This window comes from Xenorhabdus sp. KK7.4, from assembly GCF_963876465.1.
Lineage (GTDB): Bacteria > Pseudomonadota > Gammaproteobacteria > Enterobacterales > Enterobacteriaceae > Xenorhabdus > Xenorhabdus stockiae.
This window is the reverse complement of record NZ_CAWNQF010000078.1, coordinates 85837-143507: the sequence shown is the minus strand read 5'-3', so window position 1 is coordinate 143507 and position 57671 is coordinate 85837. Positions and strand designations below refer to the sequence as shown.

The 57671-nt window shown below is 42.3% G+C and carries 46 protein-coding genes and 3 pseudogenes (1 of these 49 running past the window's edge); 18 read left to right on the top strand and 31 right to left on the bottom strand.

Annotated elements, in window-relative coordinates; genetic code table 11:
• The 3 genes and pseudogenes from AACS90_RS13425 to AACS90_RS13415 all read left to right on the top strand — a co-directional run.
• Positions 1–1169, top strand: partial view of a non-ribosomal peptide synthetase gene (locus tag AACS90_RS13425; RefSeq protein ID WP_099120569.1) — the final stretch only. It extends 13711 nt beyond the left edge of the window; only the last 1169 of its 14880 coding nucleotides appear in the window; its start codon lies off the left edge, out of view; its stop codon occupies positions 1167–1169.
• Between the two features lie 17 nt (positions 1170–1186).
• Positions 1187–2785 (top strand): pyridoxal-dependent aspartate 1-decarboxylase PanP, encoded by a 1599-nt coding sequence (gene panP, locus AACS90_RS13420; protein ID WP_099120568.1) that lies wholly within the window; start codon positions 1187–1189, stop codon positions 2783–2785.
• Positions 2786–2919: 134 nt separating this feature from the next.
• Positions 2920–3171, top strand: a pseudogene (locus tag AACS90_RS13415) (ISNCY family transposase); the annotation flags it as partial.
• A gap of 233 nt (positions 3172–3404) precedes the next feature.
• On the opposite strand, the gene AACS90_RS13410 reads toward AACS90_RS13415, so the two are convergent.
• The 19 genes from AACS90_RS13410 to AACS90_RS13320 form a co-directional block, all read right to left on the bottom strand.
• On the bottom strand, positions 3405–4349 hold the full coding sequence (locus AACS90_RS13410; RefSeq protein ID WP_099120566.1) for a hypothetical protein: 945 nt from the start codon (positions 4347–4349) through the stop codon (positions 3405–3407).
• Between the two features lie 224 nt (positions 4350–4573).
• The gene (locus AACS90_RS13405; protein WP_099120565.1) at positions 4574–4864 is read right to left on the bottom strand and encodes a helix-turn-helix domain-containing protein; all 291 of its coding nucleotides are present in this window, start codon (positions 4862–4864) and stop codon (positions 4574–4576) included.
• A gap of 378 nt (positions 4865–5242) precedes the next feature.
• Positions 5243–6148 (bottom strand): DUF4255 domain-containing protein, encoded by a 906-nt coding sequence (locus tag AACS90_RS13400; RefSeq protein WP_099120564.1) that lies wholly within the window; start codon positions 6146–6148, stop codon positions 5243–5245.
• 77 nt (positions 6149–6225) lie between these two features.
• Complete coding sequence (locus AACS90_RS13395) at positions 6226–8319, bottom strand: ATP-binding protein (protein ID WP_099120563.1); 2094 nt, start codon at positions 8317–8319, stop codon at positions 6226–6228.
• 35 nt (positions 8320–8354) lie between these two features.
• Positions 8355–10790 carry a contractile injection system tape measure protein gene (locus AACS90_RS13390; protein WP_153043638.1) on the bottom strand — a complete coding sequence of 812 codons (2436 nt, stop codon included), beginning with the start codon at positions 10788–10790 and terminating at the stop codon, positions 8355–8357.
• 70 nt (positions 10791–10860) lie between these two features.
• Positions 10861–12129, bottom strand: a complete 1269-nt coding sequence (locus tag AACS90_RS13385; RefSeq protein WP_099120561.1) for a tail fiber protein — start codon at positions 12127–12129, stop codon at positions 10861–10863.
• A gap of 50 nt (positions 12130–12179) precedes the next feature.
• On the bottom strand, positions 12180–15071 hold the full coding sequence (locus tag AACS90_RS13380) for a hypothetical protein (protein ID WP_099120560.1): 2892 nt from the start codon (positions 15069–15071) through the stop codon (positions 12180–12182).
• 16 nt (positions 15072–15087) lie between these two features.
• Positions 15088–17268, bottom strand: coding sequence for a hypothetical protein (locus tag AACS90_RS13375; RefSeq protein WP_099120559.1), 2181 nt, complete (start codon positions 17266–17268; stop codon positions 15088–15090).
• A gap of 169 nt (positions 17269–17437) precedes the next feature.
• Positions 17438–17863 carry a hypothetical protein gene (locus AACS90_RS13370; protein ID WP_099120558.1) on the bottom strand — a complete coding sequence of 142 codons (426 nt, stop codon included), beginning with the start codon at positions 17861–17863 and terminating at the stop codon, positions 17438–17440.
• Positions 17860–18282 carry a GPW/gp25 family protein gene (locus tag AACS90_RS13365; RefSeq protein WP_099120557.1) on the bottom strand — a complete coding sequence of 141 codons (423 nt, stop codon included), beginning with the start codon at positions 18280–18282 and terminating at the stop codon, positions 17860–17862. The genes AACS90_RS13370 and AACS90_RS13365 overlap by 4 nt, the downstream gene beginning before the upstream one ends.
• 10 nt (positions 18283–18292) lie before the next feature.
• Positions 18293–19792 (bottom strand): phage baseplate assembly protein V, encoded by a 1500-nt coding sequence (locus tag AACS90_RS13360; protein ID WP_099120556.1) that lies wholly within the window; start codon positions 19790–19792, stop codon positions 18293–18295.
• Entirely contained in the window at positions 19792–20478 is a 687-nt protein-coding gene (locus AACS90_RS13355; protein ID WP_099120555.1) for a CIS tube protein, read from the bottom strand. Before AACS90_RS13355 ends, AACS90_RS13360 begins: the two co-directional genes overlap by 1 nt.
• Complete coding sequence (locus AACS90_RS13350) at positions 20475–20657, bottom strand: DUF5908 family protein (protein ID WP_228858900.1); 183 nt, start codon at positions 20655–20657, stop codon at positions 20475–20477. The genes AACS90_RS13355 and AACS90_RS13350 overlap by 4 nt, the downstream gene beginning before the upstream one ends.
• Positions 20654–21112 carry a phage tail protein gene (locus AACS90_RS13345; protein ID WP_099120554.1) on the bottom strand — a complete coding sequence of 153 codons (459 nt, stop codon included), beginning with the start codon at positions 21110–21112 and terminating at the stop codon, positions 20654–20656. The genes AACS90_RS13350 and AACS90_RS13345 overlap by 4 nt, the downstream gene beginning before the upstream one ends.
• A gap of 15 nt (positions 21113–21127) precedes the next feature.
• Complete coding sequence (locus AACS90_RS13340; RefSeq protein ID WP_193757130.1) at positions 21128–22336, bottom strand: phage tail sheath family protein; 1209 nt, start codon at positions 22334–22336, stop codon at positions 21128–21130.
• A gap of 66 nt (positions 22337–22402) precedes the next feature.
• On the bottom strand, positions 22403–23794 hold the full coding sequence (locus AACS90_RS13335; RefSeq protein WP_099120552.1) for a phage tail sheath family protein: 1392 nt from the start codon (positions 23792–23794) through the stop codon (positions 22403–22405).
• 25 nt (positions 23795–23819) lie between these two features.
• Positions 23820–24890, bottom strand: a complete 1071-nt coding sequence (locus AACS90_RS13330) for a phage tail sheath family protein (protein ID WP_099120551.1) — start codon at positions 24888–24890, stop codon at positions 23820–23822.
• Positions 24891–24928: 38 nt separating this feature from the next.
• Positions 24929–25378 (bottom strand): phage tail protein, encoded by a 450-nt coding sequence (locus AACS90_RS13325; protein WP_099120550.1) that lies wholly within the window; start codon positions 25376–25378, stop codon positions 24929–24931.
• 495 nt (positions 25379–25873) lie between these two features.
• On the bottom strand, positions 25874–26332 hold the full coding sequence (locus AACS90_RS13320) for a GNAT family N-acetyltransferase (RefSeq protein ID WP_099120549.1): 459 nt from the start codon (positions 26330–26332) through the stop codon (positions 25874–25876).
• A 140-nt stretch (positions 26333–26472) separates the two neighbouring features.
• Here AACS90_RS13320 and pdxR point away from each other — a divergent pair, with 140 nt between their 5' ends.
• On the top strand, positions 26473–27945 hold the full coding sequence (pdxR, locus tag AACS90_RS13315) for a MocR-like pyridoxine biosynthesis transcription factor PdxR (protein ID WP_099120548.1): 1473 nt from the start codon (positions 26473–26475) through the stop codon (positions 27943–27945).
• 95 nt (positions 27946–28040) lie between these two features.
• Here pdxR and AACS90_RS13310 read toward each other — a convergent pair whose 3' ends face one another.
• The gene (locus AACS90_RS13310; RefSeq protein WP_099120547.1) at positions 28041–28949 is read right to left on the bottom strand and encodes a LysR family transcriptional regulator; all 909 of its coding nucleotides are present in this window, start codon (positions 28947–28949) and stop codon (positions 28041–28043) included.
• 114 nt (positions 28950–29063) lie between these two features.
• Here AACS90_RS13310 and AACS90_RS13305 point away from each other — a divergent pair, with 114 nt between their 5' ends.
• On the top strand, positions 29064–30245 hold the full coding sequence (locus AACS90_RS13305; protein WP_099120546.1) for an MFS transporter: 1182 nt from the start codon (positions 29064–29066) through the stop codon (positions 30243–30245).
• A gap of 245 nt (positions 30246–30490) precedes the next feature.
• On the opposite strand, the gene AACS90_RS13300 is transcribed toward AACS90_RS13305, so the two are convergent.
• The 9 genes from AACS90_RS13300 to AACS90_RS13260 form a co-directional block, all read right to left on the bottom strand.
• The gene (locus AACS90_RS13300; RefSeq protein WP_099120545.1) at positions 30491–30973 is read right to left on the bottom strand and encodes a DUF3592 domain-containing protein; all 483 of its coding nucleotides are present in this window, start codon (positions 30971–30973) and stop codon (positions 30491–30493) included.
• Positions 30974–31022: 49 nt separating this feature from the next.
• Positions 31023–31598, bottom strand: coding sequence for a DUF4291 domain-containing protein (locus AACS90_RS13295; RefSeq protein WP_099120544.1), 576 nt, complete (start codon positions 31596–31598; stop codon positions 31023–31025).
• A gap of 177 nt (positions 31599–31775) precedes the next feature.
• Positions 31776–33761, bottom strand: a complete 1986-nt coding sequence (flhA, locus tag AACS90_RS13290; RefSeq protein WP_370630627.1) for a flagellar biosynthesis protein FlhA — start codon at positions 33759–33761, stop codon at positions 31776–31778.
• A 109-nt stretch (positions 33762–33870) separates the two neighbouring features.
• Positions 33871–35022, bottom strand: a complete 1152-nt coding sequence (gene flhB / locus AACS90_RS13285) for a flagellar biosynthesis protein FlhB (protein ID WP_099110913.1) — start codon at positions 35020–35022, stop codon at positions 33871–33873.
• A 226-nt stretch (positions 35023–35248) separates the two neighbouring features.
• Positions 35249–36475, bottom strand: coding sequence for an MFS transporter (locus tag AACS90_RS13280; protein WP_099120542.1), 1227 nt, complete (start codon positions 36473–36475; stop codon positions 35249–35251).
• A 17-nt stretch (positions 36476–36492) separates the two neighbouring features.
• Positions 36493–37206, bottom strand: coding sequence for a 2OG-Fe dioxygenase family protein (locus AACS90_RS13275; RefSeq protein ID WP_099120541.1), 714 nt, complete (start codon positions 37204–37206; stop codon positions 36493–36495).
• 12 nt (positions 37207–37218) lie between these two features.
• The gene (locus tag AACS90_RS13270) at positions 37219–38580 is read right to left on the bottom strand and encodes an ATP-grasp domain-containing protein (RefSeq protein ID WP_099120540.1); all 1362 of its coding nucleotides are present in this window, start codon (positions 38578–38580) and stop codon (positions 37219–37221) included.
• 153 nt (positions 38581–38733) lie between these two features.
• Positions 38734–39903, bottom strand: coding sequence for a KamA family radical SAM protein (locus AACS90_RS13265; protein ID WP_099120539.1), 1170 nt, complete (start codon positions 39901–39903; stop codon positions 38734–38736).
• Between the two features lie 157 nt (positions 39904–40060).
• Positions 40061–41458, bottom strand: a complete 1398-nt coding sequence (locus tag AACS90_RS13260; RefSeq protein ID WP_099120538.1) for an alanine/glycine:cation symporter family protein — start codon at positions 41456–41458, stop codon at positions 40061–40063.
• Between the two features lie 312 nt (positions 41459–41770).
• On the opposite strand from AACS90_RS13260, the gene AACS90_RS13255 reads away from it, so the two are divergent.
• Positions 41771–42349: a recombinase family protein gene (locus AACS90_RS13255; RefSeq protein WP_099120537.1), complete on the top strand. Its 579-nt coding sequence runs from the start codon at positions 41771–41773 to the stop codon at positions 42347–42349.
• A gap of 15 nt (positions 42350–42364) precedes the next feature.
• Here the strand turns inward: AACS90_RS13255 and AACS90_RS13250 are convergent, their stop codons facing one another.
• Complete coding sequence (locus AACS90_RS13250; RefSeq protein WP_241538172.1) at positions 42365–43174, bottom strand: alpha/beta fold hydrolase; 810 nt, start codon at positions 43172–43174, stop codon at positions 42365–42367.
• A gap of 159 nt (positions 43175–43333) precedes the next feature.
• Here AACS90_RS13250 and AACS90_RS13245 point away from each other — a divergent pair.
• A pseudogene (locus AACS90_RS13245) lies at positions 43334–43453 on the top strand (hypothetical protein); the annotation flags it as partial.
• Between the two features lie 218 nt (positions 43454–43671).
• Here AACS90_RS13245 and AACS90_RS13240 read toward each other — a convergent pair.
• Complete coding sequence (locus AACS90_RS13240) at positions 43672–43911, bottom strand: hypothetical protein (protein WP_339373619.1); 240 nt, start codon at positions 43909–43911, stop codon at positions 43672–43674.
• 200 nt (positions 43912–44111) lie between these two features.
• On the opposite strand from AACS90_RS13240, the gene AACS90_RS13235 reads away from it, so the two are divergent.
• From AACS90_RS13235 to AACS90_RS13185, 11 genes and pseudogenes are all read left to right on the top strand, one after another.
• A protein-coding gene (locus AACS90_RS13235) for an IS1 family transposase (protein ID WP_206601829.1) occupies positions 44112–44818 on the top strand; the annotation gives its coding sequence in 2 pieces (ribosomal slippage) (positions 44112–44361 and positions 44361–44818; 708 coding nt in all).
• A 7-nt stretch (positions 44819–44825) separates the two neighbouring features.
• A pseudogene (locus AACS90_RS13230) lies at positions 44826–45107 on the top strand (aromatic amino acid transport family protein); the annotation flags it as partial.
• A gap of 141 nt (positions 45108–45248) precedes the next feature.
• Positions 45249–45989 carry an SDR family NAD(P)-dependent oxidoreductase gene (locus AACS90_RS13225; RefSeq protein ID WP_099120534.1) on the top strand — a complete coding sequence of 247 codons (741 nt, stop codon included), beginning with the start codon at positions 45249–45251 and terminating at the stop codon, positions 45987–45989.
• Between the two features lie 163 nt (positions 45990–46152).
• Positions 46153–47589: an MFS transporter gene (locus tag AACS90_RS13220; protein WP_099120533.1), complete on the top strand. Its 1437-nt coding sequence runs from the start codon at positions 46153–46155 to the stop codon at positions 47587–47589.
• A 568-nt stretch (positions 47590–48157) separates the two neighbouring features.
• A complete protein-coding gene (locus tag AACS90_RS13215; RefSeq protein ID WP_099120532.1) occupies positions 48158–51748 on the top strand; it encodes an inverse autotransporter beta domain-containing protein in 3591 nt (1196 codons plus the stop codon).
• A 518-nt stretch (positions 51749–52266) separates the two neighbouring features.
• A complete protein-coding gene (locus AACS90_RS13210; protein ID WP_099120531.1) occupies positions 52267–52473 on the top strand; it encodes a hypothetical protein in 207 nt (68 codons plus the stop codon).
• 2 nt (positions 52474–52475) lie between these two features.
• Entirely contained in the window at positions 52476–53645 is a 1170-nt protein-coding gene (locus AACS90_RS13205) for an isochorismate synthase (protein WP_241538171.1), read from the top strand.
• On the top strand, positions 53639–55255 hold the full coding sequence (locus AACS90_RS13200) for a (2,3-dihydroxybenzoyl)adenylate synthase (protein ID WP_099120529.1): 1617 nt from the start codon (positions 53639–53641) through the stop codon (positions 55253–55255). Before AACS90_RS13205 ends, AACS90_RS13200 begins: the two co-directional genes overlap by 7 nt.
• Before the next feature lie 11 nt (positions 55256–55266).
• On the top strand, positions 55267–56151 hold the full coding sequence (locus AACS90_RS13195) for an isochorismatase family protein (RefSeq protein ID WP_099120528.1): 885 nt from the start codon (positions 55267–55269) through the stop codon (positions 56149–56151).
• On the top strand, positions 56148–56891 hold the full coding sequence (gene dhbA, locus AACS90_RS13190) for a 2,3-dihydro-2,3-dihydroxybenzoate dehydrogenase (protein WP_099120527.1): 744 nt from the start codon (positions 56148–56150) through the stop codon (positions 56889–56891). Before AACS90_RS13195 ends, dhbA begins: the two co-directional genes overlap by 4 nt.
• A 179-nt stretch (positions 56892–57070) precedes the next feature.
• Positions 57071–57400, top strand: coding sequence for a cupin domain-containing protein (locus AACS90_RS13185; RefSeq protein WP_099120526.1), 330 nt, complete (start codon positions 57071–57073; stop codon positions 57398–57400).
• The last annotated feature ends 271 nt before the right edge of the window (positions 57401–57671 follow it).

Sequence of the window (57671 nt, the reverse complement as noted above, 5' to 3'; positions counted from 1 at the left end):
CACTGTACAAACTCAGCAGTCTGGAGCAGATTATTGATTACTGCATTGAGCATCAATGGGTGCCGGCGAATATCACGCAGAACGATATCCTTACGCGTACTCATACCGCTGAGCTGATCACCCGGCTGGGACAAGACTATGTTCCGCCCAAGTCATCCCTGCCTGTTCATCTCTATGCCGCAGATGAGTCAAACAATCGTGACCGCTGGCATGGCTGGCGCGATATCGCCGGGCACCATTCTGTACTCTGCCCCATTGGCGGAACGCACTTCTCTATTATGCAGCCTCCTTTCCTTAATCAGATTGCAGATTCAATCACTGAGCAGATACAGGCCGTTCCGGCTTTCGACCCGCGTGTTATCATTCAGCTGGGTTCTAAATCAGTCTCCCCGCTATTCTGTATGCCCGGAGCAGGAGCCAGCCCGTCCAGCCTGCTTGAACTGGCGTTATCATTCCCGTCGCAACTGCCCATTTATGCTTTACAAGCCCGTGGTTTTACTGCTGAGCACAATTATCCGCATAACAGCGTTGAAGAGGCAGCCCGAGCTTACATCCGGACTATTCGTGAGATTCAGCCCCACGGGCCTTATCATCTGTTAGGTCACTCTTTTGGTGGCTGGATCGCCTTTGAAATCGCCTTACAACTACAGGCCGAGGGCGAACAGGTAGCTGACCTCATTCTTGTTGATACAGACGAACCCAACCAGCAAGGCTCTATCCATAAGCCTGTCAGCCATACTGAGACGATAATGGAGTTGATTGATATCTACGATATGATATTAGATCAGCCGCTTTCTCTCACCCGACAGGATTTTGAAAACCTGACACAGGATGAGCAGCACCAGCTTTTACACAATGCCTTAATAAAAGCCGGCCTTTTCCGGGCAAAAACATCAATATCACTACTGCAAGGGATCATTCGCGTTATGCAGGCTAACCTGAACACCCGCTATATTCCCCGGGCACGTTATGAAGGGCTCGTCCACCTGATTAGTGCAGAAGACGAAAACCCGGATGAAATAAAAAACCGTGAAACTCAGTGGCGCACACATGTTGCAAAACTGGACGCGATGCCTGTACCCGGCAATCATATGACCATGTTATCCACCCCATCAACCAAACTCTGGGTGGGTAAACTCTGGCAGAAACTGGCAAATACAATCAGGTAAGTCTAAAGAGGCAAACTATGCAGGATTTTCTCAACCCATTTATGACAAATATCGGTGCGCAGGCGCTGTCCGCACTGGAAGCGGACATCACAGATAACCCGGTCAGCTATTGTCATGATAGGTTAAACAGGCCGGTATGCAGCCTTGAAGAACTGGAAAAACAGTTCTCTTCCGTGAGCATACCGGAATGCCCGGTTGATACCGGAATATACACCCGGTATCTGAGCGAAAATGTGCTAAATCAGGTTATGCCTGTTTCCTCACCTGCCTTTGTGGGCCATATGACATCCGCTCTTCCCCTGCACTTACCGGCGCTGGGGAAGATACTGACAGCGCTGAATCAAAATGTTGTCAAACTGGAAACTTCCCACGCCCTGACCGCGCTGGAGCGTCAGGTCTTGGGAATGATGCACAAACTCGTCTACAACTGTGATGACAACTTCTATCAAAAATGGCTTCACAATGGTGATCATGCGCTGGCGAGCTTCTGCTCCGGCGGAACCGTGGCTAACCTGACTGCATTATGGGCATGCCGGAATCAGCTTATGCCCGCAGATGGCGACTTTGCCGGACTGACTCGTGAAGGTTTAGCCCGTGGGTTAATCCATTATGGCTATAGCGGACTGGCGATTCTGGTATCAGAACTGGGGCATTATTCGCTGAAAAAAGCCGTCGATGTGCTGGGTCTTGGGCAGGATGCGCTGGTTAAAATCGCCACTGACAAAGACGGGAAAATCTGTCTTGATGACCTTCTCATCCAGTTACAGGAACTGCGCCGACGTAATATCAAACCGATGGCGATTGTCGGCATCGCTGGCAGTACCGAAACCGGCTCTATCGACCCGCTGGATGCGCTGGCTGATATCGCTGAACGGGAACAGTGTCATTTTCATGTCGATGCCGCATGGGGAGGTGCCAGCCTGTTATCAGAACGCTACCGGCACTTGTTCAAGGGCATCGAGCGTGCGGATAGCGTGACTATTGATGCACATAAACAGATGTACGTCCCAATGGGATCAGGCATGGTGCTATTCCGTCAGCCCACTATGGCCGATGCTATTGAACAGCATGCTAATTACATCTTACGTAAGGGATCAAAAGATCTGGGCAGACATACTCTGGAAGGTTCACGTAGCGCAATGTCGCTGATGCTACACAGTAACCTTCACCTGCTTGGGCGACAGGGAATGGCAGCTCTGATAGATGCAGGCATTGAGAAAGCACATCAGTTTGCGGACTTCATTCACCAACAGGAAGATTTCGAATTAATCAGCGAACCGCAGCTTTGCCTGTTGACTTACCGTTATGCTCCACCCACTGCAATTAAACTGATGCATGAGGGTTCTGAGTCGATACGACAAAAAGTACAGGACATGCTTAATGCCCTCAATCAGAATATCCAGACCATGCAGCGCTCTGCCGGAAAAACATTTGTTTCACGTACCAGTATTAAACCTGCGCAATGGAATAAACAACCAACGACTGTTTTTCGCGTTGTGCTGGCAAATCCACTAACAACGCCGGAAATACTGGAGGACATGATTGAAGAACAGCGCCAACTGGCAAGACAAAGTGAATTCTGGGGGGATTTGCAGGATTTGCTGAGCTCAAAGTGAAATAGGTTCTGAAAGCAGGATCATCATGAGTCGTTATATCGCTCAAAAGCCGATACGGGACTGACTAAGCGGCTTCGATATTGGAGCAGCCGATAATATATTGTACATTTATCGGCCATTCATGAATGGCGATTATTACTGATAAGGCAGAGGAACATATTGTGGCAAAAAAGTTGATGACTATTGCAGAACAGCTTGAGCAAAAAGGGCGCGAGCAGGGTCTTGAACAAGGCATCAGACAAGGAAAAGAAGAAGGCCGAGAAGAAGGCAAGGCCGAAGGTAAACTGGAAACGGCTCGCGCATTATTACAGCATGGTGTCAGTCTGGATATTATCGCCACCAGTACCGGGCTGAGCCGGGAAGAAATTGAAACGTTAAAACATTAAATCAATCGCTCTCTTTCACAGTAAAATGCCGATATTTAAAATCGGCATTTTTGTTTTAATTTAAGAGGGTTGTTATGTTTAATTATCAAAGAGTTTAAAATTTGGTATATTTCTCCTTTTTTATTTTTATAGAAAAATAATTAATTAGTAACAAAAATTATTAAATTTTTAGAGATTGATGAAAAGTCCCTACCTTTCACCTGAGACTAATAAATTCGTTCCCGTTGAATTTTCTATTGCCTCATCAATTCTTGATTATGTAATTTAATCCTATTTATAAATTCTGGAGTTGCACTCTTATCGTCTCCTATATAATCAGCACTGATTATTCCTGGATGAAGAATATTATTAATAGCATCGGCCAAAATATTTTTCTTTCTAGATAAATAATTTTTTACTCCCCTAGTAACTTCCCTATGTCGAACATTAGCGAATGGCATGTTCGTCTGAATAATATTAAGTTTATTTGCGGGCGCAGGTTTTGTATGAAAATCAGTAAGGGACTTGGCTGTCTCCTCTGCATCTGCTCTATTAGCCCATTTTGTGTTAACCTGCTCTTTATAGGGGTAAACAAAATCTTTCTCAACTCCATTATAACCATGCACCATAATCCCAATATTTTTCCCTTTATTTAATAAATCAACCGATGCATCTCCTAAATTTAGCGTGTCATTCTTGGTAATTAGATTACCATGATAATTTTTGAGTACTGTCTCTAAAAACACATCTGACGCTGCATTTTTTCTAGAAACAGTGTTCTTCTTACTCTCTCCTTTAAATACAAATTTGATGAGATAAAAATTATTGGTATCTTTTGCTGCATACTGCAACAACTCTATAACATCATCAACAGCATTCCCGCTCGCAACACTAGGACCATGAAAAAAACTAAATGAGTTATCTTTGTTCCGCGCTACGCGAATATCGAAGTATCTCGCTCCTGCTTCCGCTTGCTCTACCAAGGTTTTATTTTGGGTTTTAAATGCACCAGGAAATGCCTCCCCCAAACTTCTGGGTATTCTATTTTTATTTCTCCTTTTACTATAAGCATAGGTTCCTGCATCATGGCTGCCCAGCATAGCTATCTTAGATAATGGGGTATTATCAGGTAAGTCAATGTGATCGACATAGTCATCTTGTCTTGTATGTTCTATAGTTTCAATTTCATATGCATTCATAAATACTCCTTAATATTTCAATGAGAATGTAGCACTTTATATAAGTAAAATGTGGCTTAAATAAGCACTTATTAAAAATTGACAGCAAAGATAAATAAAGAAATAATGATTAAAGTTAATTTCATTATTAATATATAAAGTAGCTCTACTCTTGTTTGCTATTTTGTTATGAAACCTTGTTCAGGCTCAAAAAATAAAGTCACTTATTAAATTAAAACATGATGTTATTTTCTATAAACATCATCATATGGCGACTTATGATTCTTGTAGTCATTTTCAATATTTTTAAGTTCTTCATAAATTGAAAACACCTTATTGTACAAACACTCTCCTTCTTCCGTTAGAATTAACCCTTGGCTTTTTCTGACAAAGAGTTTCACACCTAATGAAAACTCCAGTTTCTTTAAGCTTCGGCTAATTGGTGACTCTGTGATAAAAAGCTCCTTTGTTGCCTTATTTATTGATTTATTTTTGGCTACAACAATAAAATTTACTAAATCTTTTGAAATAAACACCTGAACTCCTTTTTAAATTCGATAGGGTTTGCTTTTGGTGTTGTAAAATTATTAATGGATTTGTTTCACTTTTATTTTAATTATGTAATTTTTATAAATATTCATCATGGTGAAACCACATGATTTCGCAATAATATATAGACACATTCTTTTGTCAATAATTTAATATACAGAATTATAGCTTTAAGTAAAAATGATAATATATTTAAAAAACAATAAGTTGATTGTTAATGTTGATAAATCAACCTCATTATTCATAAATCTAATTTAAATATCATTAGCGTTAAGTCAGAGTAATTAACAATGTGATCACATAAAAATACAGAAAATCACTCTTAATTGGTTAGTCTTTGCCATTCCATAAGTTATAAAAATAAATCAAATTCCGAAAAGATGATCTTTTTCTATACTTTTAATACAGATTCCATAATCATCGACCGTGGTAATAATCTTGTTATTATTTAACCAGAACTCAAAGATTTTATTAATGCCTTGTAGATATTTCTGATGGGTAATTCCTGATACAGACAGAGATACCGAAATTTCCGCTGAATTATTTGAAGTCATAGCCTCTTTGATTGCTAATAGTTCAACTTTGCTCAGTGCCAGCCTAATATTCTCTTCATTTTCTGATTCCGCAACTGGCTGTCTTTGTAGTTCCATAATCAATAACTCCCGCAAAGCATGACCAATCTTTTCCTGACTGAGTGATGCCGTTTGTTGAACAGTTGAAGAAATGGTATTTATCGGTATCACTTTATCCTGCTCATCGGTGAGGCTAATTGGTATAGTCACGGAATAATTCAGCGAAAGTCGTGGGCGATTTCCCAGTGACTGCCAAAAACTCCCTAAACTATTTAAACTTTCTTTCGGTGGTACAACCTGAGTATAAGCGCCGGGAATACCTGCCAATTGGCGGTTATTAATCAACGCATTCAAGACTTGTGACATAACTTGTATGGCCTGATTATCCGGTTGACTATCCGGGCTGTTGGGATCAGTTGCGGGTTTAGCCGATTCCCAATAGGTAATCAGATAATTACATTTAATATTGACCCAACCCGGTAATAACCTCCCGGAGGTGGCATTAAACACTCTGGATTCTGTTGAGCGAAGCTGTAGATCTTCATGGATATCGTAAAGAAAGACACTCACCATCGCATCAGATTGTACGGTATCTAATTCAGGCAAATCGAAACGGATTGCCACTTTTTTATCCAGATACTTTTCCAGAATTCCCTTCATTGCTTTATTAACGTCGATAACAGTTTGCATTTTTAGCATAAAAAAACCTCTTATTTTATTATTTTGAATACGGTCAGGTCATTAATACATTTAATTTTTATCTATGTTTATTTCTATTAATTTTTAAACGTTAATCTACCTACTTTATCTAATTCTCGTAATAATGCGGTTTCAATATTATTATTATTAATTTCGTTATATTTGTTCTCTGCGGAAAATAGTGAAGACAATAAAGCAATATTACGAATATTGGCCCCTGTGACACTTGTTTGTTGAGCTAATTTATCGAAATCAACATCCTGAGCGACTTTTATATTTTCAGGCCAGATTGCCTGCCACATTTTCTTGCGGATAGCTTCATCCGGATAAGTAAAGCGAGTAATAAAAGTAAAACGGCGATTAAAGGCGTTATCCAAATGGCTACGATTATTGGTGGATAAAATAACCAATCCCGGATAATTCTCCAGCCGTTGCAACAGATAAGAGACTTCAATATTGGCATGCCTGTCTTGCGCATCTTTAGTTTCACTTCGTTTACCAAATAGCGCATCGGCTTCATCAAAGAATAAAACACCGGCATCCTGTTCTGCCAAGTCGAAGATACGGGATAAATTTTTCTCGGTTTCACCAATGTATTTATTCACCACAGTGGATAAATCCACTTTTATTAAGTCAACGCCAAGACAGTTGGCAATCACTTCTGCCGCCATCGTTTTCCCTGTCCCTGAATCACCATAAAACAACGCACTAATGCCGGTGCCATAACCAATTTTATCTTTAAAACCTCCCGCCAGAACTTGTTCCCGATACTTAATGGCCGTGAGTATTTCCTGTATTTGTTGAGCAATCTCATCAGAGACTAATAAATCTTTTAATGAACGTTTAGGCGTCACCCGCTGGGCCAATTGACCAAAGTTTTGTTGGGCACGTAAATTGAGCGCCTTATGAATATCGCATTGCTGCAAGATATCCAAAGGATCCCGTTGTTGTTGATAAAACTGAGCTTCTTCCAGAATCAATGGCAAAATTTCGGGATTAAAAGTGTAACGCTGGCTTAAGGCGATTGCGTCAATATTATTGGCACAGTGATTGGGCAATTGTGCCGTCAATAGATTGGTTTTTTCCTTTGAGGTCAAAACGGGCATCTCAACCAATAATGCTGATAACTTTCTCAGCCAGATCAGTGGAGAAGAAGGTTCAATTAAACAAATCACCCTTAATTCAGGTTGTTGTAATAAAGCGGAAAGAGGTTCCAGTAGCTGTTTATTCTGTTCGGCGAATAAGCAAAAATTTCGCAGTAATAAACAAGCGCCGCGCATACGGATTTCCCGCAAGATAAGCTTTATTCGCGAAAGCAAAGCTTTATCATCATTGTCAGCCAATTTAGCGATATCCACCATCAACGTTTGTCGTTCTTCTGACGCCATGATATTGGTAACCGCATAAGCTCTCGCACTGCCGGTAATACCTTTTAATAAGATTATCGGACGAATATCATCGTGTTCGGATAATAAAGCATTATTGAGTAATTGCTTTAATTTGGCTGGGTAATAGCCATTCTCTGCGGGCATTAGCCACTCACAATAATATTCTAAATCAGGCGGAATATAGTGCTGCCCAAGTAAAAAATGATACACACTGTTATCTGTGATAAAAGGAGTCTGAATCCAGGACGCCATTTTTTTACGGCTATCAATGGATAATAGCTGGCAGCCAATCAATGGTGAACGATGTAGAAAACTGACCTGTTGTGCCTGTTTCTCCATCATTGAGTGACAAAAGAGTTCCAACGCCAGCGTAAAAGTGGGAAATCGAGATTGTTGTTCTCCTTGAATTAATGCAAACAGTTGATAGTAGCGGCTATCAAAATGAGGAAGTAAACCTAACAGCAAAACATCTCTTTCAAAATCAGTCAGCTCAAAACGATCGACCAAATCAGTGAGTCGGGAAGCTACTGGCATGACGGTTTGCGGTATTACCAGACAATCATCATTGAACCAATGAGGTTTACCCATCGGGTTCTCCAGTCTGGTGATAATATCCTCTTCACTTAACAGAAACTCATCAAGGGGATCATCTTGCTGCCCTGATATACAATGGCAATGGTATTGAAGAACAAGATCAATACGTTCCAGTTGGCTAAATAAAAATGCTAAATTTGCATCATTATTTTGCTGAAATAAATTAGGGAAGACAGGCGCTGTATTCATAAATTCTTACTCAGACTATGTATTGTATTTGATGGTTATAACCATGTTATGGTGATGGGATATTTCAACCAGCTAAAGTGCGCGATATTGATTGGCCACGGCCATTCGCTTATCAGCACATCATAAACTTCGGGTTTAATATGAATATTTATTAAACCGTTTAATTCATTTAACTCCCCGGAACGCTGCAAAAATAAATGCCGAACATCATTTACACCCATTTTTTTCCAGGCCGGAAGTTGTACAACGGTTTTTTCCAGCCATTGGTTGATGGCGATTTTCTGTTCTGGCTCTGGTGTGAGCCATAGCGCATTATCATGCATGGGTAACCCACAAAGTATTTTATTGAGAGTCAGCCGCCATACAGGTATTTCCTCTTCGGCCCAAATCAGCCAATCAAGTAAACAGACAGCTTTCCTTTGCGCTTCAAGACTGACAAATTGATTTTTCTCCAATAAATCAAAAGTGCGGAAAAATGTTGGCAATAATGGCCATAAAATCATGCAACCGGCATTGCTGATGGATAAAACAGATTGTGCTGATGAAGTTTGAATCCCATTAATAGGCTGTGTGGGGGAAATTTGCGCTAAAGAAGTCGGTTTCAATAATTCGCTATGTTGTTCCTTGTTTTTTAAAATTGAAGCGTTTTGTTTTACCGTCTTCTCTATCAAACCATCATACTGTTGTGTAGCTGCTGGTTGATACTGTGTTTGTATAAGCTGAGATATTGACGGTACTGCATCTATTTGTATTTCGGTTTCATTGTGAGTCTGCTTTAATTGATTACACTCATCCTGAATGATATTTACTGCGGGTGTTTTCTTAATTTTAGTTTGTGATGTGCTTTCGGTTATTATATGAGTTTTATTATTATTTGGTTTTAATGAATTAAAAGTATTTCCAACTTTCTCTCTCTCCAATGTCAGCTTATTTTTAATGTTTAGGGCCATTTCTGTTTGTATATGGACTTCATTATTATCCGGCTTTAATGAACTGAAGCTATTTTCAACAAGTTCTCTATTCGGTATAAGATTATTTTTAACGTTTAATGTCGTTTCTGTTTGTGTATGGATTTCATTATTATCTAACTTTAACGAATGAGCGCTATTTTCAACAAGCTCTCTCTCCGATATCAAGTTATTTTTGACGTTTAATTTCGTTTCTATTTGTGTATGAATTTCATTATTATCCGGCTTTAATGAATTGAAACTATTTTCAGCAAATTCTCTCTCCGATGTCAGCTCGTTTTTAACGTTTAGTATCGTTTCTGCTGGTATATGGACTTTATCATTATTCCGCTTTAATAAATCAACACTCCTTTCAATAAATTCCCTCTCCGATTCCAGCTTATCTTTAACGTTTAGTTCCATTTCTGCTGGCATATGGAATTTATCATTATTCGGCTTTAATAAATCAACGCTACTTTCAATAATTTCTCTCTCCGATGCCAGCTTGTTTTTAACGTTTAGCGTCATTTCTGCTGGCATATAGAATTTATCATTATTCGGACTTAATAAATCAACGCTACTTTCAATAAGTTCTCTCTTCGATATCAGGTTATTTTTAACGTTTAGTATCGTTTCTGCTCGCGTATAAACTCCCTTATTATCTGGCTTTAACGAATTAAAGCGAGTTTCAATAAATTCTCTCTCCGATGTCAGTTTATTTTCAGTTTGTAAAATAAATTCTTTTTTTACGGCATGTTCATATCTCACCTGATGTTTCAGATAATACTCCGCAGATAACCTCAATTTTTCTGGCGTCACCTTTTTATCTATGGTTATCTTTGTTTGCGAGTTAATAAATTTGGATGCTATTTCTTCAGAAAATAATTTTCTTAGTAAACTAAGAACATCTGGTTGGCAAATTTGAATTAATCGGTTTAATCCCGCAGGTTGTAAGCAGTGTTTAGCTAACATAGGGAGCCATTGTTGTGGGTGCAGTCTAATATTTTCAATTAACCAATAACTGAACTCAGTATTTTTTACCTGTTGACATAAAATAGATGATTCCCAGTAACCATGATTTAAATAGTTATCAATGTTATTTAGTGTGAATTCTTCTGAACATAATGTACTGGACACACTAACCTTAGGTTTAGATTTTGATAAATCCTTACTTTCAGAGTTAATTTTTCCTGAAATAAATAAATCACAATCTACATTGTGCTTTACATTTATTTTTAACTCTTTGGTTTTGTTTTTTAATTCTCTTTCCAGTCGCCAGATAAATTGTTGTTCAAAATCTTCGAAAGCAATTTCTCCAAGATTTAAAACTATTTTTTCCAATGTATTATCATTATCCTGTGATGACCATTGCCCCACTTCCTCATCAATTAAGTAACGAAGTTTTAACTTAAATAGATCAGAACACTTTTTAAGTATTTTATTGCTATGGTGTTTTTCTATTTCAAGTGAAATTGATAATTTATCAATCACATTGTTGAATTTTATTTTGTGATTCTTTTCCACAATAGTCGCCACTTTACATTTCGTGAATATTTTTAATGGGCGAAAAACATTAACGCCCATTGTTAAATGTTTATAGCTTCATAATAAATGCTAAAATATAGTAAGGTGATACTGTATTAACTTGATGTGTATGGCTCGGAAGAGTCGTCGATGCAGTATGGTCATGACCTTCTGAGCTGCCTGCTGAACTGGTGTAAGGCCACCAATGATCATAATTAACCGTTCTTATCCACGGTTCTTCTGTAGAATTATATATTATTCGATAGCCGCTAAGATCCTTGTTATTAATTTCATCATTCAGATCATTATTTAATACTGCACTATATCTTAACCCTGTATTTTGTGTAAACCCTCCACCTTGTATGTGTTTATGCTTTGGTATTTGTTTTATATTTAATTTAGTTTCATTTACCCTGACATCCATTATTTCCGTTGCATTTTCTTTGCTATTGACGATAAAAAATTTGGAATTTTTTTGCCCTGCTGCACTCTTTGAACTTTTTCCACCGATATCTTCAACGGTTCCACCGAGTATAAATCGATCAATTAGATCCGGAGTTCCCTTAGTTCCATCACATAATGCCCAGCCTTGTGGTATGGCTGAACCTGAAAACATGGTAATCATTCCTTTTGGCAATACAGTATTAGGATCAATAGTAATATGATCATCATCTATCTTAATACCATTACCCGTTTTAACGCGGATACCTGACGAACTATTACCAATACCACCATCTGTATGAAGATGGACTTCCAGGCCATCACCAACCTTAATTCCCCTCCCGGCCTTAACTTTTATGCCAGAACTATCAACTGTGATGCTGGAATCTGCTGATGCCGTTTCTAATTCACCATCTGAGTTAAATTTTATTCCGCTGCCTGTTTTTATGGCGATCCCATTACCATCAACAACCAATCCTTTATTCCCAGCTACTTTTACCGCAATACTATTTGTATGAACTGTAATTCCATGTCCCTGACCAATAGATATTCCATCGCTTCTATTATTAGTGAGGCCACTACCCAGCCTGACAGATAAAATATCTTCTTCTAATGCTAATGGCGCTGAATTTCTGTGATCAAAAGTCCCCATTTTTAAATTCAGCGTACCGTCATCACCCAGCTTTAATCCTGCTCCCGGTCCATTTTGGTGTGGTGCCTGACCACAGGCTTTACGCCCAATATCCGCAATATCAATTAATTGGCTGAAATCAATTTGTAAAGGAATGCTGCCTTCTTTAAATTTATATTTCAATTTATCCGTTTCGGGGCCAACACCTTTTTCATTAGATGATATTTGTTGATCTTGTGCTTTTGCGGAATAAATAATTTCTTTCATGGTTAACTCCATAAAATATATTGAATATGATTTTTTACTGGTAGGTATTTTTACTTGTTCTCTTTGGGAACATAGAATAATTCGTTCTGGATTATTTTATCGGCATTCCACTGATCATTATTTTTACCGACAACTTCTTCTCTCTGATATGGCGTGGCAATACGCATTGTTCCGATTCCTTTTAAAGAAGCAGGCAATTTACCTAACGTTAATTTTTCCAGAATAGAATATGCAGCATCTCCTAATGGAGCACCATTATTTTGCCAACGCTGATAAGTATTACCGAAATTTAAAAAGGCTTCCTGATCCATCCAGTGAATAATCATGGAGGTATGGGCTGGGAATTCAGTAAGCATCGTTTCTTTAATCCACGCCTCCAATTTATAGGGATCAACGCCGGAAATTTTAATTAATTCACTGTTTACCACGACACTAATAACAAATGAGAAACGGTCTGTCGTTTCATATTTCGCGCCTGAAAAATGCCAACTGTATTCCCATGCTTCTTCTGGAGCAGGAAACTTCAATGTCGAATTATCCTGACGTTCAATAACTAAGGTGCCTTTGATGCGGTCAAAACTGACAATCTTTGCATACAGTTTTTCTGATATATCCGCATATCCCTGTGTGACACTGTCTGCCCCTAATTTTTTGGTCAGGATAATTTCATTATCTACCGTAATCAGGGATGGGAAAGGAGTCTGTGCTGTGCGGGACAGACGCCGCTGGTTTTCAGGTAACGGGTTTCCATTTTGGGATTGGTCGCTGGCGTAGGCCAGACGATAGCTCATATCTTCCATCCAGACCCTGCTATTTTGCCAGAACAATTTTTTTGTTTTGGCAGCAGTCATTACCCGTTCCAGATTGTATTCCAATTGAGTGCTATTACCCACATCCAGCCAAAACTGATCTCCTCCGACTTTGGCTATCATTTGACTATATATCGTAAATTGGTTTTGATTCTGCTCGCCCTCATAGATGACTAAATTGATCACTTGCCCTTGAGTCAGTTTGCCCTTAATACCCGCTTGCTGAATGATTAAATAATGCTGGTTAGCTTGATTCTCTTCTGTCACTGAATCTGGTTTCTGCTCTTTATCAAACTGATTGTTGGGTTTGATGGGCAGTAATGCCCGATGCTCCACCAGATAAAAAGGCAGTTTGCTCAGGTCAGGTTCTGGTTTAAACAGCTCACCACCTAACCCGATACGGGCAGCAATGCGCTTTTGTAGCGATGAAACCTGATCAATCCGAATATTGGCACGGTGGTAAGTTAATATCGGCTGTTGAGCCAGATAACCTTGTTGCATAGCGCGAAAATCATTGATGTCGGTGAGAAAGGTACGTGGTGCCCGCTGGGTACCAAAGTATCCGAGCAGGTAATTAACAATATCCAATTCATGATCGCTATCATGAGCAATTTGTTTTAATAGTTCCTTTAATGCCGGAGCATAATTTTGATGAGCATCATTACTGGCAGAATCTGGCTTAAATGGCCATTGATCGCCCCAGACTTCATATCCTTCACGCTTAAAGGCCAGTAATTTTGGCAGCATGGCAATTTGCTGACAGCCACAAGCCAAAAGCTGTTCAAATGGCAGCATAAATTGATGAAGTGATATCAGGCGCTGACGTTGAATATTCTCACTTTCAGATAAGGGCTGCTGTAATTCATAGCAAGCGGGCAACGTATCACTGACGGGATAATAGCTGCCTACATCGCGGTGTCGCCCGTAAGGCAGTACTACAGGCCTATTTTGGATCAGGGGAGGATTGGGTAAATTAGCCCGAATTTGATTTTCATCGGCTGTAACACTAATCCCGCCTCTGGTGATCACCCGCAAAGGGCCATCATGTTGTGCCAATTGATGGAGCGGATTTTGACCCCACAGACGAGGGTAATAACCTTTTTTGATTGACCATGACCAGCTATCTTTGTTAATCGGCTCAATCAAAGTTTTGTCAAAGCTGTCATCCAGACGAAGACGATTCACATTCTGAACACCCTTAATCTCAAGCAGCTTATTAACCAGTCGGCTAAGATTGAGATTGAGTTTTTTAGTGTAATCACGGGCTATCGGCAATTCAGGGCACCAACCATGTTTTAATTGCGGCCCTTCAAAGATTTCGTCATTGCGCATTCCCGCATCTTTTAGCGCTAGCGTACTGAAACGCTGTACTTCAGGCATCAGATACTGTTCTGCTGCGCTATAGACGGCAGCAAAAATACCCGCGACATTTTGCACATCGTCATCCAGTTCAATCTCCAGTAATAGCGGGAAATCAGCCGGTTTTGTCCAGATAATCTGACTGACAGATTCACCAATATTGCGGTTCTTGGTCAAAAAATCGGTTAATTGTTGGATGGCACTATTCAAATTTTCCTGAGTACGGCGTGTCGGTTCCAGATAAAGCCAGTAATTTCCCCGCAACGTAAACTTTTTCGCATCCTGACTACTGACAAAGCTATATTCCCTCTTGGTGGCATCATACCAATAGGTATAACGCTGCGCTTCCGGTTCACGGACTAATTGCACATTACGGAACAGAAAATCCCCTTTATCCCGTTCTGATTCTGGCTTTTCTTTTACCCAGTCACTGCTATGTAAATCCAGCAATGCTTTTCGATAATCATCGCTGGTGATTGGTCCACAGGTCAGTGTATTGTGGGGGCCAAATTCAGCGGGAAAAATTCCGCCTTGCTGTTGCTGCTTATTAGGGGCTGGGGTCAGTAAGTCTGTTAAGGGAAGTGTATGACGGTAAGACAGATCTGACACACCATAGCTGAACCCTTCCAAAAAAGTTATTCCGGGATCGTGTTCTGCCGTGTCGCTCCACAGTTTTCCTGCCTGTTGCTCAATGACCTGATGAGCCTGTTCCAGCAAGGTATCAAAGTGAATATCATCTTTTACTTTGTGAAACAGTACATCTTGATTACTCATAGTTATTTCCTCAGTATTAGAGCTTGCCACCTGCTTCCCAGACTAAAATCAACACTTCATTGTCTTTAGCTTCCACTGATGTGTTGGTATCACTGTCTTTAGTCACATCCGACCGACTCAGCGTTAGGCTCGTGATTCGCTCAACCAGCGGTTGCTGTTGAATGGTCGCCAGCAACTGGTAATAATTAATGCTGTTATGCAACATCACGGGGCGTTGCTCATCGACGCTCCAGGGCATATATGTTTCACTGAGTTTCTGTCGTAGCTGGCGATAGCCAAAATCTTCGTTAACTTCTGGCCTGAAAATCACGTTGTAATCGATTTTTACATCAATGTATTTCGGATTACTGATCTCAATCTCAGCCCAGAGAGAGCCTTTTTGCTGTAACCACTTTGCCATTCCTTGCAGACGTGCCAGGTTTAGCACCGGACGCAAAGGATCATCGCTGTCGTTGTATCGGTTAGCCGGAATGATCGTCAGCTGTTGCTTCTCTAGCGCGGGTACTCGGGTGAGTTCATCATTGCCGGGGTATTTAACATCAAAAATGCTGACATAACGCTCTTTTAGCAGGGTTGCCATATTGCCCCAGGTTAAAGCTCGGTTACGGTGGGACAAGTGTTGTGCTCCCCGTTCAAAAAAGGCGTTATAGGATTCCGGTACGCGTCCATTCCATGATGCCCAAGGCTGGTTGACTGAAGCTACTGTAATGATGGGCGCAACCGGGCGTTGAATCGTGCCTGCCGGTAATGGTGCTAAGAAATGGTTGCTACTGATGCTATTGGTGTTCACTAATGTTGCTGTCATCGCGTTATAGATCAGACCGTATAACCACGGGTTTTTCCCCCATGAGCCTTTAGGCGTGGGTATTGCCACGACAGCTTTTAACCAACAGCGCTCCGCTGGCATTTGGGTGGCCTGCTTGGAAGCATCTGCAGGCAGGGTAACTTGCCAGATGCCATCTTGATACAGATGTTGGGTTTCATCATTCACCCAGGCATCCAATGCAATCCATTGATTCTTTTGATTCAGGTAATACCAGGAAACGTCTTCGGGTTGCTGTGGGGCTTTTAATTTCCAATATAACGATACGTTTTGCCCCGGCTCGATGCCTGTGATACCAAGGTATAATGTGGGATGTTCTTCCAATGGTTCAGTCTCAAGACCATAGCCAAACGGGGTGAGGTAATATGTCTGGAATGGGGCTTCAGTTATACCTTGTATCTTGAGGGCTGTTATCGTCGGCAATGGTGGGCTGTTTTTTCCCTGTAGCCTGAGCACCGGTTCCTTAAAAACAAGATTATCCAAATCTTCTGGCGCACTGGTTGCTGGTTCTTTATCTGAAAGAATCAGTATGATCTCTGTTCCTTTTCCCTTGGCAGTCAAATCCAACCATTGGTTTCCACTGCTGATTTGTGCCACTAGATATTGACTATTGATATTCTTCTCAAAGGTAACCGTTATCTCTCTTGTTCCTTCTTCCATCGCCAGAAGTTTCGAAGTGATAAACACGCCACCCTGTACAGCTTTATCCGAATCAGTTTCGCTGAATAATCGTATTCCATCAGAGGGGAATGATGATTGTGTCTGTGAATCCCATGGCGTAGAGGTTACCCACTGATTTTTATCTTTTTTACGTAACCAGTACAATTCACTGATATAGCCACGATTCGCCAGCAAACTGGTATCCAGCGCATATTGCAGGGGATTGCCCTGTTCATCTTGTCCTGCTTCAAATAAGGTGCCTTGAGTGAGCAATTGTTCTGTGACTGTACTATTCAGTTCCACAGATAAGGCGACTTGGTCAGGTTGTGCCGGACGCGGAGATAATCCCAACAATGCCCGATAATAGAGATTACGGTGAGTTGCAGGTAAAGCATTAAATAAAGATATCGGTGTTTCTAATAATCGTAATATTGCCAATAGAAAAGTTTGATGAGGTAATAATTTTCCATTGGCTTCCATTTTCCCTTGATATAATTCGGCAAGTTTTTCTGGCGTATTATCTGCCATAAAGAAAAAATCATTCCAATGTTTATTTTCTTCATTAGAAGATTTAACAGAGATTTCATTAAAAGGAATTATTTTAGTGTATTCTTCAATATATTGGAGTAATTGCAAACTGGTTCGATTATCTAATTTAAAATCGCTCATCGGCACCAAATCTGACAGTTTTTTATTTAACTCAGTTAATTCCATGATATCACCTGTATGACACAGCGATTCTTTTGTGAATATATTAATTATTCACACCATTTAATTTCTATACACTTCGTCTTTTAAGTTGCCTCTTTGTTGGCTGCGACGCATCTTGAAATCCATTGTATATACCATTTGTATTTTGGATATATTGAGTTCAGCCAATATCTTAATTTACAGTGGCAAAATTTTGTTGAGTGATAAAACTTCCTGTACCTAACGAAGGTGTCATAATATCTGGTTGTGGTGGGATCACTGTATTATTTATGGCCGGAAATTTAGGCGTAAATATCGCCATGAATTTTTTTCCTTTGATAATTAAGGCCGCACCACTGGTACATTGAAGAGCCAGCTGTCTGGCATCTAACATACTGATGGTCAGAGTGCCAATTCCCGGTGTCATATGCGTTATTGTGGTATAAGTTGCAGAAACAGTAACCCGTTTCTCATCCCCCAAAATACAAACTTTTTTACCGTTGACCCGCGCATGACCAGTGCCCCTAATCTTGCCGGGGATGGTAACTTTTACCTGTCTATGCCCAAATTGAGGCTCAAACTGTAGAATATCACCGTCTGTTACAATAGATTCACTCATGATACCTCCATCCCTCGGCCTTCACTCAGCGCCAGTGTTCCCTGAATCTGCTGATGGATATCGCTTCCACGCAGGCGATACATCACCTTTACTTGTAAGGTACTTTTATTATTGGGCGACTGACGAACCTGAATCTCGGTAATATCCGCCCGTGCTTCATAACGCAATACACTGTCATGAATATGGGACTCAATTTCAGCAAACAATTCGTTGCGGATATTTTCAAACATAAAATCATTTAATCCGCAGCCATAATTTTCGCGCATTAAGCGTTCCCCCGGTTCAGTTTTGAACAGGATGTGCAAACTCTGGCGCACATCTTCTGCTCCTTCTGCCATTTTCACCCCTTCTTCAAGGGAAAAAGCGGGAGGAAAAGCCCAACCACGACCATAGAGGTGTGTCAGTATTTGGTTTTCCATTGTTCACCTTTCACTGGGTAAGATTAATTTTGTTGCCTTTGATCTCAACACTGTTCTTGCCTGACATATTGAGTGATTTATTCATTTCAGCATTCATGGTCTGCCCTTTCAGCGTGAGTTCTTTTTTCACCACCAGCGCTTTTTCCTGATTATCTTGGCTGGGTTCTAATGGCGCTTTATTTTTCGGGTTGTGCATTGCCCCCAGAATGACCGGATAACGCGGATCATGTTCGAAAAAACCGACAATGACTTCGTCACCGGGTTCTGGATAAAAACAGAAACCGCTTTCGTGGCTGGCGTAAGGTTTCCCCAATCGGGCCCATAAAAATTCATTCGGACGATTCAGTACCGGCAGAATAATAGGAATGCGGTTCAGGGCAGCTTTGTCCTGCTGATACTTTGCGACAGTCGCAATATGGAGTTCAGTCGCATCGGGAAGCATCGGCAGATACTCCCTTTGCAAGCCAATGCTTAACGTCGTTTCCCAATCAATTTGTCGGTTAAAATGATGGCGAACCGCAGTAATACTTGCAGTACCATCCAATTGAGAACCGAACCCCGTTAATTGAATATTGTCACCTAGCTGATAACGTCCATTACCTTTAAGCAGGAACTCGCCTGTAACACCAGAAATTCGCTGATTCAGCAATAAACCCTGTGCCAGATGACCACTCTCTTGGCTGGTTAACGGGCGGCTGTAGCGAATGTCCCAGCTTGTTTTATTTAAAAACGCTGACCTATCAGGAGAAAGTGCCGCTTCGCCCACAGCAATACTGCTGTAGCGCCCGCCTGACAATTCTTGTTGTTTATTGATATCCCAACCACTGACTTCCAACGAAGCGGGGTTAAGATAGTTATCAAATTGCCAGCTGGCATCTTTGACGAGGATATCTTTTTCCTCATCTCCACGACTTTTCAGGATATGAGTTGGGTTGGATTTCAGGGTATTAGGTTGAACAAGCTGAGCGCCTTCTGTCGTGGGTAACAGCCATACACCCGTTGCCAGTAGCCGACACAACAAAAAATGCCAGTCAGAACAACGAAATTGCACCATCTGTTCATGTTTTTGATCCAATGCGGCTATCTGATCAAAACGTGCCCTGATCCCCGCCTGACTCAACAAGGTATTCAGAATAGTTTTTTCGTTACTGGCTTTAAACAACTGTGAGTGCTGAGTATCTGCCATCAGTTGTAGTCGATGCCGGACAACCAGAGTAAGTAATAATTGCTTATTTTTGATCTTTAGTGAGTTACGGGTAATCTGACCGTTAAACAGCACTGATTTTTGTCCCCCTTCAATCAATTCCAGAAGCAGCGTTTTCCCTGTCTGACAATGGGCCAACTCAGCCTGTACATCTGTCTGACTGAAAAAAGAAAGTGGTCTGTCCGGTAAACTGAGTTTCAATGTTGCGGAAGGGATGCTGTTAACGCAGAAGTTGGTATCGACATCAACGACAGCCAGCAAGGACAATTCCTGACCATCGGCAATGATTTTCAGTTGATGGTTCATCAGGGATTTCCTCTGGAGGCCTGCAATATCTCACCCGGTGCAAACCCGTTGAGATTATCCAGATTATTTTGCGAAGCCAGTGTGAGGTAATCAACACCTCCAGACAGCGTCGATGCCGTGCTGGCCGCCATCATAGCCAGTGAAACGCCATCCTGTACCCGTAAAGCGATTTGCGCCGGTGATTTAAGATTTTGTTCTGTCTCCTGTAAGACCAGACTTTCATCCGCCACCAGTGTCAGGATAACCCGTGCCCGCAAAGGTGTGGCATCACGATCAAACAAGGTATAATTCACAGACAAACTTTTCGCCCTGCCGGCAAAATAGCCGCGGTTTTCCCAGCGCATTTTTCCCCATTTGATTTGCAGGAATTGTGTTTCATAACTGGTGGCATCCACGCTGCACAACTGCTTGAGTTGCATTAACTGAGCTTCAACAGGGATTTTATTGTCCGGCATTGTGCCGTCAAAAATCAGCTCAAGGGATAACCCGGCGGGCTTAGCCTGTACATAAATGCTGCTCTGTTTTTCGCTATTAATTGCCAGAGATTGTTGGTAATCCGTTTGGTAATCCAGTTGCAGGGAATCAGGGTTATACATAGCCTGAATGGTGCCTGCCTGTATTTTGCCCTCTCTGTCTTTATAAGCGTTAATGGTCAGCTTTGCTAAACCACGTTCAATTAAACTCATGAGCGCCACCTTTCCTCATCGCGTAATGCAGCCAGCACTTCACGTTTAATTTTTTCAACTAAAGCCGCCTCATCCAGACTTTCCTGAACCAACGAATAGCTCTGTTGCTCTGAGCCGGTTGGCGGCATTGATGAAACCACTTTTGCCTGAATAATTAATTCTCTGATTTCGACTGTCATACTTTGACTCCCAGCCAGCAAATATCCTGATAGCGCAGTTCAAGGGTATTCACCAAAATGGCATTACTGTTCGCATCAAAATCGCTGGTCTGCCAGCGTACCGGTAAGGCATTGCTCAATATCCAGCTGGACAAGGGCAATGAATTTTCGTTTAACAGCATGATCACCACATCCGCATAGGCGATATTTTCTCCACGCAACACACGGTCAAACATCAGGGTCAAAGGAGAAACTGTCATCACACCACGCTCCAGCGTTAATAGGCCGTGTTGGATCTTTTCAGCCAGATAGTTATTACGGGCATTTTCACCACCCTGGCTGTGCTGGGTGACCTGGAGTTCCCGGCTTAAACCGGAAATACGCTGAAAACGGATATCCAGCGGGTCAGGAATACCGTTGAAAATAAAACTCGCCATAAAGCGGTGGGATACCACCGGAGTGAAAAAATCGGTCATTGTGCTCTTTCCTTTTTAAGATAAAAGCGCGCCCGTTTGGGTATCAAATACCAAACTGATTTCGATAAATTCGGCGGGAGACAATACAGCTAAGGCGACTTTCATGATCATTTTTCCTGCCCGGATATCCTCTTCGGTCATCGTTTCATTTACGCCTAACAACACAGTAAATGCTTCATCTTCCCGTGAACCGTACAAGCCTCCCTGTAACCATAGTTGTCGCAGCCAGTTATAACTTTGCCCTTTGCATTTCATCCATGTCAGTTCGTTATTAGGCTCAAAGATGTACATACGGGCCAATTTCGCCAAATGCGCGATGACATAAGAAACTAAGCGTCGTGTTTGAAGATAACGCCACGGCGTGTTATCTGTGTTTTCCAGAGTGCGACATCCCCATACGCGTATACCTTTACCGGGAAAAGTGCGGATCACATTGAGAGAAGTCCCATTACTGTTAAATAGTTCACTTCCCTGAAGATACGACTTAACCGGCCGGATAACCTGAGACAGAGCAATATTGGCGGGCGCTTTCCATACACCGACTTCACTATCCGTATGTTGAATAAGTGCTGCAATAGCGGCGGTAGGCGAGAGCACAATATTTTTGGAGCCGGATATATCCTGATATGTCGTTTCCAGACGAGGCCAATAGGCAGCACCCCATTGACGATATCCTGATGAGAGATCTTTCAGACATTGCTTTGCCTGCTCTATCTCATCCGGCGCATCCAGCAGCACAAAGAGATTAGAACGGGTCTGACTCAATTGCAGCAATACCATCCAGACTTCAGACCACAAATTGGATAAAATTTGTTGATCATCAATCATATTGTCATTCAGGCGGGCGATATCCGGTGCCAAAATCAGGGTAATCTGTGTTTCTGCGCTAATGGCTTCTTGCACCGCTTTGCTGCTTAGTGCTGCCATCAGGGTTTCCGCTTCCGTTTGGGTGATATTTTCCGAGGGCATATTCCCTTGCAGCGGTAAAACAAAAGCCTGTTGCCCGCCATTATCGAAATAGTGCCTGACTGCAAATGCCATTAAATGATGGTCGCCAAATAGCCGGATATATTCCACCAGATTGTCGATACGAACCGCGGTTTTTGCGTGTTGTTGATTACGGCTGGTATAACCAATAAATACAGGCACTGCACTGGATATTTCCTGTTGCCCTGTGGTAATGATACTTTCTGTTAATGTTACGCCCGGTTGAATTTTTTCCATCATCATCTCCTTTAATTGGGTGAGATAGGCACTGTCAATACAGTGCCTTGTGTTTAATTACGGAGATTACTGAACAATATCCTGCGTAAATTGCAGAACGATAAATTCAGCCGGTCGCACTGGGGCCAGACCCACTTTCATGATCATTTTGCCTTGTTTGATATCAGCGTCAGACATGGTGATATCCTGACCGATATGGACAAAATAAGCTTCTTCAGGGGTGTTTCCCATCAGGGCATTCTTTTGCCAGAGAGCATAAAGATAGTGGTCAACGGCAGCCTTGGCACGCATCCAGGTCGGTTGATTATTGGTTTCAAATAACACAGCCCGCAGTGCCTGACGAATATCACGTTCAACGGCATTGAACAGACGACGGACAGGAATGTAGCGCCAATTGGTGTTGTTAACCTCCGTACAAGTACGGGATCCCCAAACCATAAAACCACGACCCGTAAATAATCGGATGACATTAATGCCTTTGTCATTCATGGTTCCTTGCCGAGCATCGTCAACTTTATCAGTCAATCCTTTGATACCAGTAAGTGCAACATTCGCAGGTGCTTTCCAGACACCACGCTGGTTATCCGTTTGGCAATAAACTCCGGCAATGGCGGAGCTGGGAGGAAGAATAAGCTGACGTTGTTGTTCCTGTTTTAATCTGGCATCAATACTCCGCGCCAGCGTTTCATTTTTTTTCCTGAGTTCATCCAGATTTTTCAGTTTATCTTTGCCTGATTCATCCTCGTATCCACTGATAATCACATTCTTATCAACGGGCAAGGCAGAGAATGTCAGGTTAGTTTCCAACTGAGGATAATACGCGGCAATTCTGGAACGAGTTCCCGAACTTGGTATAGATTCACCATCAGGGCTGTCTGCAATCAGAAAATAGCCTACTTTGTTATCATTTAGTAATGAACTGGCTGCATCATAAACTCTGTTTTTGTAATCCCATTCGGTTTCCGGACAAACCAGTAGAGTAATATCCCCTTGTTGCTCAATTAATTCGGGAATGGCTGCCAAAGCCAATTCGTTATTAATATTGTTTAATGGGTAGATATAACAGCTCCCTCCTCCATTTTGAAAATAGAGCCTCAGGGCTTCTACAGCCAGAGATTGATTAATTCTCTCAATACTGTGGATCCATTTTTGGGTTTCTCCCTCAGCAACAGAAGCAGCGAGAATCTGAACATCAGGTGTTTCTCGGGCTTCTTTTTTTGTTCCACTATCAGAAGGGAGGCTTGATTTGATAACAACATCTGTCACTGGTGCCAAAGAAAAAGCAGAAGTAAATTCAAGCCAGTTATTGATACGGATACAGGCTTGGTTTGGCTCTACCGTGTTTGGGGTAAACTTACCGATAAAAACAGGCACAGCTGTGGGACTGTTGCTGACAGACAATGCAAGGGAAGCATTTTCTTCAATATAAACGCCGGGCGTTTTTAGATCAGCTACCATGATAATTCCTTATCAATCAATATGATTAACGCTGTTCTACATCTTGCGTAAACTGGAGGATGATAAATTCCGCAGGTCGAACAGCAGCCAGACCGACTTTGACTACCATTTGTCCCTGATTAATTTGATCTTCTGTCATCGTAATTCCCTTGCCAATCTGCACGAAATAGGCTTCCTCTTCTTTGTTGCCCGCCAATCCGCCTTGTTGCCACAGGCTATAAAGGTAATTATTGATTGCTGCTCTAACACGTTCCCACGTTGGTTGGCTGTTAGGTTCAAACATGGCAAAGCTCATGGTGCGCTTAACATCCCGTTCGATGGTATTGAATAAACGACGCACAGGGACATAGCGCCAGTTGTCACTGTCTTCCAACGTCCTTGCTCCCCAAACGGTGGTACCGGTATTACTGAAAGTTCGGATCATATTAATGGCACGCTTAGCGTTATATGCTCCCTGAACTTCATCCGTGACCAAAAATGCCGGTTCCAGTCCGCCTTTTAATGCAATATTGGCAGGGGCTTTCCATACACCGCGGGAGAGATCGACGGAGGCATAAACACCAGCCATAACCGCACTCGGTGGAATAGTAATTTTTGCCCAATCCGCTTTCAGCCATGGGTAATAAACTGCCGCGAACGCGGTAGCGTCATATTTACTCTTGATGGTTTCTACATTCGTGATAGTCAGGGCTTCTTCAGGGCCATCAAAAATGGCAAATAATCCTTTTCCCGGCTGACATAAAATTGCTGCGGCTGTTTTAATATCCTCACCCGCAGCAACCAGCAAAGTGACATCATCTAAGGTTGGAACCACTTTTTCTAAATTACTGGTCTTGATGAGATAACAATAACCTCCGCCATTAGTAAAATAAGCCCGCAGAGAAACTGATAATTTATCTTCTGCATCAAAATTGTTTGATACCTTATTAAGATATTCCATCCAGGAGTTAATTCGGAATGCGGTATTTTCGGCAATAACATTATTTTTTTCATTCACTGCAAAAACAGGAACGGCTGTAGCACTACTGGATATAGATAGCGCCAGATTATTTAATTCTTCAATATAAACGCCGGGGTAGCTGGTAACTGTTGTCATAAAAAATCCCTTATATGGAATGATTAACTATCAATGCCTCAATTAGCCTGCATAGTGACGCGATCAGCCGCCAGCGTAATTTCCTGAACGGCAATATCATTGCTGGTGGCATCAAAGGAAGGAGATGTTAATGAAGTAGGGAAAGCATTAGCGACATTCCAGGTCATTAATAATTCAGAACCAGCATCATTGGTTAAGCTAATGGTAATATCTTTTTTCTCAACTTGATTCAGTTGGATAGAATTAATCCAGTCAAATAACTCAGTTTTACCCGGAAAAACACCTTTACGCAGGGTAATATTAATAGGTTGGTGTTGACCAGGCATTTTGAACCAATTACCTACACCGTCACGATATTCGATGGTTTCATAATTAATATCCAGACCTGAAACGCTATTGAATGGAATCTGTTCACCGCCAACAGAAACAACAAAACGATAAGAAGGAATAGGATATTCAATCGCAATTTGAGACGTACTTGTAGACATAACAGCCTCTCTTTAAATAAAAGTGATTATGGTTGATTAAATTACTTAGGGTGCAGAAAAGTATTTGTTTAGATAAAGCTACCGCCACAAAATGAAAGTAAACTTTCTTCTGAAAAAAATTTTTGTAGCGTTGTTAGTTTTATATCGGCATTGATCGTGCCGAAAATTTTATATTGAGTACATTGCCAATAATGCAAATTGCTTTTTATGCAAATTCACCTTCCCGAATTAATAAATTCATTTCTGTAGTACTTAATAACGTTTAATAACCATTAAAAATAATTCAATGAATAAATTGAAAGCACTAATAAAAAATTAACCCGAGATAAAATTAATCATAAATGGAAATTGAAGTGTGATAATTTAGATATGACGCGAATGAATGGAGGAATTAAACTGGGAAGAGATTGAAGCATTAATACATTAAATTATTTTTCTTTTATGAAAGAAAAATACCGATCCTGAAGATCGGCATATTTATTTAACAAAACCCAATTACAATGGCATACGATATTCAATCATGCCTGACTTTTCAGCCACCCAGTTATAAAGGCGCTGACCACGCAGATTCGTTTCATGTGTATGCCAGTATAACCGCCCACAATGTTGTTTTTGTGCTTCATGCTGGACAAATTCAATCAGCTTTTTACCGATATGACGCCCTCTGAACTCCGGTGAAACAAAGAGATCTTCAAGGTAACAAAAATCAGTTTCAGACCATGTAGCACGGTGATAGAGATAATGAACAAAGCCAAGAATTTTACCGCTCTCTAATGCGACCGCACAGTGCATGGGTTCTTTTACATCAAAAAATCTGGCCCACGTCCTTTCAGTAATATTTTTCGCTAAATCAACATTATAAAAATCCTGATATGCCTGCCAATAAACCAGCCACTGTGAATAATGTTCAGGAGAAACAAATTCAACAGTAACCGGTAATAAATTATTGTTCATGATAACTCCTCTCAAATAAAAGCCATCCTATTTGATTTTTATCGTAAAAATCATAATGAAGAAATGACGGAACAATATTACAATTGCATTTGGTACTTAATAAGATACACTTTTATTATTATTTAAGGATCCACTTTATCATGGTGCGCAAATCACAATCCCCGTTTCCGCATTTACTCTTAAATAATGGCTACATTAAAGATCAGGTTTACCACACGATCAGAAATGCTATTCTTGATGGTCGGCTCACCGAAAGAACCAAAATCCCATCCACAAGAGCACTGGCTGAAATGATGGCAATTTCACGCAACTCCGTGATTGCCGGTTTTGAACGTCTGATCGATGAAGGATATTTGATAGCACGTAAAGGTTCAGGAACCTATGTATCAACCACGATCCCAGATGAGTTGATCACAACAAATCCTTCTCCTGATTACCTGAAAAGAAAAATGATTTCAGCACCAGACCTCAGCGCTACTGCAAATAGGCTGATGCCTTTCTGGGAAAAAATAAAACTAACGAGCGACCAATACCCTATATTTAACATCGGTGTCGGTTGTGTGGATCAATTTCCTCATGAATTATGGGGACAGTTAAGCGGTAGAGTCTGGCGTCACTCTAAAAAAACAATCGGGCAATTTAACCGACCTGATGGCTATCCACTACTAAAAAAAGTGCTGGCTGATTACGTTCATTCAACCCGTGGTGTAAATTGCCGCGAAGATCAAATTATTATTGTTAACGGTACTCAGCAGGCAATAAATTTAGCTGCCCGGGTATTATTACAACCTGATGATAAAGTCTGGTTAGATGACCCCGGTTATGACAGTGCCAGAGCAATATTCACCTCGATGGGCGCACAAATCGCTCCTATTCCTTCCGATGAACAAGGAATGGATATTGCTTATGGTGCAGCCAATCACTCCGATGCAAGGTTAGTTTATACCTCTCCTTCCCACCAGTTTCCGTTAGGAACTACATTGGCACTATCACGGCGTTTAGCGCTTCTTGACTGGGCTAATCAACACAATGCATGGGTTTTTGAGGACGACTATAACAGTGAGTTCCGCTATTTATCTAAACCCATTCAGGCACTGCAAGGATTGGATACGACTCAACGGGTCATTTACGCCGGCACCTTTTCAAAAATGCTGTACCCCGGTTTACGCATTGGTTTTTTAGTCGTTCCAGAGGCATTAATTGATGCGTTCACGATGATGAAATACTACAGCGATACGCTCTCTGGTTATCTGGAACAGGTAGTATTAGCTCATTTCATACAAGAAGGCCATTATGCGCGCCATGTACGTCGCGTCAGAAAATTATGTTATGAAAGGCAAACCGCGTTATTTAATGCCATAAATCGATACCTTCCTCATGTTTTCGATGTGAATATCACTGATTCGGGCATCCATATGGTGTGCCGGTTAAAAGACGGTTTTACCGAAAAAGAGATTATTACAAAATGCAGGCAACTAGGTTTAGGTGCCCAGCCATTATCACACTACTGTATTCACTCCTTTTCGGATAAAGCAATTCTTTTCGGCTACGCGGCCCATACACCAGCCGAAATTAATGAAAATATAAAGCGACTGGCTGATTTTTTTTATTGAGTTTTCAGAATTGATTGAATGGAAGATACTAATGAAGAATATAAAATCACTAAGCCCTTACCCCACAATGTATTTGAAAACAAATCTCAGGCTGATTAATTAATTCGTAGTTCTTTGCTTAATAATTCCAAAACAATATCTACTTTAGGTAATAATTGTCGCCCAACTGGCCATACTAAATGAAGTGGTAATCCATCGGTTGTTAATTCCGGCAATACTGTAACTAATTCACCGCGCTGTATATCATCACGTACTATCCATGTTGCTAACTGTGCAATACCGTAGCCTGCTTTAACCGCGCTTACCTGAGCCTCACCATTGCCAACAATGATCCGGCCTTCCATCGTCTTACGTTCAACTGATCCTGTGTGATTAGCAATCAGCCAAGGGCTGGTACTCCCATCGGCCTTACCATAAAGTACAGAATCATGACGAATCAACTCATTTACCGATGTTGGTGTACCATATTTAGCCAGATAAGCAGGTGAAGCGCAGAAAATCAGGCGCTCACGACCAAGATACCGATGTCCCAGAGAGGAAGGCCAATGCTCCGGGCCTCCAATGCGCACCGCTACATCAATACCTTCGTCAATTAAATCAACAAACCGATCAGTAAGCGAAACATGTGGGTGTAAGTGAGGGTACTGCTCTGTAAGGTTTAATAATAGTGGCCAAACATTCAATCGACCAAATGTCGCTGGCGCATCTAACCGCAGCCGACCTACGGGTTCTCGGAAGCGTGTACTGAGAACAATCTCTGCTTCTTTCAAATCAGCAAGTACACGGACACAAGTACGATAGAAAGCACTTCCTGCATCTGTCAGCGACAATCTGCGAGTTGTACGTTCAAACAGACGTGTACCCAGCCTCTCTTCCAAACGAGCCACACTCTTGCTGATTGCAGAGTTGGTTAAATTTAATCGTTGCCCTGCCGCCGTGAAGCTTCCTGAATCTACCGTGACGACAAAAGCTTCTATACCCTTAAAACGTTCGAAAGGTGTCATATCAAAACTCTGATTATGGATTTAAATTCCATAATAGTATGAAAATAAACCAAATATAAGATTTATTTTTTCCAATAAACTGGGTAGAACCTTTGAAATATGTAGGAGCTTTTAATGTCTTCTTATTCAACAGCAATTACTACCAAATCGACCAACCGTAGCCGTTTTTCTATTACTATCCTGGCTATAGCAGCCTTTGTTATCGTTACGACTGAATATTTAATCGTCGGGATTTTACCGGCTTTAGCTCGGGATCTGAATGTTTCAATTTCAGTTGCCGGACAACTTGTCACGCTGTTTGCATTTACGGTGATGTTTTGTGGCCCCGTGCTAACAGTCTTACTGTCTCATATAGAACGAAAGAGACTATTCGTTACCATTCTACTTATCTTTGCTGCTACCAACGCTCTGGCGGCTATCGCTCCTAATATCTGGGTACTTGCTGTTGCCCGATTTATCCCTGCCCTAATGTTGCCAGTCTTCTGGGGAACAGCCAGTGAAACCGCCGGGCAAATAGTTGGTCCCAAATTTGCCGGCCGGGCCATTTCACAAGTTTATCTGGGCATCTCTGCTGCATTATTATTCGGTATTCCGTTAGGTACTCTTGCATCAGATTATATCGGATGGCGAGGTACATTCTGGGGATTGGCAGGCATGTCCTTTTTAATAGCAATCCTCATGTCAATCTTCATGCCAGCCATTGCGCTGCCCGAAAAACTCAGAATTAAAGAGCAAACAATCATCCTCAAAAATCCTCAATTTATAGCCAATATTATTCTATCTGTGGTGATCTTCACTGCTATGTTTACAGCATATACGTATTTAGCCGATACATTAGAACGTATCGCCGGAGTAAAACCAGCATATGTCGGGTGGTGGTTAATGGGATTTGGGGCTATTGGTTTAATCGGCAACTGGCTAGGTGGCCGTTTTGTAGATCGTAATCCGCTAGGTATTACGATGATATTCACATTATTGTTGGGTATAGGAATGGTTTTCAGTGTTCTTCTATCCAGCTCTCTATTTCTGCTGGGATTATCTTTGTCACTATGGGGTATCGCTTACACTGCTCTGTTCCCCATCTGTCAGGTTCGGGTTATGAAAGCGGCTTCACATGCACAGGCGCTAGCTGGTACTTTGAATGTTTCCGCTGCTAATGCCGGTACTGGTTTAGGAGCAATCATTGGCGGGTTAGTGATCTCTGAGTGGGGATTAATCAATATCAGCTATGTGGCAGCCGGTATTGCTGCGATAGCTATTTTCATGGTGCCGTGGGTAGCCCGACAAAGACATTAGATATACACAATGGATTTCAAGATGCGTCGCGGCGACAAGGGAGTGACCCCCGGGAGCATAGATAACTATGTGACTGGGGTGAACGAGCGTAGCCAACAAAGAGGCAACTTGAAAGACGAAGTGTATATTTATGTTCAAGGTCAATCAAGACTGATTGACCTCAGATTACTGACAAAGTGCTGGTTTTTTGGAAGGCGCTTTTCGCGCCTTTTGAATTTGATACATTTCCTAATCTTTTCATTACATTAAGATACGATCTTACTTCTTTTCGATAGTTTTACTGTTTTTCTTTTTCGTGCTCTAAACAGAGGGAAAAAGCCTATTAGAGAAAATAAAAACCCAAAGAGTGAAAAAATAAGAGTAATGCCATAAAGGCTAGAAAAATTATTTAATTGAGCATTAGCAGGATTATCTTTCAAATAGATAATCTCTAATTTTTCACCAATGTTATAACTAGCTGGATTACTTCCGGAAGAGGAGGTAAATTGAACTTCTTTACCGTCTTCGGTTGTAAAGTTAATAACCGGATGATAATATTTACTCTCTTTTTTTCTTTTAGACTTATTTGAATTTGAGATATGTAACTCTAATTTTGTTACAACTCCGGTTGTTTTCACCCCATCCAACGTAAGCACCACTGTCGATTTAGCAGAATGAAATGCACCAAAAAGAAATAAAACTCCGACAAATGCCACTAATCCTAAAAGAATTTTATATTTAGTTTCCATAGATATATTCTATTCCTTATGATCCCACCTTTTGTGGGGAAATTTATCTTTATTGCCCAATATAAATTCTTTCTTCCGGTAATAAGTTTTTGGCTAAATTCAACTGATTATTTTTTACCAACTCATGGATGTGATGTACTGTGTCGGTGATATCCGTGATATTACTAATCCAATGATTAACATACTTTTCAACAGCCTGATTTCGCAACCCGATTTGGATTGTCCTCTGCTCTAATTTGTTCAATGAGATATCCCGTTCCGGATCCCACTGAATAACAACATCACTGTGTTGTACTTTCTTTTTCCAGGCATCCCTTGAATCAGAGAATTCAGAATGATAGTGGCTAATAACGCCTTGCTGGATAATTTCCCGGAATCCTTCATGGGTAATGTCAATTGCTAAAATGCGTTTTTGCCCCTCATCTTTCATCCCCCAGCCGGATCGGTACATCATCCATAAAAATGAGGGTTTAATCCATGTCATGCGTGTCATACTAAAAGGAGGAGAAATGAAAGTATTATTTTGTATAGCGCTATCGGCAATTGAGTCTGAAAATGCCTGATATACCCGAATATATTGTTCGGTGTAAAATGCTCGAATCGGATTATCTTTATATGAAAACATATTATCCTATATTACCATAACTTAATTTATTATTTCATTGACAGAATTGAATGCAGCCAACTCTAATAAGTCATGGTATATCAGGTGTTTTATTAATAAAAGAATAAATAGAAATAAAATAATGATAGGTAAACCCCATTTAAAATAATGGAGTTTACCGTAAATTCAGAAGTGAGATTATCTAGCACCACCAATTGTCGCCGTCATTCTTATCTGGCGATTATCGGTAATTTCAAGATTGGAAAGTACAACCAATCGAGGCAGTATACGGCGCAGAAAACGTGACAGTAATGGGCGCAGCGCATGATTGACCAACAGTACCGGTGGTGCTCCCAGCATTTCCTGACGCTCCAGTGCTTCTGCCGCCTGACGCTCCAGACTTTCAGCCAGTCCCGGCTCCAGTCCGCCACCGCCCTGTAATGCCTGAAGCAAAATACGCTCAAGGTTTGCATCCAGACCAATCACTTTAATTTCATCCACACCTGGGAACCATTGCTGAGCAATTGCTCTACCCAGAGCAATTCGGATGGCAGCTGTCAATTCGTAAGGGTCAGTCTGTACCGGTGCATGTTCCGCCAGCGTTTCAATAACGGTTCGCATATCACGGATTGGTACTTGTTCCGCTAACAGATTTTGCAGAACCTTATGTAAGGTCGTCAGGCTGACAACATCAGGGATAAAGTTTTCAGTCAGTTTCGGCATTTCCTGACTCACACGTTCAAACAATTGCTGTGCTTCATGTCTGCCGAACAGTTCACTGGAGTGCTGAGACAATAAATGGTTAAGATGTGTCGCCACAACCGTACTTGCCGCTACCACGGTATAACCCTGTACCTGAGCCTGTTCCCTTAAACTGTCATCAATCCAGACAGCAGGTAGACCGAAAGCAGGATCTTTCGTCAGGTCACCCTGTAAATCACCGACTGCTCCACCCGGATTAATTGCCAGCCAACGTCCCGGATGGGCTTCACCACGACCAATTTCTACCCCTTTCATCATGATGCGATAGCTTGCAGGAGCAAGTTCAAGGTTGTCACGGATATGGACAACAGGCGGTAAATAACCCACTTCCTGTGCGAATTTTTTACGGATACCGCTGATACGACCAAGCAACTCGCCATTCTGACGAAAATCAACCATCGGGATCAAACGGTAACCGACTTCCATTCCCAGAGGGTCTTCCAGTTGAACATCAGACCATGAAGCTTCAGCAGTTTGCTGTTGCTCTTCCACCGCTTTCATCTCTTCATGTTGTGCCGTAAGCGGATCTTTGTCCTTACGCAACAGGAAGTAACCGACTCCCGCTAATGCAGCAGTGAACAACAGGAAAACAAAGTTAGGCATTCCCGGAACTAAGCCGAGTAAACCTAATACACCAGCACTCAACATTAAAACTTTAGGGTTGTTGAAAAGCTGAGTCACCATCTGCTGACCAACATCTTCGTCAGTCGCTACACGAGTAACGATAACACCCGCAGCGGTAGAGATGATCAGCGCCGGTAACTGGGCAACCAGACCGTCACCAATGGTCAGCAACGTATAGGCTTCCGCAGCATCACCCAGGCTCATATTGTGCTGGGCAACACCAACAATTAAGCCACCGATGATATTGATCACCAGAATCATTAATCCGGCAATGGCATCTCCGCGCACGAATTTACTCGCACCATCCATTGAACCGTAGAAATCGGCTTCTTGTGTCACTTCTGCACGGCGTTTTTTCGCTTCATCTTCACCAATCAATCCGGCATTCAAATCAGCATCAATCGCCATCTGTTTGCCGGGCATTCCATCAAGTACAAAGCGCGCACCGACTTCGGCGATACGCCCCGCACCTTTGGTGATTACCATAAAGTTAATCAGGATAAGAATGACGAACACAACAATACCAATGGCAAAGTTACCCCCGACAAGAAAGTGGCCGAAAGCTTCTACCACCTGCCCTGCCGCCGCTGATCCGGTATGTCCTTCCATCAGAATGATACGTGTAGAAGCGACGTTCAGTGACAGACGCAATAAAGTCGAAAACAGTAGGATCGTCGGAAAAGCAGCAAAATCCAGTGTCCGACGCGTAAACATCGCTACCAGCAAGACCATGATGGAAAGAGCAATGTTGAATGTGAACAGGAGATCGAGCAGGAATGGTGGTAACGGTAGTACCATCATCGACAGGATCATGAGGATCAGTACAGGCCCCGCAAGCATTTGCCACTCGGAACCTTTCATATTCCCCGGTAAACGATTCCCTGATAAACGTAATAATGAGGCCAGATTAGCCATGACGATTATTTTCTCCAGCAAAATCCAGTGCTGGCGGCACTGGCAGATTTTCAGGTGTTTTTGGTTTCAGGCCACCTTCCCGTTTCCAACGTTTCAATTGGTAAACCCAGGCAAGCACTTCAGCAACGGCAGCATAAAGTGCTGCCGGAATAAAGCCCCCCACTTCAGCATGACGGAATAACGCCCTTGCTAATGGAGGCGCTTCCAATAACGGAATTCGATTCTCCGCACCAATCTCTTTGATACGCAAAGCAATAAGCCCAGCCCCTTTCGCCAGTACTTTAGGTGCGCCCATTTTGTTACTGTCATACTGTAAAGCTACTGCGTAGTGAGTCGGGTTCGTGACAATGACATCCGCTTTCGGCACATCCGCCATCATGCGCTTACGTGCAGCCGCACGCTGCTGTTGGCGAATCCGCGCCTTTACATGTGGATCCCCTTCCTGCTCCTTAAATTCATCCTTGATCTCCTGACGGGTCATTCTCAGTTTTTTCAGGTGGCTGCGGATCTGATAAAGCACGTCAAATGCCACCATCGGTATCAGCATAAACAGGACAATGTAGCCTGCAAAAATCAGCATCATCATGGCATCACTCAACGCCACCAGCGGTGGCTGAGTTGTCAGATTCAGCATGGCAGGCCAGTTTGCCCAGATAAATAGTGCAGCCCCTCCTCCTACCAATGACGCTTTCAGAATTGCCTTGAACAACTCTGCCAACGCATTCATGGAGAAGATCTTCTTCAGACCAGCAATCGGATTCAGTTTAGTCAGATCAAATTTGATGGATTTCGAACTGAATATCAGCCCGCCCATTAACGTTGGTGCGCTCAGGGCAATCAAAACCAATCCGGTAAACACAGGTAATACTGCCCAGACAGCCTGTTTCAACAAGCGACCCACCTGTTGCACCATCTGTTTATCATTACTGACCATGTTATGGTCAAAATTAAATCCTTCGAATACCATCAATGAAAGTTCGTGAGTGAGTGATTGTCCGCTCATCCAGAGCAAACTGACACCTCCCGCTAACATCAGGATAGAAGTGAGTTCCTTCGAACGCGCTATCTGCCCCTCTTTTCGAGCTTTTTCCCGTTTATGGGGCGTGGGTTCTTCGGTTTTTTCGAGATCGCTATCTTCAGCCACAGCTTTCCTTGGTGAGCATTCGTTATTGCATGCAGGAAATTTGCCCTTAACAAGCTTCAGCAAAGGGCAAATAAAATATTGCTAAGCATGACAAAAGCGACGAAATTCAATGGCGGGAACACTGCGGAATTTGCGGGGATATTTGGGGCATTATACGCCCCATGAATTAAAAGTATTCAGTGCAGCCAATAAGGTAAGAATTTCGAAGGTGGCAGATAGATGAAATTCACACCTTACTGATGGTAAAACGCCGTGCCCATATCAAAATAATAACTAGTACGGCCAGTGGCAAACCGTGGAATATGATAATAACGCTGGAAGGTGGCAGCCAGACGTAGAACGGTGCGACCAATAGCATTCCTATCCCAAAACCTGTCATTTGCAGTAAGGTCAGAAGACTGAAAATGGGCAATCGCAGACTTTCCGGCTCACTTTGTGCCCGGGAAATTAAACTCACTTCTGCAATTCCATCCCCAATGCCTGCCCAGACTGCAAACACCAGCAACCAAAGCTGGTCGGTTTGCTGGAAAGTCAGGATAAAGCCCGTTGACATCAATGCAACACCGAGAAAAAACAGTTTTTCCATTTTCAATAAGTTGCGGCTACGTAGCAAATAACTGGCTAAACGCGCACCACTGAATTTTCCCACCGCCCACGTTGCCAATAACAGGCCCATTACCGTACTGGCATTATCCGGATTCAGGAGCTTGGAAATGATAGGAAAACCGACGTTATGGGCAGCACTGCCCAGTGTATCCGCCAGACTGAGAAATAACATTCCGGCCAGTATCGGTGCTCCACGTAACCCAAGACGTAATTCTCGCCATTCGTTCCCTAAGGCCCGTGTTCCCTGTGACTCAGGTTTGGTGAGAAAACGCAGTGGCATAATCAATATTGCCGCCACCAGATAGGTAATGATGTTGACAATAAAAACCATTTCGTAACCACTGCCGGCAACCAGTAAACCGGATATCAGGCTGCCAAGTACTGCGCCTGTGGCCGCAACGGAAGTCAGCCAGGAATTCGTTGATATACGTTGTGAAGCACATACCCAATGTGGAAGCTGACTGTTTAACCCGATGGCAAACATTGAGTTACCCAGCCCAATTCCAAAAGCAATCGCCGGTAAGATCAATAATTGCTGTGAAACCGGAATTATCAGTAACAAGCACAGCAATAAAACCCGCAAGAAATCGAAACAAACGAGCGGCCATCGCCCTGCATATCGCCGGAAAAAAGGGGTTCCAATTAAACTGGCAATAACCCCACCAGCAACACGACAAGCCAGAAAAATACTGACGTGCATGACACTGTTACTCAGCAGGTAAACGTAGGTGGATAACGCCACCATATTCAGAAATGCGCCAAAATCAGAGACAAACCTCGCACTCACGATAAATAACGCATTACGGCCAGATCCACGCACATTCAAACTATTTGCCTGACTTAACATTATTATTAGCTCTCTTATTATTCAGGAGACTGCCGGAAGGTGACCAACAATAAATCCCGAAATGCCTCAGAGGTAGGAGATATTTGCCGAACACTGCTTGCCCGATGATAAAGTTGTTTGTCATCTATTGCGAGCGTTTCCAGAAATTTAGTCATCGCTGTTCGCAGTAAAGGCGGGGCTTCATCGCTACTTACATGAACCTCAGAAATCACAGGAGCAATATTATTGCCCTGAATAAAATGCATAAAAATCCACTCCTGCCCGTCCTGATGAATGCCGGAAGTAGTCGGGCTCTCTTTACCTGACAAGGCTTTGACCCGGAATTGGTGAATATCAATTGAATAGCGATAACCTTTTACTAATCGTTCGCCTAAGATAGCAATATTCGTTGAAAGAATATGTTGCATAATAGGGTGGTTAATAAACCCTTCCTCCACATAACTAAGCTGGTTAGCTCCTTTTGTATATTCAACGTCATAGATTACTGATGAACGATATTCACTATCTCGGTTAAGTTGCAAAGGATTTTCCATGCCGGGATAATAATGGTAGCGCAGAATTCGCCTTTCCCTATGCGTATAGCTTTTGAAATTCTGATCCAACGCTAAATTATTCCAATAATTTTTAAATGTTCTGGCATCTTCTTCATAATATGAAATCAGTTCATCAAAATGAGGAATATGGCAATAATGCTCATCCATTAATTGAGCCGAAATTTCTGCAATTCGCATGAGTGACAGCCCTTATAAAATTGGAGTAATAATGGGTTTTACATGCTGTATTATTTCATCGTGTAATGCATAGGCATGGAAAGCATCATCAACTTTTGCCCAGCACCTTATCAGGTAATGTTCTTCTGTTTCCGCATCAATATAACAGCCAGCCGGCTGCGTCCGGCATTCGATGACACACGCTTTGTTTTTGATGTACTCAATATTTTCTATTCCATGAAAATAACCACTATTTTCCGGATAAATAGCTAACATGGAGTAATGCTGTTTGCCTGTCATCGCCTGTTTTTGGCCTTGTTTAATCTGAGCATCAATATCTTTCTCATGCAAAAGAATAGAAAGATAAAGCTGGTAAGGATTTAATCCTGCAACATCACGAAATGCGGTACTTACAAATAAACCACCAAGCCGCGGATTAATTTCAATAACTATCGGGCCATCCGCCGTCATGCGGAATTCAAGATGAGCAATAGAATAGTTCAACCCGACAGCTTGTATGCAGGCAATGGCATAATCTCTGATTTGTTCCTGTTCTGTTTCGGTAAATGAAACAGGCGGAGAAATAAGAAGATTCTCTAATATCGTATTATTTTTTTCAGTCAAAATCAGTTTTTCATTTATTAATATCGGATAAGTTTCATCCTGAGTCATTACACACTCAACAGTTCCTTCAATACCCTCAATATATTCTTCCAGCAGAATACTTTGTCCGGGCTGATTGAGGAGTGATATACCCTCAGCGGTAAAATAGGTCTCAGTCATTCCCAGAAACTGAATTGAAGCGGTAGATTTATACTGTATTTTAAATAATTGGTAATGAGACTGTAATTCAGACCAGTTATTGCATTTCTTAATAAAAACTGAACCTGCGCCAAAAGGTGGTTTTGCTATAACCGGATAACCAATTATTTCTGCCTGTTTATATAATTCCTCTTCACTATTACACAATGCATAATTTATTGATCTAATTCCGTGCTTTTGTAACGCCTGACGCATAAGGAATTTGTTGTTACAGGCAGCAATAGAAGCAGAAGACGTGTGAGGTATCCCGATTTTTTTGCAAATTTCAGCAATAATACAGCCCAACTGCCCATAGGCAGAAGCCTGTCCCGCGTAACAGAGAATTGCGCACAGGGTATAAGTTTGTTGCAAGCTAATAACAAACTCCTGCAAGGATTCAGCCGATAACGATGCCAGGAAAAAAACTTCATCACTGTCAGCAAAAAGCCGTTCTGTATTCTGACGGCCTTTATGCGCTACCGTCAGGCAAGAGATTCCCATCTTTTTTGCTTCTGCAAAGTGAGGTTCCCGGTAGTAATAACGTGTTACATCCGCTTCATCAATATCAACAAATAGAATTGCATTCGGTTTCATGTGATATCCTCGAAATACACGGGCTATATACCCTTAGTATTTCAGATCGCTGAGCGACAGAATGACTTTCAGCCGTCAGCGACCTGAAATCTATCGGGTATAAATTTATTTTTAGATTTATTAAATTAACCGTTGATAAAACAATAAATGGGATTAATTATCTAGCCATTCACATGGTTCATTTTTCCAGTTAATAAAACGATAATAATGTTGACTACCACGCGTTTCGAAATAAGGAATTTCATCAGGATCCGTGAATAGTGGAACAGTAAATTTCCCCTTCATATGTGGCAAAACATATTCCGGCAAGGCAATGTTAGAAACCCGGCGCTTGAGTTTTTTCATGATAGCGATGCCATCATTAATTGAGGCTTTGTATTCGGAAGAACCCGGAGAGAAAGGCATAAAGTGGTAGAGATAATAAGGTTTCACGCCGATACGATAAAGCGCTATAAATAACTTATGCAGTGTTTCTTCACTATCATTAATTCCACGTAAAAAAGGCATATTGGAAAAAACAATCGGCACAACTTGTTGGATGCGACGCACCGCAGACTGGAATTCCTCACTGATTTCCAGTGGATGACAAATATGCACACCAAAGGCATTAACCCGATATTTTTCCAGAGCTTCTAACAGATTATCGGTAATACGGTAAGGATTAAAAGTGAGAGCACGGGAATGAATACGAATTAACAGATCATCCCTGATTTCTCTGATAGCTGCGAGGGATTCAGCTAATTTGTTATCCGTCAGCATGAGGGGATCACCGCCGCTCAGGATAACTTCTTCGATTGAAGGCGTATTCCTGATGTATTCGATGGATTGCTGGAAGGAATTACGACCTGCATTGGATTTTTCTGAATCAACTTTCAATGTTCGCAGGGCTTCAAAACAGAACTGACAGTAGGAATTACAGGCATTTACCATGCGCAAAATGACTCGATTGTCATATTTATGCTGGCAAATAGGGGTTTTCATTTCATGATTCAGTTCCCAGTTTTCTGATTCCCCATCATAACCATTCAGCTTTTCTTCACTCCAGAATGGAACAACTTGCCGCCATAGCGGGCTTGTGGTGATATCGTCAGACTGGCTGGTGACTAAAATACGACGCAGATAATAAGGGGTAATCTGCATCTTTTGCCCATGTAGATTATGTTGAATACGCTGGGTTATTTCTTCGCTCCATCCGCCACAGGCTAAACGTAAAGCTTCTTCATCACGGATGGCATTTTTTTGCTGCCAGCGCCAGTCAATCCAGTTTTCAATTGAAGTAGTCAAAATTTTCTGAGAATGAGGTACGACATGGCTATATTTCATTATTATTGCCTCTAATTTTCATTATTATATTAATTGCATTAATTTCGTACCTCTCATAAATAGCATGCTCCCATATCTCAATCTGTGCGTTAGGCCTGATAACACTCAGCTGGAGACATAGGAGCAATTTCAATTTATAGCTTTTATTTAATAATTATTAATCTGTTTTCATTGCCGTTTTAATTTCAATGCTGTTTGCCTTAATTTCAAGGCTGTCCGCATTCACATCATGGATGTGATCTTTGGTCAAACGGTATACCACAGGGCTTAACAGGGCAATCGCAATTAAGTTAGGGATAGCCATCATTGCATTGAGTGTATCAGCTAATAGCCAAACTAAGCTTAGTGACTGAGTCGCGCCAATTGGCAGGGCAATGATCCAGACAATACGAAAAGGTGTAATGGCTTTCGTTCCAAATAAGTACTGGATACATTTTTCACCGTAGAAACTCCAGCCTAAGATGGTTGTGAAAGCAAAGATAGCCAGAGCAATCGCAACAAGGTAGTGCCCTCCCGGGATCACTGACGAGAAAGAACTTGCTGTTAGTGTTGCGCCGGTTTCGCCTGTCAGCCAGCCGCCAGTAATAACAATTGTCAGCCCGGTAATGGAGCAAACTACAATGGTATCGATAAAAGTACCCAACATAGCGATTAAGCCCTGTCGGATAGGGTTTTGAGTTTTTGCGGCTGCGTGAGCGATAGGCGCACTTCCCATACCGGCTTCGTTAGAGAATACACCACGGGCAATACCAAAGCGGATTGCAGCCCAGACTGCTGCACCGGCAAATCCACCCTGAGCCGCAACAGGAGTAAACGCAGACTTAATGATCAAGGCAATTGCTTCCGGAATAGCGGTCACGTTAAGCCCCAGAACGATAATCCCGATCGCCAAGTAACCGACGGTCATCACAGGCACCAGCTTACCTGCAACATCAGAAATACGCTTAATTCCACCAATCAGTACCGCACCAACCAGAAGAACCAGTGCAACGGCAGTAATGGCTTTATCAATACCAAAGCTACTGTGTAGTACTTCAGCAACCGAGTTGGCCTGTACTGTATTGCCAATACCAAAACCGGCCATGCTGCCAAATAAGGCAAATAACGTTCCCAGCCAGACCCATTTTTTTCCTAATCCGTTTTTGATGTAGTACATGGGACCGCCCACGTAGTTACCGTTTTTGTCTGTTTCACGGTAACGTACCGCCAGCACGGCTTCAGAATATTTAGTCGCCATTCCTACCAATGCCGTCATCCACATCCAGAACAATGCTCCTGGCCCACCCATGACAATGGCGGTCGCTACCCCGGCAATGTTTCCTGTACCTATTGTTGCGGATAATGCGGTCATTAATGCATTAAAAGGTGAAATCTGTCCTTCACCACGTTGTTTGTTTTTTTGAAAAAGTAATTTGAAACCTGTTCCTAATTTACGGATAGGCAGGAAAGACAGGCGGATTTGCATGAAAATACCAATGCCCAGAAGACCAATCAACATTGGTACTCCCCATACAACCCCGTTTATTGCACCTAACCATTGTGTGATCAGCTCCATATACAACCCTCGGAATTATAAATAACAAGTTAGCAACAAAATTGTTTCAACTAAATAAAGAGCATTTTGAGAAAATAATCGAGAACTAATTGCTAACTCTTGTTAATAAAACTTAATACTGTGAGTATGATCACCGAGTCAGGCGGCATGTTAATGATTTTATTTAATACTGCCCTGCGCCATAACAAAATCAAGGACAAAGCACTATTTTGTGAATTTTTATCACGTAATTTTGTAAATTTTAGGTTTTTATAATGTAAAAATAGGTATTATTTCCTTATGAATAGTTCATTACATAATTAAGGGTGATCCGTGGCAAAAATTGGTTATATCAGGGTATCAACAAGTGACCAGAATAGTGATTTACAAAGAAATGCATTAGCCAATATCCACTGTGAAATGATTTTTGAAGATAAAATCAGTGGAAGAACCGCCAATCGTCCGGGATTAAAACGTGCATTGAAGCATCTGAAATCTGGCGATACGCTGGTTGTCTGGAAACTGGATCGTCTGGGGCGCAGTGTAAAAAATCTGGTGACATTAATTTCAGAACTGAATGAACAGGGAATTCATTTCCAAAGTCTGACGGATAGTATTGATACCAGTACCGCTATGGGGCGTTTTTTCTTCCATGTGATGAGTGCACTGGCAGAAATGGAACGTGAGTTGATCGTCGAAAGAACAAATGCAGGCTTGGCGGCGGCCCGGGAACAAGGGAGGATCGGCGGACGACCTGTCCGATTTACCGAAGAAGATCGGCAACAGGCCGCCAGATTACTGCATAAAGGCCATACCCGAAAGCAACTATCCATTATTTATGATGTATCACTGTCAACCATTTATAAATATTTACCCGTGCATTTAGCCTCTACGTCAACCGTTTCAGAGTAAAAACTACGGCTCTGGCTAGCGGCACTGTAAAAAATCGTTGATAACGCTCACCCATTCTGTTGGGTTTTCCAGCGGTACAGCATGACCACTCTTCACTTCCCTGTACTGGCTGTTTTTCACAGACTGATGAACTTCTCGTACCAGGTAAGGCGGGATAAGCGTATCGTGACTTAAGCCGATAATTAATGTGTCTTTATTTATCCGGGTCAGGTGATCTTCGATATTTACTGATAACCCCAGAGCTATGCGTTTGTCCGTCTCTTTTTCTGAGGGCCTGGCACAGATTTGATTGAGAGTATCCTGCCCCAGTGATGAAATAAATTCCGGGCTAAGAACATGGGATAAGCCAAAGGCAGTTGCTAAAGCCTGATCACTATTTTCAAGTTTTAACCAGGTTGTGAACATCAACCTAAAATAGGGATCGTCATTGGTTGCCCACGGAGCAGTCAATACCAGCCGATTCACTAATTGTGGATGAGTCGCGGCAACAACCGCAGCAACCACTGCCCCCAAAGAGAACCCCACTAAATCCACAGGCTCATCGCTACTATCATTGATAACTGCGACTACTTGCTCTGCAAGGTGTTCAATCGTCAGCTCACCGGATGGCAAACTGGAATTACCACAGCCCGCATAGTCCGGGATAATAACTGCCCGGTCACGATTAAATGGAGTTTTTATCTTTCCAAAACTACTATTTCCATCGCTATTTGTACCATGCAGAAGCATTACTGGATTCTGGGAGTTTTCCTGATTTTCACTAAAGTCTTTACGATAAGAAACAAATGAATCTGCCAGATGGATCGTTTTTTCGATCGTATGCACCGTCCATTACCCCGCCTAGATTTAAATGGTGCTGTTTTATACACTAAATCAACCAGATAACACTGTGATCTATTCGAAAATCCAGCATATTGGGTATTACCCTTTTTTAGACTATAAAAAATGCATCATTGTTTACTTTTGGCTGTTTTAACAGGCAATAAAGAAAAAAATAAAATCTGCACCTCTATTCAGGTTCCGCGTACATGTCAATTCACTCCGAGATTAGCTGTGGTTATTACAACTAAAACAAATGAAACCCGGCTCCAACCAAACGCTTAACCCACATTATTGTTCCTTATTTCCTGAAAAAATGAGGGAAATACAAGAGGAGCAACAAATTGAATGCGTGAGTCAATTTTGCACTACAAATTCGGCTCCTGAAATTGATACGCCGTTATGTTGAATCGGGTTCAGCCCCGCGACTGCGTCGGCATGGAGCACCCGAACCCGATTTACACATAACGATATTATGCGCACCTATGCGCATACCATCAGATTTAATGAATTTGCTGATTCTTTAACTCTATCATTTTGTTTATTTCTTTTGCGTTCCAGCCAGGTCCTGTATAGACGCTATGATGCTGGCTGTACCACCATTCAGGCATCGTATCTGGGAACATTGTGTAATTGCTATCAGCGCACGCAGATAGCAAAGCGCTAATAGCAAAAATTGCTGTTACTTTTAATGATGATAATTTTTTCATTTGATTAACGTTATAGTTTGTTTTTGTTGGCACCCACTCTGGTTATTATCTCAAAGCGACATTGGTTGAAATTCGCACCTTGAAATCCATAATTGGGATGGTTTTCCCACAGACAATACAGCGCCGAAGGCGCTCCCTCATCCTGTACTATAGGGATAGTCTAAGGTTATCTGGTCATGCTCCCAATAATTAGATGTTGTGATAAACTTCTCACTTTTTATTACTGGTGAGATATGGCTAAAGTTGATGTAGTTTGTCGTTACTGTCACAAAATAGAAGATGTCAAAGCGCATGGCAAAGGAAACAGTGGACATCCTCGATATCACTGCTATGCCTGCCGTAAAACCTTTCAACTGAATTACACCTATCAAGCCTGTAAACCCGGAGTGAAAGAACAAATCGTTGATATGGCAGAAAATAACGGTGGTATCAGAGACACCGCTCGCGTCCTGAAGGTCGGTATCAACACCGTTCTTCGCACGTTAAAAAACTTGAACCAAGACAGGTAACGACACGGCCTCTGGCGGGAAGTGACATCCATATTATCTGTGAAATCGACGAACAGTGGTCATTTGTCGGTAACAAGAAGAATCAGCGCTGGCTTTGGTATGCCTGGGAGCCAAAGAAGAAGCAGATAGTGGCGCATGTATTTGGTGACCGCAGTCAGAAAACACTGAAAAAATTGCTGGCACTTCTGGCTCCGTTCAAAATTAAATTTTACTGTACAGATGATTATGCCGTTTACAATTGCCTTCCTGTGGAAGAACACCTCAGAGGCAAGAAATTCACTCAGCGTATCGAAAGAACCAACCTCACCCTGCGTACTCGCATCAAGCGGCTAAATCGGAAAACGATTGGCTACTCCAAATCCGAAGAAATGCACGACAAAGTGATAGGCACGTTCATTGAGCGTGAATACTCTCTTTCAGAAGCAATCTAAGTATTGGAGGCATGACCTGCAAACGGGCCTGATAACATTTCTTCCACCTATGTTAGGTGCCCTATTTTACCCTAACTTTGTTATGGCATTATCATTCGCCACTGTTGCGTTATCAATTCTGGCGTTACTACTGCCTTGCCTGTTGGTCTGGCGTTGTCGTAAAGAAAATCAAGGAGGATATCGTGTTAAAGGCCGTAATCCAACGTTGATACTAGTTTTTCTTTGTGGCCTTACGGTAATTGCTATTCAGATTGGTATTGTTAGCGGAGCACTTCCGGAAATAGGCTAATAAAAAACATTTCCACATTTTCAATGATGCGGTCATGATGGCTTAGAAAAAGTAATGCATCGCTTTAATGAATGTTCCTATCACTTAACCCTTGCCTCAGAAATGATCTTTTAGCTTTAATTATAAATAGGAGTTTTAACCATGAGTTCACTCACAGGTAAAGTTGCTCTCATTACTGGTGGCAGCCGCGGTATTGGTGCCGCCATTGCTCGAATACTGGCTGCACATGGCGCAGATGTTGCTATTACCTACAACACATCCAAGAACAAAGCAGAAGCAGTTGCGGCAGAGATCCACACACTCGGTCAACGAGCTGAAATCATTGCTGCCGATGCCTACGATGTCAAGCAAATGATTTCCGCTGTAGATACGGCAGTCGCTAAGCTTGGGCAACTCGACATTCTGGTCAACAATGCTGGCAATTTTCTGACAGGCACTATTGATTCACTTACACCGGACGATTTTGAGCGCACAATATCAGTTAACCTACGAGCTGTGTTTGTTGCCATCATGCAAGCGGTCAAATATTTACCAGATGGTGGTCGTATCATTTCTCTGGGAAGCTGCCTTGCCACTCGAGCCGGACGATCGGGTATCAGCTTATATGCTACTAGTAAGTCAGCTCTGGTTGGTTTAACAAAAGGTGTCGCCCATGATCTGGGTAAACGAGGCATCACAGTCAAATTAATTAATCCTGGACCAGTCAACACCGATATGAATCCAGCCAATGGACCACGAGCTTCATCTACATTGGCTAAACTAGCTCTTAATACCTATGGCCAACCCGAAGATATTGCTAAAACCGTATTATATTTAGCTGGTAACAGTGGGCGTTACATTACGGGCGCAGTGATTGACGTAGATGGTGGCTTCAACGCTTAAATCAATCTAAGCAGACGAAAATAGCTAATTTACCAATAGGCTATACGAATTGGGTAACCCCAGCCCTATTGAAGCAGAAATGATTATGCAGACTAACTTCTGCTATAACACACTCAGTTAATTTTGAGCTGATTTACTCCTATATGCATAAAGGTAGCAAAACATGATAGATACGAATGCCACTAAAAGAGACTCACCTCCCCAGCGCTGGGTTATGTTTGCCATACTGCTAGTAGGAGCGTTTCTTCCTCCACTCGATTTTTTTATTGTCAATGTGGCGTTACCCGACATCAGAGATGAACTGGGTATAAGTCCAGCAGGCCAACAACTGATTATCTCTACTTATGCAACCATGTATGCCGTTATGTTGATTACGGGTGGTCGGCTGGGAGATATTTATGGCCGTAATCGCATCTTTTTCATCGGACTGACAGGGTTTGCTCTCGCTTCAACCTTGTGTGGCCTTGCCACGTCACCTTGGGTATTAATTATCGGACGGGCCTTACAGGGACTAACTGCAGCTATCATGGCTCCACAAGCATTAGCATCAATTCAGGCCATTTTCCCTGATGCCGAAAAACCCAGAGCATTGGGAATTTATGGTGCAATATTTGGCTTGGCCTCTGTGGTCGGCCAAGTATTCGGAGGAATGCTGATTTCCTTAAATATCTTTGGACTAGGGTGGAGACTCATCTTCCTTGTGAATCTACCTATCATCATTCTCGTCCTTATTTTCGGCCTTCCGTTATTGCAGGAAACAAGAATACAGCGTAGCCGTCGGCTAGACCTCACTGGCGTATTGCTGTCCGTGTTAACACTAGGCTGTGTAGTCATTCCATTAATTGAGGGCCGTGAAGCCGGATGGCCACTATGGGCCTGGATATCACTGGCTCTATCTCCAGTGTTGGCAGTAGTTTTCTGGCGTTATGAGACCCGACTGGCAGCAAACGGCGGTGAACCACTGATTAACCCATCAGTGCTCCAAACTCCTGGCCTACGCACAGGGTTAGTTGTCGCACTGCTATTCTACTCCATTGCCACCTTCTTTCTCCTGTTGTCCATCTACCTTCAGGGAGCACTCGATGAAACACCATTAACAGCTGGTTTGGTTTTTCTGCCTTTTGGATTGGGCTTCCTACTGGGTCCATTATCCACCCCAATTGCTGGACGATGGATGGGTCGATTCGTTAATTCTGTTGGTATGGCGCTAGAAGCGGCAGGTTTCATCGCATTGATAATCCTTATTTCCGGAACTCTACCAAACCATCCCCCGTCTGGAGTTTTGCTGGCTTTGATATTATTTTTGATCGGGTATGGTCAAGGTCTGGCTCTACCAACTCTGGTCAAGATGATTATCAGCCGTGTAGATGCAGGCTATTCTGGAATGATTTCTGGAATTATAAATTCAACGCTACAAATCAGCGCAGCACTCAGCGTGGCTATTATTGGCGGTATTTTCTTTACCGTACTTGGTTCACGGCATGATGTATCAGCCATATCATCTGCATTTATCGCCACCATGATTTGTATCGCTATTCTTCTAATATTGGGCGCAATACTGAGTTTTCGGATAGTCAGACGGGAACAGGCAGAGAAATGATGGCACTGATGCAAATAGAATTTTAGCACTATAGTTGCAACTGTTTGTGAGGGACTTTCTCCCAACGGGCATAATGACTAATCGTGCATGGTATTAGATAAGTCATCATAAAATATTTAACCAAAGCGAGACAGCTGATCTGAACGGCAGATATCCCCCGTTATTCATTGCTATATCGACAATATATTCTTTTGAGTAAGTGTATTCCACCTGAAAAACCTTGCAGCAAATATAATGGCAGTAATGCTAATGCCTTCCACTTCTTTTTCCATGCTCTTTAGCCTGTTCTGATTTACGACAATAAACATCAACCTTAGCCATATTTCACCAAAAAAAGTCAGGGGAATACCACCACATAGCCAAACTCTTACTATTATGAAATAGTAATTCCCTCACCCTTAAATAATAAAAAGTAATTACTTTTATTTATCATCTGATAAAAACCATTCATTACTTAATGATAAAAAGGTTTCCTAATTTAGTTTTATTGTGCAAAAAAATTTATTTCAACTAAACATTTAATGTGAATTCGCTGGTGAAACTTTGCGTTTTATTGAGGAATGTATCTATGAAGTTTATTTTTTTGAATAAATTCAGGCGGTTTTTCATATTAATGTTTGCTTTTTTATTACCATTTGTCGCTATGAACACACTTTCAGTGAGTGAAAGCCATCAGGATCTGACAGTAAGCACTATTTCTCCTATTGAAGACGAAGAAAATATTTCTGGTTATATAGAAAAAGATAAAGCCAGCATGATCGCACAAAATATTCAGAGGGTAAGTGGCTTATTATCATCTACGCCATCTCAATTGGCAGAGCAGGCTAAATCTTACGCTTTTGGAAGATTAAACGGAACAATAAATAGCGAGGTACAAGAATGGTTGTCACAATTTGGTACAGCCAAAATTAATTTATCGGTGGATAGAAAAGGTAAATTGCATAACAGTTCATTAGACCTGTTATTTCCACTTTATGATAATAAAGTAGACTGGCTGGTTTTTTCTCAGTTGGGTTATCGTAATAAAGACAGCCGAAATACAGTTAACCTCGGTTTTGGCAGCCGTTATTTCATTTCAGACTGGATGTATGGTTTTAATACTTTCTTTGATCAGGACATCACAGGAAAAAATAACCGACTGGGATTGGGTGCAGAAGCATGGGCTGATTACCTTAAATTATCAGCCAATACCTATATTCGTCTGAGTAAATGGCACCAGTCACGAGATGATAAACTTTGGGAGGAGCGTCCTGCTAATGGTTTTGATATCAATGGCGAGTTCTTTCTGCCTGCTTATCCGCACATCGGCAGTAAACTGGGTTACGAAAAATACTTTGGCGATGATGTGACTCTATTCAACCGTGATACCAAACAGAAAAACCCCGGCTTTGCCAAAGTAGGCATGACTTATACACCAATTCCACTGATAACCATGGGCATAGATTACCGGCATGGCACCAACAAACACAGCGATGCCCGCTTTCAGGCCAATTTAAATTATAGATTTGGTGTCCCGCTGAGCGTTCAATTATCACCGGATAGAGTTGCATCAATGCGCACACTAGCCGGCAGCCGCTATGATTTAGTGGAAAGAAATAACACCATTGTGCTGGATCACAGGGAAAAACCGAGTCTGGAAATTAGATTACCGAATACCCTTCATGGAGATAGCGAAGATAAGGAAACAATAACCGCTACTGTCACGTCAAATAAACCGACTAAACCAGTGATATGGCAGGCAGAAGAAGCATTCAGCAAAAATGGTGGGAAACTTCCGAGCGCTGGTAATGAAATTCAAATTAAGTTGCCCAAATATATCCCCAATGGTGTAAATAGTTACCCGATTTCTGCCACGGTGGAATTAGAGAACGGGAAACTCTCCAAAACCGCAACAATGACTGTTACGGTTAAGGAGGTTAAATTGGAAATCACCTTACCGAAGATCCTTGATGGAGATAGTGAAGAGGAGAAAGAAGTAACCGCTACTGTGAATTCAAATAAGCCGACTAAACCGGTGACATGGCAGGCAGAAGAGGCATTCAGTAAAAATGGTGGGAAACTTCCGAGCGCTGGTAATGAAATTCAAATTAAGTTACCCAAATATATCCCCAATGGTGTAAATAGTTACCCGATTTCTGCCACGGTGGAATTAAAAAATGGGAAACTCTCCAAAACCGCTGAAATGACTGTTACGGTTAAGGAGGTTAAATTAGACATCAGTTTACCAAATACCCTCCATGGATATAGTGAAGAGGAGAAAAAAGTCACTGCTGATGTGGATTCAAATAAGCCGACCAAACCCGTGATATGGCGGGCAGAAGAAGCATTCATCAAAAATGGTGGGGAACTTCCGAGCGCTGGTAATGAAATTCAAATTAAATTGCCCAAATATATCCCCAATGGTGTAAATAGTTACCCGATTTATGCCACGGTGGAATTAGAAAACGGGAAACTATCCAAAACTGCAAAAATGACTGTTACGGTTAACGATAAAAATACTGAATTGGGAATCACCTTACCGAATACCCTTGATGGATATGGTAATCAGAATATATCAGTCACTGCTGCTGTGATTTCAAGTGAGCCGACCAAACTGGTGACATGGGAGGCAGAAGAAGCATTCAGAAAAAATGGTGGGGAACTTCCGAGTGTTGGTAATCCCATTAAAATTAAATTGCCCAAATATATCCCCGATGGTGTAAATAGTTACCTGATTTCTGCCACGGTGGAATTAGAAAACGGAAAACTATCCAAAAAAACCGAAATGACTGTTACGGTTAAAGATGAAGATAAAGATACTGAATTAGAAATCACCTTACCAAATACCCTTGATGGATATGGTAATCAGAGTATATCAGTCACTGCTGCTGTGGTTTCAAGTGAACCGACCAAACCGGTGACATGGAAGACAGAAGAAGCATTCAGCAAAAATGGTGGCGAACTTCCGGGCGCTGGTAATGAAATTCAAATTAAATTGCCCAAATATATCCCCAATGGTGTCAATAGTTACCGGATTTCTGCCATGGTGGAATTAGAGAACGGGAAACTCGCCAAAACCGCTGAAATGACTGTTACGGTTAATCCTTTTACTCCTGGAGATAAATCATTCATAAATGAAATGGAAGTTTCTCCAAAAGAAACTCTCTTTGGGAATGGAAAAGATGAGTATACCTACAGAGTCTTAATTGTCGATCCTGAAAACGGGCAACCACTTCGTAACTATAAACTCAATGCAACCTGGGAAGTTATCGTAAATAAATTGCTGCATGATGATGTGTATTTTAAGGAACAGGAACAAACGACAGATAATGATGGATATTTAAAAGCTTTACTGGTGAGTAAAGTAGGAGTGGATGATGTAAAAGTCAATCTGAATATCACGACTGATGATGGTAATGCATATGCCAGTAATAGCGAGAAAACCCCCGTCAATTTCAAACCAGTAGTACAGAAAGCTGGATTACTCATCTTCGGCCGTCATGCTCATGAGTATAAATATACTCATGAACAAGATAAACCGTATAATGTTTATGAGGGGTTAACGATAACACTAATAAAACCAAGCCCAAACCATGAGCATTATCATGAAGATATTGCCAGCTATGGAGATGATATTGAATATGTCCCATCTTCTAATCTCGTGGAAATAGTGAATAAAAAAATCACTTTTCCTTTTGAAACTTTTAGCTCATCTAAAACTGCAACGGTTATTGCAACAGTAACTAAAGCCAAGTCAGGAGCTAAATATGCGTATACATATACATTCAACCCAAAGAGGTATGTTTTTAGCCCGGATGTTGGTAATAACGGAGAAGTAAAACTGGGAGATAATAGTATAAACAACACGTGTGACAATCTTGATCTTCGATATTCAAAGGGGCGTCAAGCTGAATCAATGACTAAGGAGAATGTCATTGCAACGCCAACTAACAATAATTCGTTGGGGAATGAATATGCTTATTCACCTTTAGAGGGCTTCTCTGGCTTTGGTTTTTTGCCTTATCAGGGGCCGCCAAAAGATCTGAAAGTAAAAATAAAAAGTAAAGACAAAGAGGGAAAGTTTATTTTATATCATTATTATGAACATGGTGGTTTAATTAGCTTTAATCCTGGTGCTTCTAATGAATCTGGCAGATTGCTGTGTCAACTGAAAGAGTGAATGCATGGTTAATGTAAATTAACCTAACACATTGAATTAAATTAAAGATTTTTAGGTTAAATCACGTTTTTGTTAAAGGCCGCCTAGTGCGGTCTTTTTACTTTTTGGAGGGGTATCCAGATTTACCACAGCACAACAGCTCAGGATGATTCACTTAATACAACAGAACCATTCTGACACAAAAACAGCAAATAATTAATAATGATAATTATATTGATAATCATTTCTATTTGCAATATTGTAGTGCCGTTTTCTTCTCCAGGAGATCATACCTTTTCATGATGAGTGTTTTATCAAATTGGGTTTCCAGCGCCGCCTGTAAGCAGCACAAATGAATTGATGGTTATTAGATTATTTTTATAAGGCAAAGTCAGACGGTGTTTGATTATGTTTAAGATAAGAAAAAAACTTGTGATGGAACTCATCGCTCTATGCGAAAAATTTGGGATTCAGGTGGTGATGTTTTCAACACCTATTCTATCTGACGGAGCGTATGTAGTTAGCGAGGGATTTGCATCATGAGAGTTACAACCTCAGCGCTGAAAATTTCCGTAAATAGGTGTGTTGCCCCTACTTCTACCGCAGCATCTTCTCCACAGCCAGCTATAACAGATAACATCTGGTATCCGGCACTACTGGCGGTTGGCATTTTCTTTGCCAGCGGTATTTTCCTCCTCTCCGGTATGGAGAAAAAACTGACCATTATACTAACAAGAGGGACCTGATTTTGTCTGGTATCGCCAACGAACTTCTGCCACTCACGTTGCAAGAAGATGACTTCATATTTCTGTCACCTCACAAAAGTCTGCTCGCCCGGGGATGCTTCGCCACCTTGACACTTCCGGCCTCATCCGGACATCGTGTCGAAAGCGAGTTCCAGCAAAGAGTACAGCAGCAGCTTCGTCAGGCTCAGCAAGCCGGAGTAGAAAATCCTATTGTCGTAGGAGCTATTCCTTTTGATAAACGCCAAGCCTGTTCGCTGTTTATTCCACAAACCTGCCATTGGTTTGATCGCTATGCCTTTAACCTTTCCGACTCTCCGGTACAGGTGGAGGGCCAGGCTCACTTCATTCCGGATCACGATGCGTATTGCGCCATGGTGGAAAGTGCGCTGAATCCTCTGCGCATTGGTGCGCTCGATAAAGTGGTGTTATCGCGCCTGCTACAGATTGAAAGTATTCCCCCACTGAGTGCACTGGACCTGTGGCTACAACTCAACAGGCAGAATCCAGAGAGCTATAACTTTCACTTGCCGCTGGCGGATGGTACTCTGATTGGTGCCAGCCCTGAACTACTGCTACGTAAAGAGGGGCATACCCTACGCTCCTGCCCTCTTGCCGGTTCTGCGCGACGGGGCGCAAATAATACCAGTGATCAAAAGGCCAGAGAAAAGCTGTTAGCCTCCGTAAAGGATCGCCATGAGCATCTGGTGGTCACGGAAGCTATCCGTCGTCAACTAACAGACCTCTGCAATTCTCTGACTATTCCTGAACCTTCACTACTCAGCACACCTACACTCTGGCATCTCGCTACTGAAATTCAGGGGACACTGGCCAGTGATCGCGAGACTGCTCTATCGCTTGCCTGCTTACTTCACCCCACTCCTGCATTATGCGGCGCTCCTTATACCTCATCCCGCAATCTGATCGGCGAGCTGGAACCATTCGATCGCGGCTGGTTTGGCGGTATCGTCGGCTGGTGCGATGCCCACGGAGATGGGGAGTGGGTAGTGGCGATCCGCTGCGGTAAAGTTCGATCTCATCAGATTGAGCTATTCGCCGGTGCCGGCATCGTTCCAGACTCTGTTCCGGAAAATGAATGGATGGAAACCCGTACCAAATTTAACACCATGCTGAGCGCACTTGGCTTTGCGACGCAACAGGAGCAGACATTATGATTGAATTCAACCGTTGGCCTCAGGATCTGGCTGAACGCTATCGTTTGAAGGGGTATTGGATTGACCGTCCATTGAGCGATATTCTTGATATTCACTGTGAGAACGATGCCAAGGCACTGTTTTGTGGTGAGCGGAGCTGGAGCTATCGCGAGCTTAATGAGTCAGTAAACCGATTAGCCGCTTCTCTGCACCGACGCGGCGTGCGTCAGGGACAAACTGCACTAGTTCAGCTCGGTAACGAGGCTGAATTTTATATCGTCTTTTTTGCCTTATTGCGTCTCGGGGTCGTACCTGTTAACGCGCTTTATAGTCATCAAAGTAGCGAATTAACCGCTTATGCGCTCCAAATTAAGCCCCAAATACTCATTGCCGATCGTCAACATCGCCAGTTTCATGATGATGTTCTTATTGATCGTCTAATCGATAAATGCCCGGAACTGAATATAGTCGTGCTTCACCATACGGATTCAGACCATTCTCTTTCACGTCTGATATCGGAAGAGCCGGGAGACTTCACTCCAACGCCAACTCCGGCAGATGAGGTCGCATTTTTCCAGCTTTCTGGTGGCAGCACTGGCACACCCAAGCTGATCCCTCGCACCCACAATGACTATTATTACAGTATCCGCGCCAGCAACCCAATCTGCAACGTAAGCAGTAAAACCCGATACCTCTGTGCACTGCCTGCTGCACATAACTACCCTATGAGTTCACCGGGAGCTTTGGGCGTATTCTATGCGGGTGGTCAGGTTATTCTCGTTCCCGATCCAAGTCCGGATGGATGTTTCCCGGCTATAGAACGTCATAAAATCAATCTTGTCGCTCTAGTACCACCAGCGGTCAGCATCTGGCTGGAATATACCAGTCTTAAAGGCCACGCTGACGAACTCGCCAGTCTGGAGGTCATGCTGGTCGGCGGTGCTCCTCTGGGAGAAATGCTGGCCAGACGCATTCCAGCAGAGCTTGGTTGCCAGCTCCAACAGGTATTTGGTATGGCGGAAGGTCTGGTGAACTACACCCGACTAGATGATGACGATACACATACTTTCACCACTCAGGGACGCCCTATCAGCGAGGATGATGAGGTATGGGTCGCAAATCAGGAAGGACTCCCGGTACCACTCGGAGAACCGGGATTGTTGATGACCAGAGGCCCATACACTTTTCGGGGCTATTACCGAAGCCCGGAACATAACCAAACGGTGTTCGACAGCCACGGATTTTATTGCTCCGGTGACGTAGTTATTCAGCTTCCCGGCGGATATCTGAAAGTCGTTGGGCGCGAGAAGGATCAGATAAATCGTGGTGGCGAAAAAATTGCCGCTGAAGAGGTTGAACACCTTCTGCTGCGCCATCCAGCCGTGGTATACGCCGCACTGGTTGCTATTCCTGACCCTCTGATGGGTGAAAAAACTTGCGCATATGTAGTGACGCGCGAGCATGAATCGGTAAAACCTGTGGTGTTCCGTCGATGGTTGCGCGAACAGGGTATCGCCGACTACAAAATTCCCGATCGTTTCGAAAGTCTGCCTAAATTACCGCTGACTCCCGTAGGAAAAATTAATAAACAGGCGTTACGTGCACTTGCCAGCGCCGCCTTAGAGAATTGAGGAAATACGCCATGAGCATTCCTAAACTTCAGGATTATACCCTGCCCGATGAGGCCACCTTACCTGTAAACAAAGTAGAATGGCGGTTAGAGCCGCAGCGTGCCGCTCTGCTGATTCACGATATGCAGGAATATTTCCTCAACTTCTGGGGAAAAGAGAGCAAAATGGTTCAGCAGGTTATTAACAACATTGTTATTCTGCGCGCCCGTTGCCATGAACTCGGTATCCCAGTGTTTTATACAGCTCAGCCGGATCAACAGAGTGACGTTGAGCGAGCGTTACTGAATGATATGTGGGGACCGGGGCTGAACCGCTATCCAGAACAGCAAAAAATCGCGGCAGCACTGGCCCCCGAACAACAGGATACTGTGCTGGTGAAGTGGCGCTACAGCGCGTTTCAGCGCTCTGATTTGGAGACGCACCTGAAAGAACGTCAGCGCGACCAGCTTATAATCTGTGGCGTGTATGCCCATATCGGCTGCCTAACCACGGCTACTGACGCCTTTATGCGCGATATACAGGCGTTTATGATAAGCGATGCACTGGCAGACTTCAGCCGGGAAGAGCACATGATGGCGCTACGCTACACTGCTGGCCGTTCCGGACAAGTGTTGAGTACCGATATGGCACTATCGGCACTCGATTCTCCCGCAACAGAAAATAGATGGGATCGGGACCGTTTACTGACCATACTGCAATCCACACTGGATGAAGATGTATGCGACATTGATGATGACGAAAACTTGCTTGATTATGGTTTAGATTCACTACGCATGATGTCTTTCGTCTCCAAGCGCCGGTTGGAAGGATACGAGCTTGATTTTACCGCCTTAATGAAGCAGCCAACATTGCGAAACTGGCTTGTATTACTGAATGACGAGTTGGAGGCGAGATGAACAGCTTCAAGGGAAAAATCGTCTGGGTGACGGGAGCCGGGAGCGGTATCGGTTACCGCACAGCTCTCCGCTTTCACGAAGCAGGAGCTAAGGTTTTTGGATTCGATCTCAAGTTCCCTGATTCAATGCCGTTTGAGACGCTCATTCTGGATGTCAGTGACGATTGTGCAGTGCAAAAAATCTGCCCTCCACTTCTGAAGGAAAACGGGCTGGATGTACTGGTTAATGGCGCAGGAATTTTGCGTCTTGGCCCAGCAGAAACATTAAGCCGTGAAGACTGGGAAAGTTCAATCAATGTTAATGCTGGTGCAGCATTCAATCTGTTTAAAATACTCATTCCACATTTCCAGCGTCAGCGCAATGGTAATATCGTTTCGATAGTCTCTAACGCCGCCCACGTACCACGCGTTAATATGGCAGTTTACTGTGCGTCTAAAGCCGCAATGCGTAGCCTGTGTCTGAGTGTGGGGCTTGAACTGGCACCGTTTGGCGTACGATGTAACATTGTTTCGCCGGGTTCCACGCTAACCCCAATGCTGGAAGGGATGCTCAATGGTGACATAGCGCATCAGCGTTTGATTCACGGCATGACAGAACAATTTAAACTGGGCATTCCACTCGGGAAAATCGCACAGCCCGATGAAATAGCCAATGTCATTCTGTTCTTAGCCTCTGAGCAAGCAAGTCACATCACGTTACAGGATATTGTCATTGATGGAGGTGCTACGCTTGGCGCCTGATACCCCATATGTCTATACATTGCGTATAAATCTGTAATGATGTAATAACCAAATAGGTTAGAAATAGAGATAAAATATTTTCCTGTCTATAAGATAAAAAACCGGAAAACGATAATTCCATATAATTGGTAAGCATTAAAAACTCAAATCAAAGACTAACTAAAGGAAAGGTATATAACATGAACCCTATTGCAGCATTGAGAAAAGTAACAAATTTAAAACAAGAATTTGATTTAATCAAAGAAGTATGGTCACCGAAGGTAATAACTGAAACAAACGAATATAAGATCATTATATTACTCGCAGATGGTGATTTCATATGGCATACACATGAAAAAGAAGACAAGGTGTTTATGGTAATTGAGGGTCAGCTACGTATAGATTTTAAAGATGAACATGTAATCATAAATCAAGGTGAGTTTTTTGTGGTACCTAAAGGGGAAGAAAGTAAACCTTCTTCCACAGTATTAACCAAGCTGCTATTAATCGAGCCTATAGTTGCAAGCTAATACCAATAAATGATTAATTAAAATTAGCAAGTAATAAATTCAGATAATTATTTCTATACGTGATTTGAAATAAAGGCAGGGGAACAGACAATGATTAGTTCCCCCTGCCCCATCGTTTATTATCTTTCATTTTCTACTAACCTGAATAAATCGTTAATAATTAATAAGTATCCCCCGGCATAGCCGGGGGTTTTTCATATGCGCCTATAAGGCTCTCTTACCTGCCGCGCCCTAACAGGCGCATCGCAATCTGACATTTGCATTCTAGTGA

Excerpts from the sequence above, each read along its gene's own strand:
- AACS90_RS13325 (WP_099120550.1), bottom strand. The coding sequence starts at position 25,378 with ATGTCTACAAGTACGTCTCAAATTGCGATTGAATATCCTATTCCTTCT.
- AACS90_RS13350 (WP_228858900.1), bottom strand. The coding sequence starts at position 20,657 with ATGACAGTCGAAATCAGAGAATTAATTATTCAGGCAAAAGTGGTTTCA.
- AACS90_RS13210 (WP_099120531.1), top strand. The coding sequence starts at position 52,267 with ATGAGAGTTACAACCTCAGCGCTGAAAATTTCCGTAAATAGGTGTGTT.
- AACS90_RS13345 (WP_099120554.1), bottom strand. The coding sequence starts at position 21,112 with ATGACCGATTTTTTCACTCCGGTGGTATCCCACCGCTTTATGGCGAGT.
- AACS90_RS13410 (WP_099120566.1), bottom strand. The coding sequence starts at position 4,349 with ATGAATGCATATGAAATTGAAACTATAGAACATACAAGACAAGATGAC.
- AACS90_RS13355 (WP_099120555.1), bottom strand. The coding sequence starts at position 20,478 with ATGAGTTTAATTGAACGTGGTTTAGCAAAGCTGACCATTAACGCTTAT.
- AACS90_RS13305 (WP_099120546.1), top strand. The coding sequence starts at position 29,064 with ATGTCTTCTTATTCAACAGCAATTACTACCAAATCGACCAACCGTAGC.
- AACS90_RS13360 (WP_099120556.1), bottom strand. The coding sequence starts at position 19,792 with ATGAACCATCAACTGAAAATCATTGCCGATGGTCAGGAATTGTCCTTG.
- AACS90_RS13220 (WP_099120533.1), top strand. The coding sequence starts at position 46,153 with ATGATAGATACGAATGCCACTAAAAGAGACTCACCTCCCCAGCGCTGG.
- AACS90_RS13335 (WP_099120552.1), bottom strand. The coding sequence starts at position 23,794 with ATGGTAGCTGATCTAAAAACGCCCGGCGTTTATATTGAAGAAAATGCT.
- dhbA (WP_099120527.1), top strand. The coding sequence starts at position 56,148 with ATGAACAGCTTCAAGGGAAAAATCGTCTGGGTGACGGGAGCCGGGAGC.
- AACS90_RS13225 (WP_099120534.1), top strand. The coding sequence starts at position 45,249 with ATGAGTTCACTCACAGGTAAAGTTGCTCTCATTACTGGTGGCAGCCGC.
- flhA (WP_370630627.1), bottom strand. The coding sequence starts at position 33,761 with ATGGTACTACCGTTACCACCATTCCTGCTCGATCTCCTGTTCACATTC.
- AACS90_RS13395 (WP_099120563.1), bottom strand. The coding sequence starts at position 8,319 with ATGAATACAGCGCCTGTCTTCCCTAATTTATTTCAGCAAAATAATGAT.
- AACS90_RS13400 (WP_099120564.1), bottom strand. The coding sequence starts at position 6,148 with ATGCTAAAAATGCAAACTGTTATCGACGTTAATAAAGCAATGAAGGGA.
- AACS90_RS13270 (WP_099120540.1), bottom strand. The coding sequence starts at position 38,580 with ATGAAACCGAATGCAATTCTATTTGTTGATATTGATGAAGCGGATGTA.
- AACS90_RS13385 (WP_099120561.1), bottom strand. The coding sequence starts at position 12,129 with ATGAAAGAAATTATTTATTCCGCAAAAGCACAAGATCAACAAATATCA.
- AACS90_RS13370 (WP_099120558.1), bottom strand. The coding sequence starts at position 17,863 with ATGAGTGAATCTATTGTAACAGACGGTGATATTCTACAGTTTGAGCCT.
- AACS90_RS13265 (WP_099120539.1), bottom strand. The coding sequence starts at position 39,903 with ATGAAATATAGCCATGTCGTACCTCATTCTCAGAAAATTTTGACTACT.
- AACS90_RS13340 (WP_193757130.1), bottom strand. The coding sequence starts at position 22,336 with ATGGAAAAAATTCAACCGGGCGTAACATTAACAGAAAGTATCATTACC.
- AACS90_RS13375 (WP_099120559.1), bottom strand. The coding sequence starts at position 17,268 with ATGGAATTAACTGAGTTAAATAAAAAACTGTCAGATTTGGTGCCGATG.
- AACS90_RS13215 (WP_099120532.1), top strand. The coding sequence starts at position 48,158 with ATGAAGTTTATTTTTTTGAATAAATTCAGGCGGTTTTTCATATTAATG.
- AACS90_RS13310 (WP_099120547.1), bottom strand. The coding sequence starts at position 28,949 with ATGACACCTTTCGAACGTTTTAAGGGTATAGAAGCTTTTGTCGTCACG.
- AACS90_RS13185 (WP_099120526.1), top strand. The coding sequence starts at position 57,071 with ATGAACCCTATTGCAGCATTGAGAAAAGTAACAAATTTAAAACAAGAA.
- AACS90_RS13300 (WP_099120545.1), bottom strand. The coding sequence starts at position 30,973 with ATGGAAACTAAATATAAAATTCTTTTAGGATTAGTGGCATTTGTCGGA.
- panP (WP_099120568.1), top strand. The coding sequence starts at position 1,187 with ATGCAGGATTTTCTCAACCCATTTATGACAAATATCGGTGCGCAGGCG.
- AACS90_RS13275 (WP_099120541.1), bottom strand. The coding sequence starts at position 37,206 with ATGCGAATTGCAGAAATTTCGGCTCAATTAATGGATGAGCATTATTGC.
- AACS90_RS13320 (WP_099120549.1), bottom strand. The coding sequence starts at position 26,332 with ATGAACAATAATTTATTACCGGTTACTGTTGAATTTGTTTCTCCTGAA.
- AACS90_RS13195 (WP_099120528.1), top strand. The coding sequence starts at position 55,267 with ATGAGCATTCCTAAACTTCAGGATTATACCCTGCCCGATGAGGCCACC.
- AACS90_RS13330 (WP_099120551.1), bottom strand. The coding sequence starts at position 24,890 with ATGACAACAGTTACCAGCTACCCCGGCGTTTATATTGAAGAATTAAAT.
- AACS90_RS13365 (WP_099120557.1), bottom strand. The coding sequence starts at position 18,282 with ATGGAAAACCAAATACTGACACACCTCTATGGTCGTGGTTGGGCTTTT.
- AACS90_RS13260 (WP_099120538.1), bottom strand. The coding sequence starts at position 41,458 with ATGGAGCTGATCACACAATGGTTAGGTGCAATAAACGGGGTTGTATGG.
- AACS90_RS13380 (WP_099120560.1), bottom strand. The coding sequence starts at position 15,071 with ATGAGTAATCAAGATGTACTGTTTCACAAAGTAAAAGATGATATTCAC.
- pdxR (WP_099120548.1), top strand. The coding sequence starts at position 26,473 with ATGGTGCGCAAATCACAATCCCCGTTTCCGCATTTACTCTTAAATAAT.
- AACS90_RS13280 (WP_099120542.1), bottom strand. The coding sequence starts at position 36,475 with ATGTTAAGTCAGGCAAATAGTTTGAATGTGCGTGGATCTGGCCGTAAT.
- AACS90_RS13295 (WP_099120544.1), bottom strand. The coding sequence starts at position 31,598 with ATGTTTTCATATAAAGATAATCCGATTCGAGCATTTTACACCGAACAA.